This is a genomic window from Streptomyces sp. NPDC049040 (genome assembly GCF_043197715.1).
Classification (GTDB): Bacteria; Actinomycetota; Actinomycetes; order Streptomycetales; family Streptomycetaceae; genus Actinacidiphila.
In genome coordinates this window covers 887327-943844 of record NZ_JBICTO010000002.1, presented here as the reverse complement: position 1 = coordinate 943844, position 56518 = coordinate 887327, and the positions used below count along the sequence as shown (strand labels likewise).

50 protein-coding genes and 1 riboswitch (2 of these 51 cut by a window edge) are annotated in these 56518 nt (G+C 72.8%); of the genes, 16 read left to right on the top strand and 34 right to left on the bottom strand.

Annotation, left to right across the window (positions count from 1 at the left end; all coding sequences use genetic code 11):
* Positions 1-451: the 5' portion of a dienelactone hydrolase family protein gene (locus ACGFMP_RS09065; protein WP_393671263.1), read on the bottom strand. It extends 158 nt beyond the left edge of the window; only the first 451 of its 609 coding nucleotides appear in the window; its start codon is at positions 449-451; the stop codon falls past the left edge of the window.
* 27 nt (positions 452-478) lie between these two features.
* Here ACGFMP_RS09065 and ACGFMP_RS09060 point away from each other — a divergent pair, with 27 nt between their 5' ends.
* Positions 479-1516: a mechanosensitive ion channel family protein gene (locus ACGFMP_RS09060; protein ID WP_393671384.1), complete on the top strand. Its 1038-nt coding sequence runs from the start codon at positions 479-481 to the stop codon at positions 1514-1516.
* 18 nt (positions 1517-1534) lie between these two features.
* Here the strand turns inward: ACGFMP_RS09060 and ACGFMP_RS09055 are convergent, their stop codons facing one another.
* The 5 genes from ACGFMP_RS09055 to ACGFMP_RS09035 form a co-directional block, all read right to left on the bottom strand.
* Entirely contained in the window at positions 1535-3124 is a 1590-nt protein-coding gene (locus ACGFMP_RS09055) for a Na+/H+ antiporter (RefSeq protein WP_393671262.1), read from the bottom strand.
* 96 nt (positions 3125-3220) lie between these two features.
* Positions 3221-3634 (bottom strand): GNAT family N-acetyltransferase, encoded by a 414-nt coding sequence (locus ACGFMP_RS09050; protein ID WP_393671383.1) that lies wholly within the window; start codon positions 3632-3634, stop codon positions 3221-3223.
* Between the two features lie 50 nt (positions 3635-3684).
* A complete protein-coding gene (locus ACGFMP_RS09045) occupies positions 3685-4626 on the bottom strand; it encodes an RluA family pseudouridine synthase (protein WP_393671261.1) in 942 nt (313 codons plus the stop codon).
* Positions 4627-5039: 413 nt separating this feature from the next.
* Positions 5040-5639 carry a signal peptidase II gene (gene lspA / locus ACGFMP_RS09040; protein WP_393671259.1) on the bottom strand — a complete coding sequence of 200 codons (600 nt, stop codon included), beginning with the start codon at positions 5637-5639 and terminating at the stop codon, positions 5040-5042.
* A 77-nt stretch (positions 5640-5716) separates the two neighbouring features.
* A complete protein-coding gene (locus tag ACGFMP_RS09035) occupies positions 5717-6703 on the bottom strand; it encodes a TraR/DksA family transcriptional regulator (RefSeq protein ID WP_393671258.1) in 987 nt (328 codons plus the stop codon).
* Positions 6704-7267: 564 nt separating this feature from the next.
* Here ACGFMP_RS09035 and ileS point away from each other — a divergent pair.
* Positions 7268-10420, top strand: a complete 3153-nt coding sequence (gene ileS, locus ACGFMP_RS09030; protein ID WP_393671257.1) for an isoleucine--tRNA ligase — start codon at positions 7268-7270, stop codon at positions 10418-10420.
* Between the two features lie 162 nt (positions 10421-10582).
* On the opposite strand, the gene ACGFMP_RS09025 is transcribed toward ileS, so the two are convergent.
* The 17 genes from ACGFMP_RS09025 to mraZ all read right to left on the bottom strand — a co-directional run bounded on the left by ACGFMP_RS09025 (position 10583) and on the right by mraZ (position 29307).
* Positions 10583-11803 carry a DivIVA domain-containing protein gene (locus tag ACGFMP_RS09025; protein WP_393671255.1) on the bottom strand — a complete coding sequence of 407 codons (1221 nt, stop codon included), beginning with the start codon at positions 11801-11803 and terminating at the stop codon, positions 10583-10585.
* A 46-nt stretch (positions 11804-11849) separates the two neighbouring features.
* The gene (locus tag ACGFMP_RS09020; protein WP_033172393.1) at positions 11850-12137 is read right to left on the bottom strand and encodes a YggT family protein; all 288 of its coding nucleotides are present in this window, start codon (positions 12135-12137) and stop codon (positions 11850-11852) included.
* Positions 12138-12196: 59 nt separating this feature from the next.
* On the bottom strand, positions 12197-12814 hold the full coding sequence (locus ACGFMP_RS09015) for a cell division protein SepF (RefSeq protein ID WP_393671382.1): 618 nt from the start codon (positions 12812-12814) through the stop codon (positions 12197-12199).
* A gap of 94 nt (positions 12815-12908) precedes the next feature.
* On the bottom strand, positions 12909-13667 hold the full coding sequence (locus tag ACGFMP_RS09010; protein ID WP_393671254.1) for a YggS family pyridoxal phosphate-dependent enzyme: 759 nt from the start codon (positions 13665-13667) through the stop codon (positions 12909-12911).
* Between the two features lie 32 nt (positions 13668-13699).
* Positions 13700-14437, bottom strand: a complete 738-nt coding sequence (gene pgeF, locus ACGFMP_RS09005; RefSeq protein ID WP_393671253.1) for a peptidoglycan editing factor PgeF — start codon at positions 14435-14437, stop codon at positions 13700-13702.
* A gap of 10 nt (positions 14438-14447) precedes the next feature.
* Entirely contained in the window at positions 14448-15683 is a 1236-nt protein-coding gene (ftsZ, locus tag ACGFMP_RS09000) for a cell division protein FtsZ (protein WP_393671251.1), read from the bottom strand.
* A 262-nt stretch (positions 15684-15945) separates the two neighbouring features.
* Positions 15946-16767, bottom strand: a complete 822-nt coding sequence (locus ACGFMP_RS08995; protein WP_393671250.1) for a cell division protein FtsQ/DivIB — start codon at positions 16765-16767, stop codon at positions 15946-15948.
* Positions 16768-16802: 35 nt separating this feature from the next.
* The gene (gene murG / locus ACGFMP_RS08990) at positions 16803-17897 is read right to left on the bottom strand and encodes an undecaprenyldiphospho-muramoylpentapeptide beta-N-acetylglucosaminyltransferase (RefSeq protein WP_393671249.1); all 1095 of its coding nucleotides are present in this window, start codon (positions 17895-17897) and stop codon (positions 16803-16805) included.
* A 6-nt stretch (positions 17898-17903) separates the two neighbouring features.
* Complete coding sequence (gene ftsW / locus ACGFMP_RS08985) at positions 17904-19214, bottom strand: putative lipid II flippase FtsW (protein ID WP_393671248.1); 1311 nt, start codon at positions 19212-19214, stop codon at positions 17904-17906.
* A gap of 54 nt (positions 19215-19268) precedes the next feature.
* The gene (gene murD, locus ACGFMP_RS08980; protein ID WP_393671247.1) at positions 19269-20699 is read right to left on the bottom strand and encodes a UDP-N-acetylmuramoyl-L-alanine--D-glutamate ligase; all 1431 of its coding nucleotides are present in this window, start codon (positions 20697-20699) and stop codon (positions 19269-19271) included.
* Positions 20696-21760 (bottom strand): phospho-N-acetylmuramoyl-pentapeptide-transferase, encoded by a 1065-nt coding sequence (gene mraY, locus ACGFMP_RS08975; RefSeq protein ID WP_393671246.1) that lies wholly within the window; start codon positions 21758-21760, stop codon positions 20696-20698. Before mraY ends, murD begins: the two co-directional genes overlap by 4 nt.
* Positions 21757-23208 (bottom strand): UDP-N-acetylmuramoyl-tripeptide--D-alanyl-D-alanine ligase, encoded by a 1452-nt coding sequence (murF, locus tag ACGFMP_RS08970; RefSeq protein ID WP_393671245.1) that lies wholly within the window; start codon positions 23206-23208, stop codon positions 21757-21759. Before murF ends, mraY begins: the two co-directional genes overlap by 4 nt.
* Positions 23205-24878 carry a UDP-N-acetylmuramoyl-L-alanyl-D-glutamate--2,6-diaminopimelate ligase gene (locus ACGFMP_RS08965; protein WP_393671244.1) on the bottom strand — a complete coding sequence of 558 codons (1674 nt, stop codon included), beginning with the start codon at positions 24876-24878 and terminating at the stop codon, positions 23205-23207. The genes murF and ACGFMP_RS08965 overlap by 4 nt, the downstream gene beginning before the upstream one ends.
* Before the next feature lie 2 nt (positions 24879-24880).
* Entirely contained in the window at positions 24881-26731 is a 1851-nt protein-coding gene (locus tag ACGFMP_RS08960) for a peptidoglycan D,D-transpeptidase FtsI family protein (RefSeq protein WP_393671243.1), read from the bottom strand.
* A 535-nt stretch (positions 26732-27266) separates the two neighbouring features.
* Positions 27267-27686, bottom strand: a complete 420-nt coding sequence (locus ACGFMP_RS08955; protein ID WP_393671241.1) for a hypothetical protein — start codon at positions 27684-27686, stop codon at positions 27267-27269.
* Positions 27683-28660: a 16S rRNA (cytosine(1402)-N(4))-methyltransferase RsmH gene (rsmH, locus tag ACGFMP_RS08950; RefSeq protein WP_393671240.1), complete on the bottom strand. Its 978-nt coding sequence runs from the start codon at positions 28658-28660 to the stop codon at positions 27683-27685. Before rsmH ends, ACGFMP_RS08955 begins: the two co-directional genes overlap by 4 nt.
* Before the next feature lie 215 nt (positions 28661-28875).
* Positions 28876-29307, bottom strand: coding sequence for a division/cell wall cluster transcriptional repressor MraZ (gene mraZ / locus ACGFMP_RS08945; protein ID WP_393671239.1), 432 nt, complete (start codon positions 29305-29307; stop codon positions 28876-28878).
* Between the two features lie 233 nt (positions 29308-29540).
* Between mraZ and ACGFMP_RS08940 the strand changes: the two genes are divergently transcribed.
* The 4 genes from ACGFMP_RS08940 to ACGFMP_RS08925 all read left to right on the top strand — a co-directional run bounded on the left by ACGFMP_RS08940 (position 29541) and on the right by ACGFMP_RS08925 (position 35136).
* Complete coding sequence (locus ACGFMP_RS08940; RefSeq protein ID WP_393671238.1) at positions 29541-30089, top strand: beta-class carbonic anhydrase; 549 nt, start codon at positions 29541-29543, stop codon at positions 30087-30089.
* Between the two features lie 141 nt (positions 30090-30230).
* Positions 30231-31238 (top strand): AAA family ATPase, encoded by a 1008-nt coding sequence (locus tag ACGFMP_RS08935; RefSeq protein WP_393671237.1) that lies wholly within the window; start codon positions 30231-30233, stop codon positions 31236-31238.
* Positions 31238-32725 (top strand): DUF58 domain-containing protein, encoded by a 1488-nt coding sequence (locus tag ACGFMP_RS08930; RefSeq protein ID WP_393671236.1) that lies wholly within the window; start codon positions 31238-31240, stop codon positions 32723-32725. Before ACGFMP_RS08935 ends, ACGFMP_RS08930 begins: the two co-directional genes overlap by 1 nt.
* Entirely contained in the window at positions 32722-35136 is a 2415-nt protein-coding gene (locus ACGFMP_RS08925) for a transglutaminaseTgpA domain-containing protein (protein ID WP_393671235.1), read from the top strand. The genes ACGFMP_RS08930 and ACGFMP_RS08925 overlap by 4 nt, the downstream gene beginning before the upstream one ends.
* Positions 35137-35618: 482 nt before the next feature.
* Here the strand turns inward: ACGFMP_RS08925 and ACGFMP_RS08920 are convergent, their stop codons facing one another.
* From ACGFMP_RS08920 to ACGFMP_RS08910, 3 genes are all read right to left on the bottom strand, one after another.
* Positions 35619-36023 (bottom strand): DUF3040 domain-containing protein, encoded by a 405-nt coding sequence (locus ACGFMP_RS08920; protein WP_393671234.1) that lies wholly within the window; start codon positions 36021-36023, stop codon positions 35619-35621.
* Between the two features lie 212 nt (positions 36024-36235).
* Positions 36236-37006 (bottom strand): methyltransferase, encoded by a 771-nt coding sequence (locus ACGFMP_RS08915; protein ID WP_393671233.1) that lies wholly within the window; start codon positions 37004-37006, stop codon positions 36236-36238.
* Between the two features lie 121 nt (positions 37007-37127).
* Positions 37128-37610: an SAV_6107 family HEPN domain-containing protein gene (locus ACGFMP_RS08910; RefSeq protein ID WP_393671232.1), complete on the bottom strand. Its 483-nt coding sequence runs from the start codon at positions 37608-37610 to the stop codon at positions 37128-37130.
* A gap of 143 nt (positions 37611-37753) precedes the next feature.
* Between ACGFMP_RS08910 and ACGFMP_RS08905 the strand changes: the two genes are divergently transcribed.
* The 4 genes from ACGFMP_RS08905 to ACGFMP_RS08890 all read left to right on the top strand — a co-directional run bounded on the left by ACGFMP_RS08905 (position 37754) and on the right by ACGFMP_RS08890 (position 43344).
* Positions 37754-38383: a TetR/AcrR family transcriptional regulator gene (locus tag ACGFMP_RS08905; RefSeq protein WP_393671231.1), complete on the top strand. Its 630-nt coding sequence runs from the start codon at positions 37754-37756 to the stop codon at positions 38381-38383.
* A gap of 327 nt (positions 38384-38710) precedes the next feature.
* Complete coding sequence (locus tag ACGFMP_RS08900) at positions 38711-39319, top strand: DUF4126 domain-containing protein (RefSeq protein ID WP_393671230.1); 609 nt, start codon at positions 38711-38713, stop codon at positions 39317-39319.
* Between the two features lie 28 nt (positions 39320-39347).
* Positions 39348-40883, top strand: coding sequence for a phytoene desaturase family protein (locus tag ACGFMP_RS08895; RefSeq protein ID WP_393671229.1), 1536 nt, complete (start codon positions 39348-39350; stop codon positions 40881-40883).
* A 163-nt stretch (positions 40884-41046) separates the two neighbouring features.
* On the top strand, positions 41047-43344 hold the full coding sequence (locus ACGFMP_RS08890) for a germacradienol/geosmin synthase (RefSeq protein WP_393671228.1): 2298 nt from the start codon (positions 41047-41049) through the stop codon (positions 43342-43344).
* Between the two features lie 48 nt (positions 43345-43392).
* Here ACGFMP_RS08890 and ACGFMP_RS08885 read toward each other — a convergent pair whose 3' ends face one another.
* From ACGFMP_RS08885 to ACGFMP_RS08865, 5 genes are all read right to left on the bottom strand, one after another.
* Entirely contained in the window at positions 43393-44382 is a 990-nt protein-coding gene (locus ACGFMP_RS08885) for a hypothetical protein (protein WP_393671226.1), read from the bottom strand.
* A 35-nt stretch (positions 44383-44417) separates the two neighbouring features.
* Positions 44418-45335, bottom strand: a complete 918-nt coding sequence (gene metF / locus ACGFMP_RS08880) for a methylenetetrahydrofolate reductase [NAD(P)H] (protein WP_393671224.1) — start codon at positions 45333-45335, stop codon at positions 44418-44420.
* 202 nt (positions 45336-45537) lie between these two features.
* Entirely contained in the window at positions 45538-46197 is a 660-nt protein-coding gene (gene thiE / locus ACGFMP_RS08875; RefSeq protein WP_393671223.1) for a thiamine phosphate synthase, read from the bottom strand.
* A gap of 45 nt (positions 46198-46242) precedes the next feature.
* Positions 46243-46617, bottom strand: coding sequence for an Rv2175c family DNA-binding protein (locus ACGFMP_RS08870; protein WP_033172417.1), 375 nt, complete (start codon positions 46615-46617; stop codon positions 46243-46245).
* Positions 46618-46690: 73 nt separating this feature from the next.
* The gene (locus tag ACGFMP_RS08865; RefSeq protein WP_393671222.1) at positions 46691-47908 is read right to left on the bottom strand and encodes an NAD(P)/FAD-dependent oxidoreductase; all 1218 of its coding nucleotides are present in this window, start codon (positions 47906-47908) and stop codon (positions 46691-46693) included.
* A gap of 186 nt (positions 47909-48094) precedes the next feature.
* Positions 48095-48204, top strand: a riboswitch (TPP riboswitch).
* Here ACGFMP_RS08865 and thiO point away from each other — a divergent pair.
* From thiO to pknB, 4 genes are all read left to right on the top strand, one after another.
* Entirely contained in the window at positions 48204-49388 is a 1185-nt protein-coding gene (gene thiO, locus ACGFMP_RS08860) for a glycine oxidase ThiO (RefSeq protein ID WP_393671220.1), read from the top strand. Its footprint overlaps the riboswitch before it by 1 nt.
* Positions 49385-49591, top strand: a complete 207-nt coding sequence (thiS, locus tag ACGFMP_RS08855) for a sulfur carrier protein ThiS (protein WP_393671219.1) — start codon at positions 49385-49387, stop codon at positions 49589-49591. Before thiO ends, thiS begins: the two co-directional genes overlap by 4 nt.
* Positions 49592-49594: 3 nt before the next feature.
* Positions 49595-50407 carry a thiazole synthase gene (locus ACGFMP_RS08850; protein WP_393671218.1) on the top strand — a complete coding sequence of 271 codons (813 nt, stop codon included), beginning with the start codon at positions 49595-49597 and terminating at the stop codon, positions 50405-50407.
* Between the two features lie 212 nt (positions 50408-50619).
* Positions 50620-52632 carry a Stk1 family PASTA domain-containing Ser/Thr kinase gene (gene pknB, locus ACGFMP_RS08845; protein WP_393671217.1) on the top strand — a complete coding sequence of 671 codons (2013 nt, stop codon included), beginning with the start codon at positions 50620-50622 and terminating at the stop codon, positions 52630-52632.
* A 58-nt stretch (positions 52633-52690) separates the two neighbouring features.
* Here pknB and ACGFMP_RS08840 read toward each other — a convergent pair whose 3' ends face one another.
* Positions 52691-53305, bottom strand: coding sequence for a sulfite oxidase-like oxidoreductase (locus ACGFMP_RS08840; RefSeq protein WP_393671216.1), 615 nt, complete (start codon positions 53303-53305; stop codon positions 52691-52693).
* Between the two features lie 134 nt (positions 53306-53439).
* Between ACGFMP_RS08840 and bfr the strand changes: the two genes are divergently transcribed.
* Complete coding sequence (gene bfr / locus ACGFMP_RS08835) at positions 53440-53919, top strand: bacterioferritin (protein WP_393671215.1); 480 nt, start codon at positions 53440-53442, stop codon at positions 53917-53919.
* 30 nt (positions 53920-53949) lie between these two features.
* Here the strand turns inward: bfr and ACGFMP_RS08830 are convergent, their stop codons facing one another.
* Positions 53950-54225 (bottom strand): bacterioferritin-associated ferredoxin, encoded by a 276-nt coding sequence (locus ACGFMP_RS08830; protein WP_393671214.1) that lies wholly within the window; start codon positions 54223-54225, stop codon positions 53950-53952.
* Between the two features lie 149 nt (positions 54226-54374).
* Positions 54375-55724, bottom strand: a complete 1350-nt coding sequence (locus tag ACGFMP_RS08825; RefSeq protein WP_393671213.1) for a class II 3-deoxy-7-phosphoheptulonate synthase — start codon at positions 55722-55724, stop codon at positions 54375-54377.
* A gap of 193 nt (positions 55725-55917) precedes the next feature.
* On the opposite strand from ACGFMP_RS08825, the gene ACGFMP_RS08820 reads away from it, so the two are divergent.
* A protein-coding gene (locus ACGFMP_RS08820) for an N-acetylmuramoyl-L-alanine amidase (protein ID WP_393671212.1) crosses the window boundary here: on the top strand, positions 55918-56518 show its start. The gene runs 2075 nt beyond the window's last position; only the first 601 of its 2676 coding nucleotides appear in the window; its start codon is at positions 55918-55920; its stop codon lies beyond the right edge, outside the window.

The following is a 56518-nucleotide window of genomic DNA, read 5'->3' as shown; positions in this document are numbered from 1 at the left end:
CGTTCAGCCAGTCGTCCGGCTCGAACGGGTCGGGGTCAGCGACATGCAGCTGCACCGGGATGTCGGTGGCCGCGTCGTCCGCGATGTCCGAGGTGCCGTGCAGGAGCAGCAGCCCGCGGGCCCGCTCGTCGCCGAGCGCCAGGTTCTGCGCGACCGAGCCGCCGAGCGAGAACCCCGCGTAGACCAGGCCCCGGTCGGACAGCGGCGCCGCCTCTGCCACCGCGCGGCGCAGCAGCTCGTCCTTGCCGATCTCGTCCTTGATCCGCATGCCCTCCTCCGCGTCGGTGGTGGTCCTGCCGCCGTAGAGGTCGGGCACGTGCACCTCGTGTCCCGCAGCCCGCAGCCGGTCGGCGGCGGCGTGCACCGCGGGCCGCAGCCCGTACATGGAATGGAACAGGACGATCGTCACAGGGTTTCCTTCGGCAGGTCGGGTACGCGTCCATGGTGCCATTTCGGACGACGGACCTGAGAGGTGACCATGGAAGGCGCGTTGCGGCCGGTACTGGTGGTGGGAGTGGCGCTCGCTCTCACCCTGGCAGTGGGCGCGGCCGTCGACAGATCCCTGCGCGCCGCGGACGCACGGCACCCTGAGACCCCCCTGTGGCACCTGCTGCGGCGCTGCCGGCTGCCCTTGCAGGTGGCGATCTGCACAGCGATCCTGCGCGGCGCCTACCGGGCCGCACACGTCGGCAGCGGGCACAGCGCGGCCGTCGGGCAGGCCCTCACCCTGGTGCTGATCGGCGCCACCGCCTGGCTGCTGGTCCGGGTCGCGACCGCCGTGACCGACTCCTCCTACGCGCGCTACGCCGCGGTCTCCCGGGATGTCGCGAAGATCCGCCGGCTGCGGACCCAGTCGGCACTGATCCAGCGGGTGTTCACCGCGATCGTCATGGTGATCGCGATCGCCTCGATGCTGTTCAGCTTCCCCGAGATGCGCACGGTCGGAGCGTCGATGCTGGCGTCCGCCGGCATCATCGGCATCGTCGCCGGTGTGGCCGCCCAGGCCACCCTCGGCAACCTCTTCGCAGGGCTGCAGATCGCCTTCGGCGACATGGTACGGATCGGCGACACGGTGGTGGTCGACGGCGAGTGGGGCACGGTCGAGGAGATCACGCTGACCTATCTGAGCGTCCGCACCTGGGACGAGCGCCGGATCACGATGCCGGTGTCGTACTTCACCAGCAAGCCCTTCGAGAACTGGTCGCGCGGCGACCCGCGGATGACCGGCACGGTGTACTTCCACCTGGACCACGCGGTACCGGTCGACGCGATGCGCAAGCGGCTCCACGAGGTGCTGGAGCAGACCAAGGAGTGGGACCGCAGGGCCTGGGGCCTGGTGGTCATCGACACCACCCCCACCACCGTGCAGCTCAGGGCCCTGGTCACCGCCAAGGACGCCGACGACATCTTCAACCTGCGCTGCCTGGTGCGCGAGCAGCTGATCGAGTGGCTCCGCCAGGAGCACCCTTACGCGCTGCCGCGGCTGAGCACCACGTCCGCGCCCGGCACCTCGTGACCGTGCGCACGCCGGCCGTCAGCCGCGCATCGAGCGCAGGTCGAGGTGCCGCAGCACCCGGTCGACGACCTCCGGGTCGTTGCCCGGCTCGCTGCGGGCAGCCAGCACCTCGTGCCGCGCGGCGGACATCATGTCGTCCTGGATCCTGCGCAGCGCCCTGCCCCGCTTGAGCCGGCGCGCGTGCGACTCGCGGCGCTCCTCGTCCACGATGTCAGGGGAGATGCGGACGCCGATGTCGAAGGCCCTGCGGTGCAGCATCTCCGACAGGTCCTCGTCGATCGGCTCGCTCCGCTCGATCTCCTTGAGCCTGCTGCGGGCCGCGGCCATCGCGCGCAGCGCCAGCTCGTGCTCCAGTTCGTGCTCCGCGTCGATGTCGCTGCTCACCCCGAGCCGCCGCACCAGCCAGGGCAGGGTGAGCCCCTGGACGACCAGGGTGGCCAGCACCACGGCGAAGGCGATGAAGAGCAGCTCGGCGCGGGCCGGGAAGGGGCCGTCGTGGTCGGTCTTCAGCGGGATGGCGAGCGCGAGCGCCACCGACGCCACCCCGCGCATCCCCGACCACCACATGATGACGGTCTCCTGCCAGGTCATCGGGATGTCCTCGTCCATGTCCCGCAGCTTGTGCAACTTCCTGGCGATCCACGCGGCGGGCAGCAGGTAGAGCAGCCGCACGCCGATCACCACGACCACGACGAGGGCGGCGTGCCGGGTCATCGGCCCCCACCCCGCGGCGCCGACGCTGAAGACGTGGTGCAGTTCGAGGCCGATCAGCCCGAAGGCGATCCCGGTGACCAGGGTGTCGACGATCTCCCAGAAGGTGGTGCCTGCCAGCCTCGCCGTCACGTCGTCGGCGGACAGGGCGTGTTCGGCCAGGAAAAGGGCGCTGGTCAGGACGCCGAGGACGCCGGATCCCGCGAACTCCTCCGCGAGGGCGTAGGAGGCGAAGGGCACCAGCAGCGACAGGCCGATCTGCAGCGTCGGGTCGCCGACCACCCCCATCAGCTTGTTGGCGCCCCAGCCGAGCACCAGGCCGACGACGACCGCGACCACCGCGGACAGCACCAGTTCCAGCACCGCGTGCGGCGCCGAGAAGTGGCCGGAGACCGCGGCGGCCACCGCCACGTGGTAGAGCACGATCGCCGTGACGTCGTTGAACAGGCCCTCGCCCTCCAGGATGGAGATCATCCGGCGCGGCAGCCCGAGGCTGCCCGCCACCGCGGTGGCCGCCACCGGGTCGGGCGGCGCGACCAGGGCGCCGAGGGTGAAGGCCGCGGCGAGGGTGATGCCGGGCACCACCGTGTCCACGACCGCGGCGACGGCCGCGGTGGTGACGAAGACCAAGGCCACCGCGAGCAGGAAGATCGCCCGCCGGTTGGCCGCGAACTGCCGCCAGGAGGTGCGCTGCACCGCGGCGTACAGCAGCGGCGGCAGGACCAGCGGCAGGATCAGGTCCGGGTCGATCTGGACGTTCGGGACCTGCGGGATCAGCGCGAGCACCCCGCCGAACAGCGTCATCAGCACCGGTGACGGCAGGCCCGTGCGGTCCCCGAGCGGCACCATCACGACGGCCGCGAGCATGAGCGAGAAGAACAGGGCAAGCTGATCCACGCCCGTCAGCGTGCCACGCGGCGCCGCCGCGGCCTCGGGGCGCGCCGCACCGCCCCCGGGGATCCCGGGCGCCGGGCGGGGCGCGCCACGGCGCCGCTACACCCGCCAGGTGCGGCGCATCGCCTGGTGGGCGATCCCGGCGTCCTGGAATTCCGGGCCGAACTCCTGGTAGCCGAGCTTGCGGTAGAAGCCGATGGCGTGGACCTGCGCCTCCAGGTAGACGCCGGCCAGGCCGAGCCTGGCGGCCTCGTCCTCCAGGGCGCGCACCAGCAGGGCGCCGAGTCCGGTGCCGCGGGCGGTCTTCAGGACGGCGAGCCTGCCGAGCACGGCGAGGTCCGGGTCACCGCCGTTCTTGGCCGCCGCGTCCGCGCCCACCAGCAGCCGGCCGGTGCCGCCCCCCGGGGCCAGCACGTGCACGGCCCTGCCGTCCTTGCCGTCCCACTCCAGGTCCTGCGGCACGTTCTGCTCCACCACGAAGACCTCGTGGCGGATCGCGTGCACCTCGTCCATGGCGTCGGTGTCGGCCGTGTCGACCACCCGCACGCCGGAGCCCTGGGCGATCACCGGCTGTCCGCCCGGACGGTGGCCAGCGCGTTCTCGAGGTCGTCGGGGTAGCCGCTCTCGAACTCCACCCACTCGCCGTCCGCCGGGTGCTCGAAGCCCAGCCGCTTGGCGTGCAGCCACTGCCGGGTCAGGCCGAGGCGCTTGGCCATCACCGGGTCGGCGCCGTAGGTGAGGTCGCCGACGCACGGGTGGCGGTGCGCGGACATGTGCACCCGGATCTGGTGCGTACGGCCGGTCTCCAGCTTGATGTCCAGCAGGCTGGCGGAGCGGAAGGCCTCGATCAGGTCGTAGTGGGTCACCGAGGGCTTGCCGTCGGCGATGACGGCCCACTTGTAGTCATGGGTGGGGTGCCGGCCGATCGGGGCGTCGATGGTGCCGCTCATCGGGTCGGGGTGCCCCTGGACCAGGGCGTGGTAGCGCTTGTCCACCACCCGGTCGCGGAACTGCTGCTTGAGCCGGGTGTAGGCGCGCTCCGACTTGGCGACCACCATCAGGCCGGAGGTGCCGACGTCGAGCCGGTGGACGATGCCCTGGCGCTCGGCGGCGCCCGAGGTGGAGATGCGGTAGCCGGCCGCGGCCAGTCCGCCGATCACGGTGGTGCCGGTCCAGCCGGGGCTGGGGTGGGCGGCCACACCGACCGGCTTGACGATCACGACGATGTCGTCGTCGTCGTGCACGATCTCCATGCCCTCGACGGGCTCCGCGACGATCTGCACCGGGGCGGCCGCCGCGGGCATCTCGACCTCGAGCCAGGCCCCGCCGTGCACCCGCTCCGACTTGCCCGCGACCGACCCGTCGAGCGACACCTTCCCGCCGGCCGCCAGTTCGGCTGCCTTGGTCCGGGAGAAGCCGAACATACGGGCGATGGCGGCGTCGACCCGCTCGCCTTCGAGGCCGTCGGGCACGGGCAGGGAGCGGATTTCGGGAACGGTACTCACCCGACGAGTATGCCGGACCCCGGACGGCCTCCCTGCCGCCCGGGTCTGCCGCCCTCTCCACGGAGGGCGCCCGTTTCCCGTAGGTGCCCTCTCCACGGAGGGCGCCCGTTTCCCGTAGGTGCCCTCTCCACGGAGGGCGCCCGTTTCCCGTAGGTGCCCTCTCCACGGAGGGCGCGCGATTTCCGTGGGTGCCGGGTCCCCTCTGCGGAGAGGGTGCGCGTTTTTCAGGGGCGCGGGGAACTGCGCGCCAAGCCCCCCACCGGGGCGCGGGTCGTCACCGGCCCGAAGGGGCTGATCAGTCCGATCCGGACCACCGGCCCGTGGCCGGTCGCTCGCGCCGTTCCCCGCGCCCCCGAGGGCGCGGTCCGAGGGCGGGCCCGAGGGCGCGGAACCCCCAGAACAGCCCGGAGGGCCTAGTCGCGGTGGCGGGTGCCGTCCGGGTCGACACCGCGGAAGGACAGCAGCACGATCAGCACGCCGCCGCAGGTGATGGCCGAGTCGGCGAGGTTGAAGACCGCGAAGTGGGCCGGGGCGATGAAGTCCACCACCCGGCCCTGGAAGCCGCCGGGGGCGCGGAAGACCCGGTCGGTGAGGTTGCCGAAGGCGCCACCGAGCAGCAGGCCGAGGGCGATCGCCCACGGCACGCTGTAGAGCCGCCGGGACAGCCGGGCGATCACCACGATCACGCCGGCCGCGATCACCGTGAAGACGACCGTCATGCCCTGGCCGAGGCCGAAGGCCGCGCCGGCGTTCCTGATCGCGTCGAACCGCAGGTAGTGGCCGAGGATGCTGATCGGGGCGTGGTTCTCCAGGCTGGTGACCACCCAGATCTTCGACAGCAGGTCGAGCAGGTACGCGAAGGCCGCCACGCCGAGCAGCACGGTGATGCGGCGCCTGCCGCCCGGCCGGATCGCGGAGGCGCCGGACGGCTCGGAGGCGCCGGACGCGGACTCCTCGGGCCGCTCCGGGGTGTCGTCGTCCGGCGTGATGATGATGCGCTCCGCTTCCGTCACGTGGTCCCTCAGCCCTCAGCCCGTGTGTGCTCCGTCGCCCGCCTGGTGACGAGGGTACGGCACACCCCGCGCACGGGTCATCGGCGCTCTTGGCGCTGCTTGTCGTCCAGGCAGAGGGTCGCCCGGGGGAAGGCCTGCATCCTGGCCTTGCCGATCGGGTTGCCGCACACCTCGCACAGGCCGTACGTGCCCTCGTCGAGCCGCTGGAGCGCGTGCTCGGCCTGCACCAGCATGTCGCGGGTGTTGGCGGCTAGCGCCATCTCGTACTCGCGGCTGATGTTCTTCGAGCCGGTGTCGGCCTCGTCGCCGCCGCTGTCGGCGGAGTCGCGGAGCAGGCCCGCGACGGCCGCCTCGGACGCGGCGATCTCGGCGTTGAGCCGTTCGACCTCGGAGACGAGTTCCGATCTCGCCTCCTCCACCTCGGCCGCGGTCCACTGCTCCTCGCCGGGCAGCACCGCCAGCTCTCCCGCCTCGGCGGCCCCGCGCGCCGCAGGCACGCCGTTCGCGGCCGTACCGGCCGCCGTCTTCTCCACACCCACAGTGCCAGCTCCCGTCTTGGACCCATCCCGACCGGTGCGCTTTCCGCCCACCGCCACCTTGCCCGCGGCCTGCGCCGCACCGCTCCCGCCCGCCCCGGACTCCCCCGGCCCGGACTCCTCTCCCGCGGCAGGCCTCACGGCCGCCTCGGGGGCGACCGCCTTGCCGCCCGCGCGGGCCTTCTTCGCCGCGGCCTTCTTCCCCGCGGCACGCTTCCTGACCGGTGCGTCGCGCGCACCGGACCCGGCCTCGTCGGCGGCAGCCGCGGCCGCCGCCTTCCCGGCCTTCTTCGCACCGGTCTTCTTCCGTGCCGCGCGCTTCCCGGCCGGTGCCTCCCGTGCGTCGGGCCCGGCCTGCGCGGCGGCGTCCTCGCCCGCCCCGGCCTTCCTTCCCGCGGCCTTCCTCCCCGCGGAACGCTTGCCGGCTGCGGTGGCCGTCCGGTCGTCAGGGGGCGCGGCCGGGCCGCCGGCGGCGCCGGTGGCCCCGTCCGCGGCCGGAGGCTGCTCCGCCGACTTCTTCACGACCATGGCCGCGACCCCTTCGATCTGTGATCCTCTTCGCGGATCGTGCCGCGGCAACGGGGCACCGCCTGGCCTGCCCGGCCAGCCGGGGGGCGGGCAGGGCAGACAGGTCTGCATCCGTTGTGCCCAGCTCTCCGCCAGGTATTCCGGTACCTGGCGCAACGATGGGTGACGGCCGCCCGCATGGCGCGCGGAGCAGGCCATTCGGGTCAGCAGGACGGCCCGGGGGCGCACCGGCCCACCTCGGGCGGCAGCGGGAAACCGCGGCGACGCGATACCCCGCACGCCCGTACACTGGGCGGCAGCGAACCCGCGTGGATGGGACGAGTAGCGCCGCACGCAGCCAGGAGCGACCCGGGGCCGGTGGAAGCCCGGGGGTGTGCGCGGAGTGAAGATCAGCCCGGAGCCGCCGGAAGAAAGCCCTCGGGCGAGTAGAACCGGCATCGCTGACCCCAACGAGGGGGCGGTGGGAAGTCCTCCACCGCCAAGAAGGGTGGTACCGCGGGAGCGCATCTGCGCCCTCGTCCCTTCGACGGAGTCTGTCCCAGTGTCCGCCGGAGGAAGTCCCCGATGAGCCCGAACAGCCAGCCGCAGTATCGCCCGGTCCCCGCGCAGGTGGACCTTCCCGCCCTCGAACACGAGGTGCTGGCGCTGTGGGGCGAGCGCAAGACGTTCGCCCGCTCCGTCGAGCAGACCCGCGGCATGCCCGACTGGGTGTTCTACGAGGGCCCGCCGACCGCGAACGGCATGCCCGGCGCCCACCACATCGAGGCCCGGGTCTTCAAGGACGTCTTCCCGCGCTTCAAGACGATGCGCGGCCACCACGTGACCCGCAAGGCCGGCTGGGACTGCCACGGCCTGCCGGTGGAGCTGGCGGTCGAGAAGGAGCTGGGCTTCACCAGCAAGCACGACATCGAGAAGTACGGCATCGCGGAGTTCAACGCGAAGTGCCGCGCCTCGGTCACCCGGCACACCGACGCCTTCGCCGAGCTGACCACCCGGATGGGCTACTGGGTGGACCTGGACAACGCCTACCGCACCATGGACCCGGAGTACGTGGAGTCGGTGTGGTGGTCGCTGAAGCAGATCTTCGACAAGGGCCTGCTGGTGCAGGACTACCGGGTCGCCCCCTGGTGCCCGCGCGACCAGACCGGCCTGTCGGACCACGAGCTGGCGCAGGGCTACGAGACGGTCGTGGACCCGTCGGTCTACGTCCGCTTCCCGCTGACCTCGGGGCCGCTGGCCGGCCGGGCGTCCCTGCTGGTGTGGACGACGACCCCGTGGACGCTGGTGTCCAACACCGCGGTCGCCGCGCACCCCGACGTCACCTACGTCGTCGCCACCGACGGCAACGAGCGGCTGGTGGTCGCGGAGCCGCTGCTCGGCAAGGCGCTGGGCGCGGAGGGGGAGTGGACGGCGACCGGCGAGACGTACACCGGCCGCGAGATGGAGCGCTGGACCTACGACCGGCCCTTCGACCTCGTCGACATCCCCGACGCGCACTACGTGGTGAACGCCGAGTACGTGACCACCGAGGACGGCACCGGCCTGGTGCACCAGTCCCCCGCCTTCGGCGAGGACGACCTCAAGGTGTGCCGCGCGTACGGGCTTCCTGTGGTCAACCCGGTGCGCAGGGACGGCACCTTCGAGCCCGAGGTGCCGCTGGTCGGCGGGGTGTTCTTCAAGAAGGCCGACGAGGCCCTGGTCGCCGAGCTCCAGTCGAACGGGCGGCTCTTCCGGCACGTGCCCTACGAGCACAGCTACCCGCACTGCTGGCGCTGCCACACCGCGCTGCTCTACTACGCCCAGCCGTCCTGGTACATCAGGACCACCGCGGTCAAGGACGCGATGCTGCGGGAGAACGAGCGCACCAACTGGTACCCGGAGTCGGTCAAGCACGGCCGCTTCGGCGACTGGCTGGACAACAACGTGGACTGGGCGCTGTCCCGCAGCCGCTACTGGGGCACCCCGCTGCCGGTGTGGCGCTGCGAGCAGGACCACCTGACCTGCGTCGGCTCGCTGGCCGAGCTGAGCGAGCTGACGGGCACCGACCAGTCGGGCCTCGACCCGCACCGTCCGTACATCGACGCGGTGACCTTCCCGTGCGGCACCTGCGGCGAGACCGCGACCCGGGTACCCGAGGTCATCGACGCCTGGTACGACTCCGGGTCGATGCCGTTCGCGCAGTGGGGCTACCCGTACCACAACAAGGACGTCTTCGAGCGGACCTACCCGGCGCAGTTCATCTCCGAGGCGATCGACCAGACCCGCGGCTGGTTCTACACGCTGATGGCGGTCGGCACTCTGGTCTTCGACCGGTCCGCGTACGAGAACGTGGTGTGCCTGGGCCACATCCTGGCCGAGGACGGCCGCAAGATGTCCAAGCACCTGGGCAACACCCTCGACCCGATCCCGCTGATGGACCGGCACGGCGCGGACGCGGTCCGCTGGTTCATGGCGGCCGGCGGCTCCCCCTGGGCGGCCCGCAGGGTCGGGCACGGCACGATCCAGGAGGTGGTGCGCAAGACGCTGCTCACCTACTGGAACACCGTGGCCTTCCAGGCGCTGTACGCCCGCACCTCCGGCTGGGCGCCCTCGGCGGCCGACCCGGCGGTCGCGGACCGGCCGCTGATCGACCGCTGGCTGGTCGGCGAGCTGAACGTGCTGGTGCGCGATGTCACCGACGCGCTGGAGTCGTACGACACCCAGCGCGCGGGCAAGCTGCTGTCGTCCTTCGTGGACGACCTGTCCAACTGGTACGTGCGCCGGTCGCGGCGCCGCTTCTGGCAGGGCGACGCGGCGGCGCTGCGCACGCTGCACGACGTGGTCGAGACGGTGACCCGGCTGATGGCTCCGCTGGTGCCCTTCATCACCGAACGTGTGTGGCAGGACCTGGTGGTGCCGGTCGTGCCGGGCGCACCCGACTCGGTCCACCTGTCGACCTGGCCCGAGGTCGAGGAGGGCTGGATCGACCCGGCGCTCTCGGCCCGGATGCAGCTGGTGCGGCGGCTGGTGGAACTCGGCCGGGCGACCAGGGCGGAGTCCGGGGTGAAGACCCGGCAGCCGCTGTCGCGCGCGCTGGTCGCCGCCGCGGGCTTCGAGGACCTGTCGCAGGAGCTGCGCGCGCAGATCGCCGAGGAGCTGAACGTCTCCTCGCTCGCGGGACTGTCCGAGGTCGGCGGCTCGCTGGTGGACGCCAGCGCGAAGGCGAACTTCCGGGTGCTGGGCAAGCGCTTCGGCAAGGGCGTGCAGGCGGTCGCGGCGGCGGTGGCCGCGGCCGACGCGGCGGCGCTCTCCGCGGATCTGCGGGAGCGCGGCGCCGCCTCCGTGGTGGTGGACGGCGCCGAGGTGGTGCTCGGCCCGGACGAGGTCATCGTCACCGAGACCCCGCGCGAGGGCTGGTCGGTGGCGTCCGACTCGGGCGCCACGGTCGCCCTCGACCTGGAGATCACCCCGGAGTTGCGGCTCGCCGGTCTCGCCCGCGACGTGATCCGGCTGGTGCAGGAGGCCCGCAAGAACAGCGGCCTCGACGTGGCCGACCGGATCGCGGTCCGCTACGCCACCGACCGCCCCGACCTGGCGGAGGCGCTGCGCGCCCACGCCGCGCTGATCGGGGAAGAGGTCCTGGCCGTGGAGTTCGCCGAGGGCGGGCCCGAGGAAGGCTTCGGCCCCGCCTTCGAGGACGAGCCGCTGTCCCTGGCCTTCCACCTGCGCAAGGCCTGACCCTCCTCGCCGGGGGCGCGTGGGGAGAACCCACGTGCCCCCGGCGCGGCCGCGCGGTCCGCGGCGCCCCCTCCATGGCACGCAAAGGGGCACGCAAAAGGGCCGGGCCTCGCCGGGGAGAGATCCCCGGGAGGCCCGGCCCTGAAAACGTGCCGCGAGCGGCTAGTTGTCGTCCTCGTCGATGAGGAAGCCGCGCATCGGCGTCGGCGCCTGCTGGAGCGGCGAGGGGCCGCCCTGCGGGCGGACCGGCGCCATCGGCTGGGTCATCGCGGGCGACATCTGCTGCTGGCCGCCGTACGTCGGGCCGGGAGCGTGACCGCCCATGCCCTGGCCGCCGCCGTAGGAGGGCGCGGAGGCGTTGTGCCCCATCGCGCCGGCCCCGGCCGGAGCCATACCGCTCATGCCGTTGCTCATGGAGCCGTTACCCATCGAGCCGTTCCCCATGGAGTTGCCTCCCATGGTCCCGCCCATCGCGGACGCGGACGGCAGGGACGGCGCCGGCGGGCTGGTGCGCGGCGGGGCGAGCGAGTCGTCCGCCTGGTTCTCCAACTGGCGCAGCTGGGACTCCAGGTAGGACTTCAGCCGCGTGCGGTACTCCCGCTCGAAGCCGCGCAGGTCCTCGACCTTGCGCTCCAGCGTGGCGCGGGCGGACTCGAGCGAGCCCATCGCGACGCGGTGCTTCTCCTGGGCGTCCCGCTCCAACGCGTCGGCCTTGGCGCGGGCGTCCCGCTCCAGACCCTCGGCGCGGCTGCGTGCCTCACCGACGATCTTGTTGGCCTCGGAACGCGCCTCGGCGATGGCCTGGTCGGCGGTCTGCTGGGCGAGCGAGAGCACACGGGCGGCACTGTCGCCGCCGGGGCCCTGCTGCTGCATCGGGTGACCCTGCTGCTGCATCGGGTGCTGACCCATGGGGCCGGGACCCTGCTGCTGCATCGGGTGCTGACCCATCGGACCGGGACCCTGCTGCTGCATCGGGTGCTGACCCATCGGACCGGGACCCTGCTGCTGCATCGGGTGCTGGCCGGGACCGGGACCGTGCTGCTGGGCGCTGGGGCCGGGAGGCAACTGCGGCATGCCGCCCTGCTGCTGGGGCGGGCCCATCTGCTGCTGCGGCATCTGCTGCTGCACCGGCTGCGGTCCAGATATGGCGGCAGGAACGGGTCGGTCCTGCTGCTCCGGTTTGCGCATGCCCTGCTGGTTCTGGGCGGCGGCACGAGTGGCTGCGGCCAGTTTGGCCCGCAGGTCCTCGTTCTCGCGGAGCAGTCGGGTCAGCTCCGACTCCACCTCGTCGAGGAAGGCGTCGACCTCATCCTCGTCATAGCCCTCTCGGAGGCGGACGGTCGTGAACTGCTTGTTCCGAACGTCCTCGGGGGTCAACGGCATCTCTTCACCTCAACGTGATCGTCGACATATCGGGAGCTTGCACCGTTCACATGAAGCTCCCAACAACGTAGATCAGGATGTAAACGATGATCATCAATACGAAGAAGGACAGGTCGAGCGCCACGCCCCCGAGGCGCAGCGGCGGGATGAACCGCCGCAGAAGCTTGAGTGGCGGATCGGTGACAGTGTAGGTGCCCTCCAGGACCACCACCATCGCCTTCCCAGGGTGCCATGAACGGGCGAACTGGAAGACGTAATCCATCACCAATCGGAAAATCAGCACAAAGAGGAAGCAGTACAACGCGATGTACAGCACCTGGAGTGCGACACTCATCGCGCTTCCCTCTCCCCTGCTCGTCGGCCCGTTGGCCGGTCCCTACGCTTGCGTTTCACTCAGCTCTGGTTGAAGAACCCGCCCTCGGCGATCCGGGCCTTGTCCTCCGCCGTGACATCGACGTTAGCAGGCGACAGCAGAAAGACCTTCTGCGTCACCCGCTCGATGCTCCCGTGGAGGCCGAAGACCAGACCGGCCGCGAAGTCGACAAGTCGCTTCGCATCCGTGTCGTCCATCTCCGTCAAGTTCATGATCACCGGGGTGCCTTCGCGGAAGTGTTCCCCGATGGTACGGGCTTCGTTGTAGGTCCGGGGGTGAAGTGTCGTGATCCGGTACGGCTCGCGTTCTGACACGACCTTGGGCATGATCACCGCTGCGTTCTTCTCCAGGCTGTGACGTTCGGGTGTGATGGACGCCACGGGGGCGATCCGCGGTTCGCGGGGTGCCGGGGCGTGCACGAGCCGGGGCGGCTCGTCCTGCGACGGCTGGTGCTGGCTCGGTGGCACGTGCTGGTTGTGCGGGCGGCGGGGAGCGCGTTCCTGCTCGGTGACGGCGCGCGCCGGGGGCGCGGCCATCTCCGGCTCGAACTCGTCATCCGGGTCGAAGCCCGGGCCGTCGTATCCGTCGTCCTCCACGAGGCCGAGGTAGACCGCCATCTTGCGCATCGCGCCGGCCATGCTCTGCGTCCTCTCAGCGGGGTTGCGGTCCTCGGCCGCCTCGGGGACGGCCGCCACACCATATTTATGCTGTGGTCCGACTTGTTTCGTGACGTTACCGGAGCCCGGGACGGACTCCGAGTACCGCCGTTCCGACGCGTACATGTGTCGCTCCGGCCGTCACCGCATCGTCGAGATCCTGGCTCATCCCTGCCGAGACCATGGTGGCAGCCGGATGCCTTTCGCGCAGGCGGGATGAGATTTCCATCAACCTGTCGAAGGCGGCACGGGGTTGGCCCGCGAACGCTCCGGCCAGCGGCGCCACCGTCATCAGCCCGTCGAGCCGGAGCCCGGGAGCCGCCGCGAGGGCGTCGGCCAGCGCGGGCACCGCGTCGGGCGCCACCCCGCCACGCTCCCCGCGGTCCCCCGCCGCCGCGTCCAGGGCGACCTGGACGAGGCAACCGACCTGCCGCTGGGCGGCGGTGGCCGCCGACGACAGTGCGGTGACCAGCCGGAGCCGGTCGACGGAATGCACATGATCAGCGTAACGGACCACGGAGCGGACCTTGTTGGTCTGCAACTGGCCCACGAAGTGCCAGCTGAGCGGGAGGTCGGCGGTCGCGGCGGCCTTGGGGGCGGCTTCCTGGTCGCGGTTCTCCGCGACCTCGCGCACCCCGAGCCCGGCCAGCAGCCGGACGTCGCCGGCCGGGTAGGTCTTGGTGACCACGACGAGGGTCACCTCCTCGCGGTCCCGCCCCGCGGCCCGGCAGGCGTCGGCGATACGCCGTTCGACCCGGGCGAGGTTCGCCGCGAGTTCGGCGCCGCGGCCCTCGTCCGCACTCCCGTCCGAGTCCTCGCCCGCACTGACGTTCACACCGTTCGTCCCGTTCGTCCCGTTCCGGTCGGTCACTCGGCGCCGTCCAGCCAGACATAACCGGCCAGCCGTCCGGTGGTCCGCTCGCGCCGGTAGGAGAAGTGGTCGGCCGACTCCAGGGTGCAGACCGCGGGTCCCTCGACCGCGCGCACTCCGGCGCGCAGCAGCTGGGCCCGCACTCCGGCGGCCACATCGACCGCCGGTGTGCCCCAACTCGTCTCGGCGTACGCCGCCGGTTCGACCGCGGCGACCTCGTCGCGGAGCGCTGCGGGCACTTCATAGCATTTGCCGCAAACCGACGGGCCGAGTACGGCCGTTGTACGGGCCGGATCGGCGCCCTGTGTGATCATCGTCTCAATTACGGCCGTGATGATCCCGGCGACCATTCCGGGCCGTCCCGCGTGCGCGGCGGCCACCACCGCGCCCTGCGGGTCGGCCAGCAGCACCGGGACGCAGTCGGCGGTGAGCACCCCCAGGGTCAGGTCCGCCCGGGAGGTGACCATCGCGTCGACGTCCGGCGCGGGGGCGGTGCCCCACGGTTCGCGCACGACGGCGACCTCCCGGCCGTGCACCTGGTTCATCCAGACCACCCGGCCCGGGTCGCGGCCCAGCGCGCGGGCGGCGAGTTCGCGGTTGGCGCGGACGGCGGCCGGATCGTCGCCCACCGCCCCGCCGAGGTTGAGGCTGTCGTACGGAACGGCGCCCACCCCGCCCCACCTGTCGGTGAAGGCGAAGTGCGCGCCGTTCGCTGTCGTGCGGTGCCCTATCACGTGCCGGCGGTCACTTCAGGAAGTCGGGGACGTCGAGCTCTTCCGCCGCGCTGTCCTGGTACGGCCGGGCCGGCGGCACGACCGGCGGGGCGACCGGTGTGGCCGGGGCCTCGGCGACCGGCTCCGGCTCCCGCTCGCCGGGCGCGGCGGACGGGACGCTGCCCAGGCCCCCGAAGGAGGGCGCCGGACGCTGGATGTCGCCGGGGGCGCCGGTCCTGGCGGCGCCGGCCGCCGGTGTGTCGTCGCGGCCCGCGTAGGGGGAGTTCAGCACCTTGTCGCGGCTGCCCTTGGTGGGCGGCTGCCCGCCGTCGAAGCCGGCCGCGATGACGGTGACCCGGACCTCGTCGCCGAGCGCGTCGTCGATGACCGCGCCGAAGATGATGTTGGCCTCCGGGTGGGCGGCCTCGCTGACCAGCTGGGCCGCCTCGTTGATCTCGAACAGGCCGAGGTCGGAGCCGCCGGAGATGGACAGCAGCACCCCGCGGGCACCGTCGATGGACGCCTCGAGCAGCGGCGAGGAGATCGCCATCTCGGCGGCGGCGACGGCCCGGTCGTCGCCGCGGGCGGAGCCGATGCCCATGAGGGCGGAACCCGCCTCCGACATCACGGACTTCACGTCGGCGAAGTCCAGGTTGATCAGGCCTGGGGTGGTGATCAGGTCGGTGATGCCCTGCACACCCGACAGCAGCACCTGGTCGGCGGAGCGGAAGGCGTCGAGCACGCTGACCTGGCGGTCCGAGATGGACAGCAGCCGGTCGTTGGGGATGACGATCAGGGTGTCGACGTTCTCGCGCAGCCCGGCGATGCCGTCCTCGGCCTGGTTGGCGCGGCGGCGGCCCTCGAAGGTGAAGGGGCGGGTGACCACCCCGATGGTCAGGGCGCCGAGCGAGCGGGCGATGTTGGCGACCACGGGGGCGCCACCGGTGCCGGTGCCGCCGCCCTCACCCGCGGTGACGAAGACCATGTCGGCGCCCTTGAGCACCTCTTCGATCTCCTCGCGGTGGTCCTCGGCGGCCTTGCGGCCGACGTCGGGGTTGGCGCCGGCGCCGAGCCCGCGGGTCAGCTCCCGGCCGACGTCGAGCTTGACGTCGGCGTCACTCATCAGCAGGGCCTGCGCATCGGTGTTGATCGCGATGAACTCGACGCCCTTGAGACCGACCTCGATCATCCGGTTGATGGCGTTGACGCCACCGCCGCCGATGCCGACGACCTTGATGACTGCGAGGTAGTTCTGCGGTGCTGCCACGTCGAAGGCCTCTCGCCTCGATTTACGAATCGTGTGGGACGGTCGGTACGCTCGCCGGGACCGTTCCGAACCCTGACCCTGAGGTTTAGGGTTACCAGTATGCCTGTCCCATGTGTTCCTTTGGGACGAGACACTAAGTCGACAAGCGGTGGAGGTTCAACGAACACGCCGAACCTCCCGTTTTTCTTTTGACCCTATGTGATCACGCGGGCGCTCGGTGACCCGGGGGCCGAATACTACCGAACCGGACGTCCCGCATACGTCAACTCCCGGAAGCCGCAGGTGCGGTGGGGGCACTGACGTCGTAGTGCGTGGCCGCCGGCTCGGCCTTCATCAGCGCGGTCAGCACCGCGGCCTTGCGGGCGCCGTCCTCCTGGCTGCCCCACATCACGTCCCGTCCCCCGGTGAGTTCGACGGTGATCGCGTCATAGGAACGCACCCGGATCGCGGTCGCCCTGCCGGTGAGCGATTCCGGCAGCCGGCCCGCGACGGTAATCGCGGCCTGCAGCAGTCTCTTTGTTCCGAAATGCCGAAAGCTCGCCGTCTGATCGGGCGTCAATTGCACCAGCGGCACTCCGTGCGGCTGCTGATCGACGGTGGCGAACCTGACGCCTTCCCTGTCGACTTCGACGAACTTCCCGCCGCTTTTCAGGATCGCCGACGGCTCGCGCTCGGTCACCTCGACGGCGACCGTGTGCGGCCAGGACCTGTGCACCCGCACATCGTCCAGCCGGGGAAGCGCCTTGAGCAGCCGCTTCCTGACCGCGCCGGTGTCGACCGAGACCAGCGGGCCGCCGAGCGGCACCGCGGCGGCCCGCTGGATCTGCTGCGGGGTCAGCACCCCGGCGCCCGACACCTTGACGCGCTCGGCCCTGAACCACGAGGAGCCGTAGACCGCCCAGGTGCCGCCGCCCAGCAGCACGGTGAGCACCACGAGCGCGATCAGGACCGTGCGCGCGGCGGGCATGGTCAGCCGCGGGCCGCCGCCACGGGCGGCCGGCGGGACCACGGCGGGCGGTACCCGGCTGCGGTCCCCGCCGCGCTCGGCGGGTCTGGCTCCGGCACCGGCTCCCGGTCCTGTCACGTCGGCCTCCCGTGTGTTGACGCCCCGGCGGGTGTCTATCGTGCCCGGCGGGCGGCCACCGCCTCGTACACCATGCCGACGAGCAGGTCGTCCGCGTCGCGGCGGCCGAACTCGGCCGCGGCGCGGGACATGTCGTAGAGGCGGTGCGGGTCGGTGAGCACCGGGAGCACGTTGCCGAGCACCCAGTCAGGGGTCAGCTCGGCGTCGTCCACCAGCAGGCCGCCGCCCGCCTTGACCACCGGCTGCGCGTTGAGGCGCTGTTCGCCGTTGCCGATCGGCAGCGGCACGTAGGCGGCGGGCAGGCCGACCGCGGACAGCTCGGCCACGGTCATGGCGCCGGCCCGGCAGAGCATCATGTCGGCTGCGGCGTAGGCGAGATCCATCCGGTCGACGTAGGGCACCGGGCGGTAGGGCGGCATGCCGGGCATGTTGTCGGCCCTGGGCAGTTCGTTCTTCGGGCCGACCGCGTGCAGGATCTGCACCCCGGACTGCTGGAGCCTGGGGGCGACCGCGGTGACCACCTCGTTGAGCCTGCGGGCGCCCTGGGAGCCGCCGGAGACCAGCAGGGTGGGCAGGTTCTGGTCGAGGCCGAAGGCGTGCCTGGCCTCGGGGCGGGCCGCGGCGCGGTCCAGGGTGGCGATGGAGCGGCGCAGCGGGATGCCGATGTAGCGGGCGTCGCGCAGCTTGCTGTCCGGCGTGGAGACGGCGACGGCGTGGGCGTACCGCGAGCCGATCTTGTTGGCCAGCCCGGGGCGGGCGTTGGCCTCGTGCACCACGATCGGCACGCCGAGCCGCTTCGCGGCCAGGTAGCCGGGCAGCGCCACGTAGCCGCCGAAGCCCACCACGCAGTCGGCCTTGGTGCGCTCCAGGATCTGCTCCGCGGCCTTGATGGTGCCGCGCAGCCGTCCGGGGACGGTGATCAGCTCCGGGGTGGGCCTGCGCGGCAGCGGAACGGCGGGGATCAGCGCCAGTTCATAGCCGCGTTCCGGCACCAGCCTGGTCTCCAGGCCCTTCTCGGTGCCGAGGGCGGTGATGCCCACGGTCGGGTCCTGCCTGCGCAGGGCATCGGCGAGCGCGAGCGCAGGCTCGATGTGGCCGGCGGTCCCCCCACCGGCGAGTACGACATGCACCGAAATTCACCGCTCTCCGGACGGCCGTCGGGAGACGTACCGTCGCATCGTCCGTGTCATTGCCCGGCTCGGGGATTTACGCCCGTTCCGCCCCCGCACGGCCAGCGCGGCTCGCGCCGCCGGCTCGCTCCTGGCGAAGGAGATCAGCAGCCCGATCGCGAACATCGTCGGCAGGAGGGCCGAACCTCCGTAGGAGAACAGCGGGAGCGGGACTCCGGCGATCGGCAGCAGGCCGAGCACCGCACCGATGTTGATCACGGCCTGGGCCGTGATCCAGGTGGTCACGCCACCCGCTGCGAACCTGACGAAGGAGTCCTCCGTACGACCGGCCACGCGGATACCCGCGTAGCCTAGTGCCGCGAAGAGGGCGAGTACCGACAGTGTCCCCGCGAGACCCAGTTCCTCCCCGGTCACGGCGAAGATGAAGTCGGTGTGCGGCTCGGGGAGTTCGCCCCATTTCTCCACGCTCGCCCCGAGTCCGGAGCCGAACCAGCCGCCGGAGGCGAGGGCGTAGATCCCGTGCACGGCCTGCCAGCAGCCGTTGCCGGGGTCGGAGGCGGCGATGCAGTGCAGCCGGTCCATCCGGTTGGGGCTGGTGACGATGGCCAGCCCGGCCAGCGCGGAGGCGCCGCCCAGCACGCCGGCGAACAGCCGGGTCGGCGCCCCGGCCAGCCACAGCATGCCGAAGAGGATCGCGGTCAGGATCACGGTGGTGCCCATGTCGCCGCCGAGCATGATGAGTCCGAGCAGCAGCACGGTGACCGGGATGAGCGGCACCAGCAGGTGCTTCCACTGCACCAGCAGGCCCTTCTCGCCCTTGCGGGCCAGCAGGTCGGCGCCCCACAGCACCAGGGCGAGCTTGCCGAACTCGCTGGGCTGCAGCTGGAAAGGGCCGCCCACCGAGATCCAATTGGTGTTGCCGTTGACCGACTGCCCTATCCCCGGCACCTGCACCAGGCACATCAGGAAGACCGAGCCGAGCAGCAGCGGGTACGCCAGCGCCCGGTGCAGCCTGACCGGCGTCCTGGCGGCGGCGTAGAGCAGCACGGAGCCGATCGCGACCGCGAGCAGCTGCTTGCGGAAGTAGTAGGTGGACGGCAGCCCGTAGCGCAGCGCCTGGATCATGGACGCGGAGTAGACCATCACCAGGCCGAGCACGGTGATCAGCAGGCTGCCGCCCAGGATCACGTAGTACGCCGTCAGCGGCCGGTCCCAGGCGTCCCGCAGCCGCCCCGGCAGCCGTGCGGCCCCGCGCAGGGCGCTGGGCGCCTTGGCGGGCCGCGCGGCGCCGCGCGGGATGGAGCCGTGTGCCGTCATGCGTCCCCTCCGTCGGTGCGGTGCGCCGCTGCCCGCCGGGCGGGGCCGCGGCGGCTAGGAGTGCGCCGCGGTGTCCGGCAGAGCGGCGCGTACGGCGTCCGCGAACAGGTCGCCGCGCTGGTTGTAGTTGGTGAACATGTCCATCGACGCGCAGGCGGGTGCCAGCAGGACCGTGTCGCCCTGCTCGGCCAGCTGCCGTGCCGCGGCGACTGCCGCGGACATCGCCCCAGTGTCGGTCCGTTCCAGGTCCACCACCGGCACCTCGGGGGCGTGTCGCGCCAGGGCTTCGCGGATCAGCGCGCGGTCGGCGCCGAGCAGCACCGCCCCGCGCAGCCGCCCGGCGGCCGCGGCCACGAGACCGTCGAAGTCGGCGCCCTTGGCCAGTCCCCCGGCGATCCACACCACGCCCTCGTACGCGGTCAGCGAGGCCTGTGCGGCGTGGGTGTTGGTGGCCTTGGAGTCGTCCACGTAGGTCACCCCGTCCAGCACCGCGACCTCGGCGATGCGGTGGGCGTCGGGGCGGAAGGCGCGCAGGCCCTCGCGGACCGCGCCGGCCGGCACCCCGTAGGCGCGGGCCAGGGCGGCGGCGGCCAGCGCATTGGCGACGTTGTGCGGGGCGAGCGGCTGGACGTCGGCGGTCTCGGCCAGCTCCTGGGCGCTGTTGCGGCGGTCCTCGACGAAGGCCCGGTCCACCAGCAGCCCGTCCACCACGCCGAGCTCCGACATGCGCGGGGCGTCGAGGGTGAAGCCGATCGCCCGGCAGCCCTCCTCGACGTCGGCCTCCTCGACCAGCCGCTCGGTCTCGGGGTCGGCCGCATTGTAGACGCAGGCGACCTTGTTGCCGTGGTAGATACGGCCCTTGTCCGCGGTGTACTCGGCCATCGAGCCGTGCCAGTCGAGGTGGTCGGGCGCCAGGTTGAGCACCGCGGCCGAGTGCGGGCGGATGCCCGGCGCCCAGTGCAGCTGGTAGCTGGACAGCTCCACGGCGAGAACGTCGTAGCGCTCCTCCCCGAGTACCACGTCGAACAGCGAGACGCCGATGTTGCCGACGGCGGCGGTGCGCAGGCCCGCGGCGGTGAGGATGGCGGCGAGCATCCGGGTCGTGGTGGTCTTGCCGTTGGTGCCGGTGACGGCAAGCCAGGGCGCGGCGTCCGGGCCGCGCAGCCGCCAGGCCAGTTCGACGTCGCCGATGACCTCGACGCCGGCCTGCCGCGCGGCGGCGAACAGCGGGCTCGACGGCTTCCAGCCCGGCGAGGTGACGACCAGCTCCGTGCCCTCGGGCAGGGTGTCGCCGTCGCCGAGGCGCACGGTGACGCCCAGCGCCTCGAGCTCCGCGGCCTCGGCCTGCTGCCGCTCCCCCGCCACGCCGTTGACCACGGTGACCCGGGCGCCGAGCGAGTGCAGCGCCCTGGCGGCGGGCACTCCCGACACGCCGAGTCCCGCGACGGTGACCCGCACGCCCTCGTACCCGCCGCCGGTGGTCACGAGGCGGCCACCCAGCCGGCGTAGAAGATGCCGAGCCCGACGGCCATGCACATGCCCTGGATGATCCAGAATCTGACCACCACCAGGACCTCGCTCCAGCCCTTGAGCTCGAAGTGGTGCTGGAGCGGTGCCATGCGGAAGACGCGTTTGCCGGTCAGCCGGAAGGATCCGACCTGGATGATCACCGACATGGTGATGAGCACGAACAGGCCGCCGAGGATGGCCACCAGGAGCTCGGTGCGCGAGCAGATCGCCAGACCCGCCACGGCGCCGCCCAGCGCGAGCGATCCGGTGTCGCCCATGAAGATCTTGGCCGGTGAGGTGTTCCACCACAGGAAGCCGAAGCAGGCACCCATCAGGGCCGCCGCGACCACCGCGAGGTCCAGCGGGTCGCGGACCTCGTAGCAGGCCCCGTTGGCGCTCACCGGGGCGCCGCACCACTGGCCGTACTGCCACACGCCGATGACGGTGTAGGCGGCGAAGACCATCACCGAGGCGCCGGTGGCCAGGCCGTCGAGGCCGTCGGTGAGGTTCACGCCGTTGGACATCGCCAGGATCATGAACAGCGCCCAGATCACGAAGATCACCGGGCCGATCGACCAGCCGAAGTCGGAGGTGAAGGACAGCTTGGTGGAGGCCGGGGTCTGGTTGCGCGAGTCGTGGAAGTTCAGCGCCAGCACCGCGAAGGTGATGCCGACGATGAGCTGGCCCGCCATCTTCGCCTTGGCCCGCAGGCCGAGGCTGCGCTGCTTGACGATCTTGATGTAGTCGTCGAGGAAGCCGACCAGGCCGAGTCCCGCGGTCAGGAACAGCACCAGCACGCCCGACATCGACGGCTTGTCGCCGGTGATCAGCTTGGTCGAGGCGTACGCGATCAGGGTGGCCAGGATGAAGGCGATGCCGCCCATGGTGGGCGTGCCGCGCTTGCTGTGGTGGGCCTGCGGGCCGTCGTCGCGGATCATCTGGCCGTAGCCCTTGCGGGCGAGCAGCCGGATCAGCAGCGGGGTGCCGATCAGCGACAGGAACAGCGCGATCACCCCGGAGACGAGGATCTGCTTCATCGCGCGGCACCCTCACGGGCCGCCGAACCGCCGAGATCGCCCGGACCGCCCCCGGTCAGCGCCAGGGCGACGGCCTCGAGGCCGACCGACCGTGATGCCTTCACCAGCACGACGTCACCTGGGCGCACCTCTGCGCGCAACAGGTCGATCGCCGCCTCCGCGTCGGACACGTGCACCGACTCCTCACCCCACGAACCCTCGTTATAGGCGCCCATTTGCAGCCACGCGGCTTCCGTACCGCCGACCGCAACGAGCTTGCTGACGTTGAGCCGGACGACCAGCCGCCCCACCGCGTCGTGCTCGGCGAGAGCTTCCCCGCCCAGTTCGGCCATCTTTCCCAGCACCGCCCACGTCCGTCCCCCCGCGGCCTGTGCGGACCTGCCCATCGCGGCGAGTGCGCGCAGGGCTGCCCTCATGGATTCGGGGTTCGCGTTGTAGGCGTCGTTGACGACCGTCACGCCGTCGGGGCGCTCGGTGACCTCCATCCGCCAGTGCGAGAGCGATCCTGCCGCGGAGAGCGCGATGGCGATCTCCTCGGCGGGCATGCCGAGTTCACTGGCGACGGCGGCTGCGGCGAGCGCGTTCGACACGTGATGCTCACCGTACAGGCGCAAGGTCACGTCGGCGCACCCGGTGGGGGTTCGCAGCCGGAAGACCGCCTGACCCCGGTCGTTGAGGGTGATGTCGGTGGCCCGCACGTGGGCCTGCTCGCTCTCCCCGAAGAGCACCACCCGGGCCTTGGTGCGGTCCGCCATGGCCAGCACCAGCGGGTCGTCGGCGTTGAGTACGGCGATGCCTCCGGAGGCGGCGTCCGGCAGCGACTCGACCAGTTCCCCCTTGGCCTGGGCGATCTGCTCCCGGCCGCCGAACTCGCCGATGTGGGCGCTGCCGACGTTCAGCACCGCGCCGATCCGCGGCGGCGTCAGACCTGTCAGGTACGCGATGTGGCCGACACCGCGGGCGCCCATCTCCAGCACCAGGTGCCGGGTCCCCTCGTCGGCCTGGAGGGCGGTCAGCGGCAGCCCGATCTCGTTGTTCAGCGACCCGGGGGTGTAGACGGTCGGCGCCAGCCGCTCCAGCAGCTGCGCCAGCAGGTCCTTGGTGCTGGTCTTGCCCGCGGAGCCGGTGAGCGCCACCACGGTGGCTCCGAGGCGCTCGATGACGTGCCGGGCCAGGGCGCCGAGGGCCGCCTGCACGTCGTCGACCACGATCGCGGGCACACCGACCGGCCGGGCGGCGAGCACCGCGACCGCGCCCGCCTCGACCACCTGGGCGGCGAAGTCGTGGCCGTCGACCCGTTCACCGGCGAAGGCGACGAACAGCGCGCCCTGCACCACCTCGCGGGAGTCCTTGACCACGGGCCCGGTGACGAGCAGGCCGTCGTCCGGTATGTCGTGCGTGCTCCCGCCGACCGCGCGTGCGACCTCGGCGAGGGAAAGGGGGATCACGATGCTTTCCGGTCCTTCTCGATCGCGGCGCGCAGCACCTCTCGGTCGTCGAAGGGGCGCACCTCTCCGGCGATGTCCTGGCCCTGCTCGTGGCCCTTGCCTGCCACCAGCACGATGTCTCCCGGCTCCGCCGCGGCCACCGCGGCGGCCACCGCGGCGGCCCTGTCCGGCTCGACGACGACGTGCGCGCGCTGTCCTGCCGGCACCTCGGCGGCCCCGGCCAGCATCGCGGCGAGGATCGCCAGCGGGTCCTCGGAGCGCGGGTTGTCCGAGGTCAGGACGGCGGTGTCGGCGAGCCGTGCCAGCGCGGCGCCCATCGGGCCGCGCTTGGTGGTGTCGCGGTCGCCGCCGCAGCCGAGGACGGCGTGGATACGGCCCCTGGTGGTGGTGCGCAGCGCCCGCAGGACGGACTCCACGGCGTCGGTCTTGTGGGCGTAGTCCACCACCGCGAGATACGGCTGCCCCGCGTCCACGCGTTCAAGGCGGCCGGGCACCCCGGGGACGGCAGCGACGCCTTCCGCGGCGGTCTGAGGGTCGAGGCCGGCCGCGGCGAGCGCGGTGACGGCCGCGAGGGTGTTGGCGACGTTGAAGGGGCCGGGCAGCGGTGCGGTGGCCCGCAGCTGCTCGCCCTTGGGCCCGATGACGGTGAAGGTGCTGCCCATCAGGTCCGCTTCGACGTCCTCTGCCCGCCAGTCGGCGTCGAGCCGCCCCTGCGCCGAGTACGTCACCAGCGGCACTGTGGCCTCGGCGACCAGCCGGCGTCCGTACTCGTCGTCGAGGTTGACCACGCCGAGCCGGCTGCGGCGCGGGGTGAACAGCTGCGCCTTGGCCTGGAAGTAGTCCTCCATGCCGGAGTGGAATTCCATGTGCTCGGGACTGAGGTTGGTGAAGACCGCCACGTCGAAGACCGCGCCGTCGACCCGGCCGAGCCGCAGGGCGTGGCTGGAGACCTCCATCACGACGGAGGCGACACCGCGCTCCCGCATCACCGCGAACAGCGCCTGGAGGTCGGTGGCCTCCGGGGTGGTGCGCTCGCTCTTGATGCGGGTGTCGCCGATCCGGGTCTCCACGGTGCCGACCAGGCCGGTGCCGCCGCCGGTGGCGGCCCGCAGGCCGCTCTCGACCAGGTAGGCGGTGGTGGTCTTGCCCGAGGTGCCGGTGATGCCGATCCGCAGCATCGCCTCGCCGGGCTCGTCGTAGACGGCCGCGGCCAGCTCGCCCATCACCGCCCTCGGGTCGGGGACGGTCAGCACCGGCAGGCCGGTCGCCGCGGCGCGGTCGGCGCCCGCCGGGTCGGTGAGCACGGCCGCGGCGCCGGCCGCGGCCGCCTGGGCCGCGAAGTCGGCGCCGTGGAAGCGGGCGCCTGGCAGTGCGGCGTAGAGGTCGCCCGGGCGTACCGCGCGCGAGTCGTGGGTGATGCCGGTGACTGCGGTGTCACCGCCGGGGTCCGGTGCTCCGAGCCGCCGGGCCAGGTCGGCCAGCGGTTTCGGGTAGACCCGCGTCGGGCGCGGCGGGCCCGGCTGGGTGAGGGTGGCTTGATCAGGGTTGGGCACGGCGGTGAGGTTACCGGGCTGGCCGTGCTCCGGGCCAAAACGGGCCGGCCGGGGCCGGCGCGGGTCGCGGGCCGGGCCACCCGCCGCGCCTTGCAGGTCGCGTCCTGTGCCTGGCATGATCACCGCACCTTGGTGCCGGTGGCCGGGGCGGCGGGCTCCCCCGGGTCGAAGGTGATCGGCAGCTTGGGCGCCGGGACTCCCGACGGCGGCACCTGGAGCGTCTTGAGGGCGAATTCCATCACCTGTTTGAAGACCGGGCCGCAGATGGAGCCGCCGAAGTAGCTGCCCCTGGTCGGGTTCTGGATGACGCAGGAGACGGTGACCCGCGGGTTGTCGGCGGGCGCGAAGCCCATGAAGGACGCCGTGTAGCCCTTGTACGTGCCGGTCTTCGGGTCCACCCGGTTGGCCGTACCGGTCTTGCCCGCGACCCGGTAGCCGTCGATCCGGGCGTTCACCCCGGTGCCCTGCTCGCTGCCGACCACCGACTCCAGCATCGTCGACAGCGTCTTCGCGGTCTGCGTGCTGACCACCCGGGTCTTCTTCGGCGGCGCGGCGGGCACGAAGCGGCCGTCGGGTCCCGTGATGCCGCGGATCAGGCTGGGCTCGACCCGGACGCCGCCGTTGGCGATGGTCGCGTAGACCGAGGTGGCCTGGAGGGCGTTCAGCGACAGGCCCTGGCCGAAGGGGATCGTGTACTGCTGCGAGGCGTTCCAGTCCTGCGGCTTGGCCAGGATGCCGGGGGTCTCGCCGGGGAAGCCGATGCCGCTGGGCTCGCCGATGCCGAACTTCTTCAGGTAGGAGTAGAGCACCTGGTTGGCCTGCGGCTGGGTCTTGCCGAGCTGGCCGGTGGCCTCGATCGTGCCGATGTTGCTCGACTTGGCCAGCACGCCGTTGAGCGTCAGATACCAGGTGCCGTGGTCGACGTCGTCGTGGAAGACCCGGTCCGCGCGCGGCAGGGTGCCGGGCACGGTGACGCGGGTGGTGGGCGTCGCGGTGCCGGTGTCGATGATCGCGGCCATCGACATCAGCTTGCTGACGCTGCCGGGTTCGTACGCGTCCTGCATCGCGGCGTTGCCGAGCGCCGAGGGGTCAGCGTGCGTGAGGTCGCCGGGGTCGAAGCCGGGGGCGTCGGCCATCGCCAGCACCTCGCCGGTCCTGTTGTCCATCACGGTGACGTAGCCGCGGTCGGCCTCGGACTTGCTCACCTGGGCGGTGATCGCGCTCTGGGCGGCCCACTGGATGTCCCGGTCGAGCGTCAGCTCCACGTCGGACCCCGGCACCGCCGGATGCTCCTGTACGCCGGCGGTGGGCACCTGGCGGCCGTTGGACTGGGCGTAGCGGATCTTGCCGTTCCTGCCCGCGAGCTGCTTGTCGAGCATCGTCTCCAGCCCGCCGCCGCCGGCGCCCTTGCCGTTGACGAAGCCGAGCACGCCCGCGGCCAGGTCGCCGCCGGGGTAGACGCGCCTGGTGTGCGGCTCGCTGAACACGCCGGCGAGCACGTTGGCGCCAGGCTCCTTGACCGCCTTGGCGGCGAGGGCCTTCTTGAGGTCGGAGATCTGGTTCCAGGCCTGCGGGGACTGCTGGCGGGCCAGGACCTGGTAGCGGGAGCCGGGCGTGGACAGCTGCCGGGCGATCGTCGTGGGGTCGCCGCCGACGATCGGCGCGAGCAGCTCCGCCGCCTGGGCCGGCGCGTCCTTCACCTCGGCCTGCGCCGGGGTGAAGAGATACGGGTCCGCGGTGATGTCGTACGCGTCGACGGTGGTGGCCAGGGCCACGCCTGAGCGGTCGGTGATCGTGCCGCGGTCGGCGGTGACGTCGTGCGTCACCCAGCGGTTCACCGCGGCCTTGGAGGCGTACGCGGACGCGTCGACGGCCTGCACCTGGAGCAGCCGTACCACGAACACGCCCATCACCACGGTCAGCGCCACCGCCACGAGGCGCAGCCGGGGGCGGGGGCGGCCGAGCCGCATGGTGCGCGGCGGCCTGGGCCGCCGCGGGGGCGGCACGGGACGCCTGGCCGGTCGCGGCCGCCCCTGCGGGGGCCTGGCGCCTGCCTCCGCGCGGCGCGGGCGGCCCTCGGCGGGCGGCTGCCTCGGCTGCTCGCGGCGGGGCCTCGGCTCTCCCTGGCGGGGCCGGCCCTCGGCGGGGCGCGGCCTGGGCTCCCCCTGCCGCGGCCCCTGCTCCCTGGGCCTGGGCTCTCCGCCGCGGGGCCTGGGCTCGTCGGGGCGCCGCGGGCGCGGGCGGCCGTCCCCCGGCGGGCGGGGGGCGCTCACCGGGCGTCCCTGAAGCGGGCACTCGGCGGCAGGGGAAGCGGGCCGCGTGGGCACCGCGGCCCGGCCGGGCCGCGGCCCCGAACGCCACGGCGGGCGGCGCCCGCTGCGGGGGCGCCCCAGGGCACGACGGCACTGCTGCGGGTCAGGCGCGGCGCCGGCCCTGGGGTCGCCGGGTGGAGCGCCCGGGGTGGAAATGCGCGGCAAGACGGTGGGGCCGTGCGGGGCATCGCGGTCACCTGCCAGGGGGCGTCGTCGGAGGGTTGGGCGGCGCTGTCCCCGCCGGAGGAGCCACGGTCACCGACGACGTCGTCGGCCTGGGCTTCGGCGCGGCGGTCGCCCGGTCGGGCGTGCCGAGGACCGAACCGTCGGGTCCCAGGAAGGCCGGGTTGCCGCCGGGGACCATGCCCAGCTCCCGGGCCTTGCGCTCCAACGTGCCCGGGGCGCCGTACTGATCGACCTCCTGCTGGAGCTGCTGCTGCTCGTCCGTGTACCCCGTGGTCTCCTTCTCGAGCTTGTTCAGCTGGAAGGAGTCCTGGTTGACCGCGGCGTTGAGGAGCAGCAGCGAGATCAGGCCGCCGGCGAGCAGTGTCACGACAAGGATGACGAAGGGCGCGCGGGCCGCGGTTGCGGTCCGGCCGCGGATCGGGCTCACCTGGCCTCCTCGCGGATCCGCTCGGCGCCGCGCAGCCGGGCCGGCGCGGCCCGCCGGTTCTCGGCGATCTCCTCCTCGGTGGGCAGCTCCGCGCCGCGGGTGAGCAGCCGCAGCCGCGGCTGGTACTGCTCGGGCACCACCGGCAGCCCCGGTGGGGCGGTGGTCGCCGCGCCGGCCGCGAAGACCTGCTTGACCAGCCGGTCCTCCAGGGAGTGGTAGGCGAGCACCGCGATCCGGCCGCCCACCGCGAGCGCCCCGACCGCCGCGGGCACCGCCCGCTCCAGCACCGACAGCTCCCCGTTGACCTCGATCCGCAGCGCCTGGAAGGTGCGCTTGGCGGGATTGCCGCCGGTGCGCTTGGCGGCCTGCGGGAGCGCGTCCCTGATCAGCTCGACCAGCCGGGCGCTGTTGCGGAAAGGCTCGGCGTCCCGCTCCCGCACCACCGCGTCCACGATCTTGCGGGCGAACTTCTCCTCGCCGTAGGCGCGCAGGATGCGGACCAGCTCGCCGGGCGGGTAGGTGTTCAGCACCTCGGCCGCGCTGATCCCGGTGGTCTGGTCCATCCGCATGTCCAGCGGCGCGTCCTGGGCGTAGGCGAAGCCGCGGCCGGCCTCGTCGAGCTGCATGGACGACACGCCGAGGTCGAAGAGCACGCCTTGCACGCGCGGCACGGACAGCGAGTCCAGGACGTCGGGCAGTTCGTCGTAGACCGCGTGCACCAGGGTGGCGCGGTCGCCGAAGCCGGCCAGCCGGCGGCCGGAGAGCTTGAGCGCCTCGGGGTCGCGGTCGAGCGCGATCAGCCGGGCGGCGGGGAAGGTGCTCAGCAGCGCCTCGCTGTGCCCACCGAGGCCGAGGGTGGCGTCGACGACCACGGCGCCGGGTTCCGCCAGCGCGGGCGCCAGCAGGTCGAGGCAGCGCCGGAGCATCACCGGGACGTGCCGCGGCTCCGGCGGCTGCGGGGAGGTGTCGCTCATGGGGCCGGCCCTTCTCGGACGGTGCTTGCGCGCGGCCGGCCCTGGGGTGGCGGCCGGCGGGTGGACGTAGAACCTGGTCCCCGCCCGCTCGGCAGAATCGTTCCCCTGGCACCGGGGAAGTGGTGCCAGCGGAGCGGTGGAGCGGGAGGAGGCCGAGCCGTACGTCCGCGCGGGTGATTCGCAACGGGGAGCTGCGCGCGGGTGCGGGGCCGCGCTCACAGTAATCCGGGCGGAACCTCCTCTGACAGGGCCGAAAAGGTGTCTTCCTGGGCCGTCAGATAGTCGGACCACGCGGCCGCCGACCAGATCTCCACCCGGGAGTTGGCACCGATCACGGCGCAGTCGCGGACCAGTCCCGCGTACTCCCGCAGCGGCTGCGGCACCGTGACCCGGCCCTGCTTGTCGGGGATCTCGTCGTGCGCCCCGGCGAACAGCACCCGAAGGTAGTCGCGGGCGGACTTCGAGGTCAGCGGGGCCGCGGACAGCTGTTCCGTGGCGGCCTTGAAGCCCTCGACGGGCCACACGCACAGGCAGCGCTCCTGCCCGCGGGTGATCACCAGACCGTCGGCCAGCGCCTCGCGGAAGCGGGCGGGAAGCACCAGCCGGTGCTTGTCGTCCAGGCGCGGGGCGTACGTCCCGAGGAACATCGCACCTCCCGCTCCGCCATCTGGTCGGGCTCCACTTCGCGCCACTTTACTCCACCATGTTCCACGGTCAACGTTGACCCGGCGCGGGCGAGTCACCCTGCCGGGCGACCCTCGCGACACGCCGTGGCACCCCTGTGGGTTACGTCACACCCGGCGGGATTGACCGCTTATTTTGCTGTTTCGTCAGATCTCACAACAGGTGACCGCCGGGTCCGGGCCTTACCGTCGAAGACATGTCGATATCTGCCGCAAGCGGCCTGCCGGAGACCTCGATCCCCACCCCCGCCACGTCGGTCACCGACCGGCTGGTCGAGGCCAACGCACGGTACGCCGCCGAATTCCACGACCCGGGCATGGACGCCCGGCCGGTGCTCCAGGTCGCCGTCGTGGCCTGCATGGACGCCCGCATCGATCTGCACAGGGCGCTCGGCCTCGCCCTCGGCGACTGCCACACCATCCGCAACGCCGGCGGGGTGGTCACCGACGACACGATCCGCTCCCTCACGATCAGCCAGCGCGCCCTGGGCACCCGGTCGGTCGTGCTGATCCACCACACGGGCTGCGGCATGCAGAGCATCACCGAGGACTTCCGCACCGAACTGGAGCAGGAGGTCGGCCAGCGGCCGACCTGGTCGGTCGAGTCCTTCACCGACGCCGACCAGGACGTCAGGCAGTCCATGGCCAGGGTCAGGACCTCGCCTTTCCTCACCCACACCGACGACGTCAGGGGGTTCGTCTTCGACGTGCACACCGGTCTGCTGCGCGAAATCACGAACAAGTAACGGCAGGCGAGTGACGTGGAGTGCCGCGTAAGGGAAGAATGCACGTGCGGCACCGCATCGCTCGCAGCGGGCGGCACGCAATTCGGGGAGGGCCGGTCCAGGGATGACCGAGTCCCGTGGAACATGGCCTAGGAGTACCGGGTGACGACCTTTGATGCACGCGCAAGCCTGAGCGATCTGACCACGACGGCTGACCGGGTGCGCCGCAGTGTGGAGAACGTGATCGAGGGCAAGCCCGAGGTCGTACGTGTCGCGCTGACCGTGCTGCTGGCGGAGGGTCACCTGCTCATCGAGGACGTGCCCGGCGTCGGCAAGACGATGCTGTCCAAGGCGCTGGCACGTTCGATCGACTGCTCCGTGCGCAGGATCCAGTTCACGCCCGACCTGCTGCCCTCCGACATCACCGGGGTGAGCGTCTTCGACCAGCAGCAGCGGGACTTCGAGTTCAAGCCGGGTGCGATCTTCGCGCAGATCGTGGTGGGCGACGAGATCAACCGCGCCTCGCCCAAGACGCAGTCGGCGCTGCTGGAGTCGATGGAGGAGCGCCAGGTCACCGTCGACGGGACCACCTACGAACTGCCCAGCCCCTTCATGGTGATCGCCACCCAGAACCCGGTGGAGATGGAGGGCACCTACCCGCTGCCCGAGGCGCAGCGGGACCGTTTCACCGCCCGGGTGTCCATCGGGTATCCCAGCCCTGAAGCCGAGCTGAAGATGCTGGACGTGCACGGCGGGGTCTCGCCGCTCGACGACCTCCAGCCGGTGGCCCACGCCCACGAGATCGTCAAGCTCATCGAGGCGGTCCGCCAGGTGCACGTCGCCGACCCGGTGCGGCGCTACGCGGTGTCCCTGGTCGGCGCCACCCGCGACCACCCCGACCTGCGGCTCGGCGCCTCGCCGCGGGCCACCCTGCACCTGATCAGGACGGCCAGGGCCTCCGCGGCGCTCGACGGGCGGGACTTCGTCCTGCCGGACGACGTGCAGGCGCTGGCCTCCGCGGTGCTGGCCCACCGGCTGCTGCCCACCGCCCAGGCCCAGCTCAACCGGCGCACGCCGGAGCAGGTCGTGGCCGAGATCCTGCAGCGGGTCCCGGTGCCCGACCCGTCGGCCGGCCGCCGCCCGGGCATGCCGGGCGCGCGGGGCCTGTGATGGCCACCCCAGCCCCCGGCGCACCGCCCCCGCCGCCGCAACCGCCGCGGCAGCCCCCGCAACCGCCGAGGTCCGGCGACCCCGGCGGTATCGACGGGCCCGCCGGCGCCCAGCGCTCCGGCACCGGCTTCCGTACCGCGCTCGGCGGGCTCACCACCCGCGGGCGGTCGTTCGTCGCCGCCGGCGTCGCGGCCGCGGTGTGCGCGTACGTCCTCGGGCAGCCCGACCTGCTGCGGGTCGGGCTGCTGCTGGCGATGCTGCCGCTGGTGTGCGTCGGGGTGCTCTACCGCACCCGCTACCGGGTCGCCGGCAGCCGCCGGCTGTCCCCTTCCCGGGTGCCCGCGATGTCGGAGGCCCGCGTGCACCTGCGGGTCGACAACGTCTCGCGGATCCCCACCGGGCTGCTGATGCTCCAGGACCGGGTGCCCTACGTCCTCGGGCCGCGCCCGCGCTTCGTCCTCGACCGCGTCGAGCCGGGCGGCCACCGCGAGGTGTCCTACCGGGTGCGGTCCGACCTGCGCGGCCGCTACCCGCTCGGGCCGCTGCAACTGCGGCTCACCGACCCGTTCGGCATGTGCGAGCTGACCCGCTCCTTCAGCTCCTTCGACACCCTCACCGTCGTCCCCCGGGTCGAGGCGCTGCCGCCGGTCAGGCTGGCGGGCGAGGCCAACGGCTACGGCGAGAGCCGCACCAGGGCGCTGGCCTTCGCCGGCGAGGACGACGTCATCCCGCGCGGCTACCGGCACGGCGACGACCTGCGCCGGGTGCACTGGCGCTCGACCGCCAAGTACGGCGAGCTGATGGTGCGCCGCGAGGAGCAGCCGCACCGGGCGCGCTGCACCGTACTGCTCGACACCCGGGCCTGGGCCTACTTCGGCTCCGGGCCCGACTCCGCCTTCGAATGGGCCGTGTCGGGCGCCGCGTCGGTGTCCACCCACATGCTTGAGCGCGGCTATGCGGTCCGGCTGCTGACCGACACCGGCAGCAGCGTGCCTGGTCCCGAGGGCACCGCGGGCTTCGGCGGCGACTCCTCCGACATGGCGGGCGTGCTGCTCGACACCCTCGCGGTGGTGACCCATTCCGACGGCGAGACCCTGTCCCCGGCGTACGAGGCGCTCCGGTCGGCGACCGAGGGCCTGATAGTGGCCTTCCTCGGCGACCTGGACGAGCAGCAGGCGACGAGCGTCGCCCGGATCCGGCAACGGGCGGGCGGCGCGGTGGCGTTCGTGCTGGACAGCGACGACTGGGTGGCGCGGGACGCGGCCGGCCGGCTGGTGCCCGCGGGCGACGCGGAGGCCGTACCCGCGCAGGAGGAGGGCGGCACCCGGCACGCGGTCCGCATGCTCCGCGAGGCGGGCTGGACGGTGGTCGAGGTCGCCGCCGGCGACACGCTGCCGGAACTGTGGCAGCGGGCCGACCGTTACCGCTCACGCGAGGAGTCCCAGGACTCCCCCCAGGGACGGCACGAAGCGGGGGCGACGACATGAGCGGACGTGCGCGGCTGACGGTGTTCGCGGCGCTGGCCTCCCTGATGGCGGCGGCCGCGCTGCTGCCGCTGGCCACCCCGCGCGGCTGGTTCTTCAAGGCGATCCTGTGCGTGGCCCTCCAGGCGGGTGTGGGCGCCGCGGCCCGCCGGGTGCCGCTGGCCAGGCCCCTGACGGTCCTGGCCCAACTGCTGGTCTCGGTGCTGGTGCTGACGGTGATGTTCACCCCGCACCAGGCGATCGGCGGCGTCCTGCCGGGGCCGACGGCCTTCCGGCAGTTCGGGCGGCTGGTCCAGGACGGGATGACCGACGTCACCAACTTCGCCATCCCCGCCCCGGTCACCCCCGGCATCAGGTTCCTGCTGGTCGGCGGGGTGGTGCTGATAGCACTCACCGTGGACGCCATCGCGGTGACCTACAACAGCGCGGCGCCCGCGGGGCTCCCGCTGCTCGCGCTCTACGCCGTCGCCGCCGGACTCGAGGAAGGCGGCAGCCAGTGGCTGTACTTCCTGATCGCGGCCGCCGGCTACCTGCTGCTGCTGCTCGCCGAGGGCCGCGACCGGCTGTCCCGCTGGGGCCGGGTCTTCGGCGGCGCGCCACGGCAGGGCGGCTGGTCGGGTCCTGCCGGCTCGGCGGGCGGCGGCGCGCCGCTGGCGCCGGTGCGCACCGGACGGCGGATCGGGGCCATGGCGCTGGGCATCGCGCTGGTGCTGCCCGCGGTCCTGCCCTCGCTGAGCGGCGGCCTGCTGGACGCCAAGGGCAGCGGCAGCGGTGACGGCCTCGGCGGCGGCATCGGCAATGCCACGGCCGTACGCCCCGAGGTCGCGCTCCAGGACTACCTGAACCAGCCCGACAACCGCGAGGTCATGACCTACAAGACCGACTCCCCCGACGCCGGGGGGATGTACCTGCGGATCCTGTCGCTCGACCAGTTCGACGGCACCCAGTGGTCGGCCTCCAAGGACGACAAGGTGGACATCCCCGATGTGCTGCCGACCCCGCAGGGCCAGGCAGGGGACGTCCGGTACACCGAGGTCGACACCTCCGTCGCGGTGGACCGCGGCTATGAGCAGGGCTGGCTGCCGATGCCGTATCCGGCGCTCCGGGTGCAGGCCGACGGGGACTGGCGCTACGAACCCGAGGGCCGCATGGTCATCGGCGAGGACGGGCAGACCACCGCGGGACTGCACTACCAGGTCACCAGCATGCAACTGGAGCCGACCGCCGCCCAGCTCGCGGCGGCGCCGCCCGCCACCGGGCAGATCGCCGACAAGTACGAGAAGGTGCCCGGCTCGCTGCCCGGCATCGTCGCGGCCACCGCACGGCAGGTGACGCGGAACGCGACCACCGACTACCAGCGGGCGCTGGACCTCCAGCAGTACTTCACCTCCGGGCAGTTCGTCTACAACACCGAGGCGACGTCGGGTACGGGCGTGGACGCCATCGCCCACTTCCTGCAGACCAAGCAGGGCTTCTGCGTGCACTTCGCCTTCACCATGGCGGCCATGGCACGCACCCTGCACATCCCGGCGCGGGTCGCGGTCGGCTTCACACCCGGCTCGCTGACCTCCGCCGGCACCATGTCGGTCGGGTTCAAGGACGCCCACGCCTGGCCCGAGCTGTACTTCGAGGGCATCGGCTGGACCCGCTTCGAGCCGACGCCCTACCGGGGTTCGCCGCCGTCGTACACGGTGTCGACCAGCACCGCCGGGGGCGGCAACACCCCCGACCCCACGCAGCACGGCACCGGCCAGACACCCCGCCCGAACCCGTCCACGTCTTCGCAGTGCGGCGACCGCCACCTCGGCCCCGCCAGCTGCGGCGCCGCGGCAGCCACCGGCAGCGGCGGCTCAGGCGGCAGCGGCATCGACGCGCTGCGGTTCACGGGCCTCGGCCTTGCCGCGCTGCTGGTCCTGCTGCTGCCCACGCTGCCGCTGATGTGGCGCAGCCGGGTCAGGTCGAAACGGCTCGGCGGCGGCCGGGAGAAGAGCGAAGGCCTCGTGCTGTCCGCATGGCAGGAGGTGCTCGACACCGGATGGGACTACGGAATCCCGCCGGACGAGTCCGAGACGCCACGGCGGGCGATGGCCCGGCTGATCGCGCAGGGACAGCTCGGCGGTGCCGCCGCCGCTTCTGCGAACTCGCTGGCCACCGCGGTCGAGCGCACGCTCTACGCCCCCAGGCCGCAGGCGGCGACGGGGCTGGCGGGCGACGTGAACACCGTCCGTGCCGGGCTGCACGCCGCCGCGGGGCGCAGCACCAGGCTGCGGGCCCGCTACCTCCCGCGCTCCTTCGCCCGGGTGATGTGGCGGCTGTCCGCGTCCAGCACGGCGGCGTCCGAGCGGGTGGGCCGCACCGTGGACCGCCTGGCGGCCCCCCTGCGCCGCCGCACCACCCGCGACCAGCCCTCCTGACCCCACCGGCTCCCCTGGGGCAACCACCCCGGGGGAGCCCAGGCCCCCACGGCTCCCGCCACGGGGGCCACTGCTGCCTGCGGGGCATGCCGGGGCCGGGCTCCGAGCCGCTGGGTGCCCCTCCGCCGCCGCGAGGCCGGGCTGCAACGGCGCTTGAGGTCGCCCTCCGCCGCCGCGGGCCTGAGGGCCGCCGGCTAGGACGGTGATGGCGGGAGGAGCCCGTCACGCCCTGGGGGAAGCTCCGGGAGGGGCCGCCGGCCGGGGCGGGCCGGGTCCGGGCCGTCCGTCATCGGGTCGCGCGGGGCGAGGCCGTCGCGGGCGGGCTGCCGGGCTCGGGCGGGCCCTGAGGGCGCGACGCGGCAAAATGCCCCGACGCGGCCCGCGGGGCATCACCTCGAACGAGGGATCTGCTCACGCAGGGGTACGGGGCAAGTGCGCGCCGTGGCGATGCGGCGGGCCGGTGGCGGGAGGCGGTCGGAGGGCTACTGCCCCTGCTGCTGGTCACGGCGGCGCTGCCACCGTTCCTCGATGCGGTCCATGACCTTCCCCTTGCGGGGCTGATGCCTGCGCCCGAGCCGGCGGCCCGCGACGGCAGCCTGCGGCTGCTCTCCCGGCTTGCCGGCCTTGCGCCAGCCGGTGACCGCGAGCACCGCGCACGCGAGCATGACGAGGAAGCCTGCCACCCCGACCCAGGTCAGCTTGGCGATCATGCCGCCCATGAGCAGCGCGACACCGACCAGAAACCCTGCGACCGCCTGGTAGATCCGGCGCCGGGTGAACGTGCGCAGCCCGGTTCCCTCAAGCGCCGACGCGAACTTGGGATCTTCGGCGTACAGCGCTCGCTCCATCTGCTCGAGCATGCGCTGCTCGTGCTCCGAGAGCGGCACGGAGACCTCCTACTCGTCGGTCGCGCGAGGCGACCAATCCGACCCTTTCAGGATAGGCAGGGAATCGCCCCCGTGAAACCCGCCCCTCTGCGCCAACCCGACGGGTCCTTCATTCCCCGTCCGCTGTCGCGTCATGCCAGCATACGGTCAGGAATGGCGCCGTGGGCGGGCTGTGACGCAGTCCCTGTGCGCCACCCCGTACGGGGCGGCCGTCAGCCCCGCTCGGCGAGCACGTGGAGCTGGGTCGCGACGGCGTGGAAGCCGGGCTCCTCGGCGGCCGCGAGCTCCAGCCGGAGCAGCGCTTCCAGCGCCCCCGGCTCGGTGTCGACCAGGACACCGGGCACCAGGTCGGCGAAGACCCGCACCCCGTGCACGGCGGCGGTCTCCAGGCCCGCGTCGGCGACCAGCCGGGTCAGCTCCTCCGCGGTGAAGCGGCGGGGCAGGGAGTCCCCGCTGCCCCATCGCCCGTCCGGGTCGCCCAGGGCGTGCTGGGCCTCCGCGAAGTGTCCGGCCAGCGCCCTGGCCAGGACGGCCCCGCCGCGACCCGCGGCGAGCAGGCTGAGCGCCCCGGCAGGGCGCAGTGCGCCGGCCACGTGGCGGACGCCCTCGGCCGGGTCGTCGACGTATTCGAGCACCCCGTGGCACAGCACCATGTCGTACGCGCCGGGGGTGATCACGTCGAGCAGCCCCTGGGCGTCGCCCTGGACCCCCTTGACCCGCTCGGTGACGCCGGCCTCGGCCGCCCGCCGCTCCAGGGCGAACAGCGCGTCGGGACTGGGGTCCACCACGGTGACCCGGTGGCCGAGCCGGGCGACCGGCACGGCGAAGTTGCCGGTGCCGCCGCCGGTGTCCAGCACGTCGAGGACCGGGGTGTCCGCGGCCTTCGCCCGCCGTTCGAGCGCGGAACGCAGCACCTCCCAGACCACGGCGGTACGCAGGCTGGCTCGGGGGCGCATCGGGTCCACCCCTCCTTGACGGGACATGGTGGACGGCTCCTCGCAGCGGCGGGTGAACTGGTGCGCTGCCAACTCTAGGGCCTGCCCGGTGGATCCTGCCGGGCCCGCGACACCCGGCACGGCACGGCCCCGGGGACCGGGCGCCGGGTCACTTCCGCCAGTCCCCCGAGGGCGCGGGTATCAGCGGCGGGGCGCCGTCGAGTGCCGGCCGGAGCAGCAGCATGCGCTCCACCAGCCGCAGGAACATCGTGACGGCACGGATCAGGTCGTCGGCCTCGCGCGGTCCTGCCGCGCTGGCTATGCCGGCGTCAGCCCTGGCCCTGCGCTCGGCGCCGGCGGCGAACAGCGCGCTCCACTCGGAGAGTTCGGGTGCGATCTCGGGCAGCACCTCCCACACGCTGCGGATCCTGCGGCGGCGCCGCGGGGTGTCCTCGGGCCGGCCGCGGGCGGCGAGCACCGCGGCCGCGGTGCGCAGGGCGGCGAGATGCGCGGTGGCATACCGCTCGTGGGGGGCGTCGAGCCCGGCGGCCTCGGTGAGGCCGTGGTGTGCCTGGGTGAGCAGGTCGAGAGCGGCGGGTGACGCGGTGGCGCGGCGCAGCACAGGGTGGACGTCGCTGAGCGGAACTGCCATGGCGAGCCTCACTTTCTCCGTACGTGTGTCCGTACCCCCCATACTGGGGTCCACCACTGACAATCAGCTGTGACCTGGGAATATCACCTCTTCCTCGAAGATCGGGTCACCGCGCCCCACCGCGTGCGGGCAGAATCGGTCCCATGAGCACCGCACGACGCCAGGCCACCCGCCGCAAGCTCTACGCGGCGGCCGTCACCCTCATCGCGGAGCAGGGCTTCTCCGCCACCACCGTCGACGAGATCGCCGAGCGGGCAGGGGTCGCCAAGGGCACCGTCTACTACAACTTCGCCAGCAAGAACGAGCTGTTCGAGGAGCTGCTGCGGGACGGTGTGGACCGGTTGCGCGACGCGCTGCGGCATGCGGCCACCACCGCCACGGCGCGCGGCGGCAGCGGGTTGGACGCGCTGGACGCGATGGTCCACGCGGGTCTCGTCTTCATCGTCCGCCACCCGTCCTTCACCCAGCTCTACGTGGCGGAGCTGTGGCGGACCAACAGGGCCTGGCAGGACACCCTGATGCTGGTGCGGCGGCAGGCGGTCTCGGTGGTCGAGGAGGTGCTGAGCGCGGCGGTGGCCGCGGGCGAGCTGAGCGAGGACATCGATGTCCAGCTGACCGCGTCCGCGCTGTTCGGCATGGTGCTGGTGGCGGCCCTCGACTGGCAGGCGTTCCAGCCGGAACGCAGCATCGACGACGTGCACGCGGCACTGTCGCGGCTGCTCCAGGGCCGGGTGGGCGGCGCCACGCTCGGCGCGGCGGCACCGCGGCCCTGACGGCCGGGGGAAGCCGGGGCCTGGGGGATCGGGAGAAATCGAGTGCGCTGTCCTGGCATGGACCGGTCCCCCTCCGAACCGTGCCGGGACAGCGCCTCCCCCATGCAACCCCCCTGGCGAGCGGGCATACCGTCGTACCGCCGCCCCGTGCCGGCGGTGCGGTCGGCGTGCCCGTCCGTGGCTCCACTCTTCCGTTCCCGCCGGCAAGGGCCATCCGTACGGGTACTCAATGGTGTGTCTAGGTAGTGATACTCAGATCCGGGCGCTTTCACTCGCGTCTCCACACTTCCGCTCGCCGTGCGGGCCCCGCTGGCTAGAGTTCCGCCCATGTCCGTACTCCCGCTGGTGTTCACCAGCGGCTGGGCGAGCGGGATCAACGCCTATGCCGTCGTGGTGCTGCTCGGCCTGATGGGGGCGACCGGGGCGAGCGACGAGGTCCCGAACGCGCTCCAGCGACCCGATGTGCTCGCGGCCGCCGTCCTGCTCTTCCTCTGCGAGGCCGTCGCCGACAAGATCCCCTACTTCGACACGGTGTGGGACGCGGTGCACACCGTGGTGAGGCCGGCCGCGGGGGCGGTGGTGGCCGCGCTGCTCGCCGGGCACGACGGCTCGCTGCCGCAGGTCGCGGCGGCCGCCGTCGGCGGTTCCACCGCGCTGGCCAGCCATCTGGTGAAGGCCGGCACCAGGATGGCGGTCAACACCTCGCCGGAGCCGGTCAGCAACATCGTGCTCAGCCTCGCCGAGGACCTCGGGGTGGGGGTGCTGGTGATCTTCGCGCTGTACCACCCGGTGGCGGCCGCGGTGATCGCCGGCACCCTGCTGGTGCTCGGCCTGGCGACGGTCGCCTTCCTCTTCTCCCGTATCCGGCGCTTCCTGCGGCGCAGGCGGGAGCGCAGGGCCGCCCGCGGGGGCCCTGGCACCCCGGCTGCCGTCTGAGGCCGCGCGCGCCGCTACAGTCCGTGGCATGGCACGGATTGCGGTGATCGGCGCGGGCATGGCGTCGCTGGCGGCGGCGGCACGGCTCGCCGTCGGGGGCCACCAGGTGGTGGTGCTGGAGCGCAGCGACACCTACGGCGGCGGTGTCGGCAGGCTGGCCAGGGACGGCTTCGCCTTCGACACCGGCCCTGGCCTGCTGACGCTGCCCGCGGTCTACCGCGATCTGTTCGTGAAGACCGGCAGGGGGTCCCTCGAGGACTCCGTCGAGCTCGTCGAGGTGGACCCGGCGAGCCGCCACGTCTTCGCCGACGGTACGGATCTCCGGCTGCCCAACGCCTCACGCTCGGGGACGATCTCCGCCATGGACGCGGCCTTCGGACCGGGCAGCGGCGAGCGCTGGAGCGATCTCGTGGTCAGGGCGCGGGAGACCTGGGAGGTGATGCGCCGCCCGATGCTGGAGGACGCGCTGCCCGCGGACACGCAGGTCTTCACCCGCGACCCCTACCCGGTGGCCAAGCGGGGCTTCGGTCCAGGCCGCAGGCGCCCGTCGCTTGCCAGGGTCGCCGCCGCGGAGCTGCGTGACCCGCGTCTCGTGGCGCTGCTCGAGAGCCATCTGCTGGCCCATGGCGTCGATCCGCGCGAGGGGCCGGCGTCCGCGGCGGTCCTGCCGTATCTGGAGGCGACCTTCGGCGTCTGGTATGTGCGCGGCGGGCTGCGGGCGCTGGCGCGGGCGGTGTACGAGCGGTGCCTGGAGCGGCGGGTCGAATTCCGCTTCGGCGCGCGGGTGACCGGCCTGCTGGTGGCGGACGGCCGGGCCGCGGGCGTCCGGCTCTCCGACGACAGCGAGGTGGCGGCGGACATCGTGGTGGCGGGCGCACCGGTGCCGGGCCTCACCGAGGGCGTGGCCGCCGGGGGCGGGGCCGGGACACCGCCCCTCTTCCCGGGGCCGCGCGACGAGTCCGGGCGCTGCGCGGTCCATCTGGCGCTGCGCGGCTCGCGGCCGACCGGCACCGCGCACCGCACGGTGGTGCACGCTGCGGACCGGGACGGCGCGCTTGACTGGCTGTTCGCCCGCCGTCCCGGCCCGCTGCCGCCGCCCGGGGCGCTGACGGTGACCGTGCTGCGGCCCGACGATCCGGCCACCCGGCCGGACGAGGGCCACGAGGCGGTGACGCTGATCGCGCCGGTGCCCGCGCACGACGCGGGCCGGAAGCCGGCGCGGACGCTCGACTGGAACGCGCCCGGGGCCGCGGACGCGTTCGCGGACCGGATGGTGGCAGCCGCGGAGGCGGCGGTGCCGGGGCTGCGCGAGCGGGAGTTGTGGCGCGAGGTCCGCACCCCGGTGGACGTCGAGCGGGAGACCGGCGCCGAGGGCGGCGCGGTGCCCGCGCCTTCGCTGGCCGGCGCGGGCGGCATGCTGCTGCGGTCGGCGAACCGGTCGCCCTTGCCCGGCCTCTACCGCGTCGGCGGCTGGGCTCACCCCGGCGGCGGGCTGCCGCACGCGGGGATGTCGGCGGCGATCACCGCCGACCTGATCGCCGGCGGCCCGGGCGGCAGCCGCTGAGCGTGCGCCGGTCACGCATGACCGCCTTGCAAGATCGTTAATCGGCCGACCGCCCGAATTCAGCTGATCGGGCGGTTGTCCCCGCAGGCCCTCCCGGATCGAACGGTCGATCACTTAGCGTGATCACAGGCCCTTGGATCGCCGAGCGGAAGGCCGTACCGACATGCCGCAGCCCTTCGAACTCCCGCAGTTCTACGTGCCGTATCCCGCGCGCCTGAACCCCCATCTGGAAGGGGCGCGCGTGCACACCAAGGCGTGGGCGCGCGGGATGGGCATGCTGGAGGGCTCGGGGATCTGGGAGGAGTCGGACCTCGACTCGCACGACTACGCGCTGCTGTGTGCCTACACCCATCCGGACGCCTCGAGTCCTGAACTCGACCTGGTGACCGACTGGTACGTGTGGGTGTTCTTCTTCGACGACCACTTCCTGGACATCTTCAAGCGCAGCCAGGACATGGCGGGGGCGAAGCGCTATCTGGACCGGCTGCCCGCCTTCATGCCGGTGGACCTCGGGCAGCCGGTGCCGGAACCGACCAACCAGGTGGAGGCCGGCCTCGCCGACCTGTGGGCGCGCACGGTCCCCGCGATGTCGCAGGACTGGCGGCGGCGCTTCGCGGAGAGCACCCAGTACCTGCTGGAGGAGTCGCTCTGGGAATTGGACAACATCAGCGCGGGCCGGGTGTCCAATCCGATCGAGTACATCGAGATGCGCCGCAAGGTGGGCGGCGCACCCTGGTCGGCGAACCTGATCGAGCACGCGGCCGCAGCGGAGGTGCCCGCGGTGATCGCCGCGAGCCGTCCGATGCGGGTGCTGCGCGACACGTTCTCCGACGGCGTCCATCTGCGCAACGACCTCTTCTCCTACCAGCGCGAGACCGAGCAGGAGGGCGAGCTCGCCAACGCGGTGCTGGTGCTCGAACGGTTCCTGGGCATCGGCACCCAGGAGGCGGCGGACCGGGTCAACGAGCTGCTGACCTCGCGGCTCCAGCAGTTCGAGCACACCGCCCTCACCGAGGTCGGACCGCTGGCCGACCGGTGCGGCCTCGGGCCCGAGGAGCGGCGGGACGTCTTCGCCTACGTCAAGGGCCTGCAGGACTGGCAGTCCGGCGGCCACGAGTGGCACATGCGCTCCAGCCGCTACATGAACGGGGCGGGGCAAGGAGCCGCGGGCGCGGTGGCCTCCGGCCCGGGCGGCACCGGTGCGGCCGCGAGGGGCGGCGGGCCCGGGGGGCTCGGAGGGCCGACCGGGCTCGGCACCTCGGCCGCCGGGGTGTTCGGCTCGCTGGCCGCGACCATGCCGCAGCGGCTGCGCAGCTTCAGCCATGTGCCGCACCAGCAGGTGGGAGCGGTGCCGCTGCCCGAGATCCCGATGCCGTTCGAGACCCGGCTGAGCCCGCATCTGGACGCCGCGCGCGCACACAACCTCGACTGGGCCGGACGGATGGGTCTGCTCGACGCCGAACCCGGCTTCCCGGTCCCCGGCGGCCTGTGGACCCCGGAGAAGCTGGTGGCGTTCGACTTCGCGCTGTGCGCGGCCGGCATCCACCCGGACGCCGATCGGGACGGTCTGGACCTGACCACCGACTGGCTGGCCTGGGGCACCTACGGCGACGACTACTACCCGCTGGTCTTCGGCCGGGCCGGCGACATGGCGGCGGCCCGGCACGCCACGGACCGCCTGGGGCTGTTCATGCCGCTGGACGCGGGCCCGACGGCGCCACCGCTGACCGCGCTGGAGCGCGGCCTCGCCGACCTGTGGCAGCGCACCGCCGGGCCGATGCCGCCGGACGCCCGGCGCACCTTCCGCACCACCATCGAGGACATGACCGAGAGCTGGATGTGGGAGCTGGCCAACCAGAAGCAGAACCGGATCCCTGACCCGGTCGACTACATCGAGATGCGCCGCAAGACCTTCGGCTCCGACCTGACCATGAGCCTGTCCCGGATCGGCCACGGCGACGCGCTGTCCCCCGAGGTCTACCGCTCCCGCCCGGTGCGGGCGGTGGAGGCCGCGGCGGCCGACTACGCCTGCCTGCTCAACGACGTCTTCTCGTACCAGAAGGAGATCCAGTTCGAGGGCGAGATCCACAATGCGGTGCTGGTGGTGCAGAACTTCCTGGACTGCGGCCCCGAGGAGGGCATGCGGGTGGTGGGCGGCCTGATGGCCGCGCGGATGGCGGAGTTCCAGTACATCACCGAGACACAACTGCCCGCACTCTTCGAGGAGTTCCAGCTCGACGAGGCGGCGCGGGCGACGCTCGGGGGCTATGTGCAGGAGCTGCGGGACTGGATGGCGGGCATCCTGACCTGGCACCGCGGCTGCCACCGCTACGAGGAGGCGGCGCTGCTGCGGCACTTCCCCGCGGTGCCGCAGCTGTCGGCGGCGGGCCCGGCCTGGGGCGTACCCGCCGGGCTGGGCACCTCCGCGGCCCGGCTGCCCGCGCTGCTGGGCCTGCGCTGACGGGGCGCGACTGACGGGCCCCGCGCCGACGGAAGGGGGGAGGCGGGCTCAGTAGCGGTAGGGGTCGTAGGGGTCGGCGTACTGGGGCTGCTGCTGGGGGTCGTAGGACGGCTGCTGCTCGTACGGCTGCTGGTGCTGCGGGTCGGGCTCGTAGGGCTGCTGCGGCGGGATGTAGGGCTGCTGCTGCTCCTGCTGGGAGGGGTAGCCGTAGCCGTAGGGGTCGGCCGGCGGCTGGGGCGGCTGCGGGGTCCAGTCGCCGGTGACGTGCTGGCCGTAGCCGTAGCCTGCCGCTGGCTGCTGCTGGTAGCCGCCCTGGCCGTAGCCGTCGTAGCCCTGCTGCTGCCCGCCGTACTGCGCGGCCGCCTGGTCGCCTTCCCAGCCGCCGGATACGGCATGGCCGGAGCCGGTGTCGTAGCCGCCGTCCTGGCCGTTCTGGTAGCCGTAGGAGGCCGCCGCGGGCTGCTGGCCGGTGCCCCAGTCCTGGTAGCCCTGGGTGCCGTAGCCCTCGTAGCCGCCGCTGGTGTACGGGTCGGGGGTGTAGGACGACTGGCCGTCGTAGACCGGGTATTCGCCGCTGTCCTCGTGCAGCGGCGTCGGCTGGTAGACGGCCTCCCCCGCAGCCGCGGGATCGGCGGTCCGCTCGCCCGCGACGGCGGCGGTGCCGCCGGTGCCGCTGTCGGCCCCGACACCGGCGAACGCGAACTCGTCCTCCTCCACCGGGCCGACCTCGAGCACCGGCTCGGTCCTCCCGGCCCCGCCCTTGCGGCGGCGGCTCGACCCCGGACGGCCGCCGAGCGCCCAGCCGGTGGAGAAGCCCCGCTTGTACGACAGGGTGACGAAGCTCTGCCCTGCGCCGAACGCCACGGCGCCCAGCACGATCACCGCGACCTCGCGCATCGCGACCCCGACGACCACGCCGAGGAAGCCGCAGAAGGCCAGCACCCGCCAGCGCAGCCGCGCCTTGTACTGGAGCAGCACTTCCCCGAGCAGCCACAGCGCGACGATGCCGAACGCGATGTAGAGCACCGAGTACCCCATGTGCCCACTTCCTCACCTGGGAACCGCAGCGCGCGTCATGCCCGCTGGTGCAGTCCCAGATTCTCGTAGATCTCCAGCGATGCGGTGGAGTGGTTAAGAGTAATGAAGTGCAGCCCCGGAATGTCCTCGGCCATCAGACGCCGGCACATCTCGGTGGCGAACTCGATGCCGATCGCCCGCACCGCCGCCGGGTCGTCCTGCACCGCGAGGATGCGAGAGGCCAGGTCAGGCGGGAAGGGCGCGTTGCCGAGCTGCGAGAAACGCTCGATCTGCCGGACGTTGGTGACGGGCATCACCTCGGGGATGATCGGGGTGCTGCACCCCGCGGCGTCCACCCGGTCGCGCAGCCGGAGGTAGTCCTCCGGGTCGAAGAACATCTGGGTGATGGCGAAGTCCGCGCCCGCGCGGCACTTGTCGAGGAAGTGCCGGGTGTCCTCGGCCGGGTCGGTGGAGCGCGGGTGCATCTCGGTGAAGGCGGCCACGCCGACGCAGAAGTCGCCCGACTCCTTGATGAGGCTGACGAGTTCCGCCGCGTAGGTGAGGCCCTGCGGGTGCGGGACCCACTCGGCGAGCGGGTCGCCCGGCGGGTCGCCGCGCACCGCGAGGATGTTGCGGATCCCGGCGTCGGCGTACTGCCCGATGATGTTGCGCAGCTCGGCGACCGAGTGGTTCACGGCCGTCAGGTGGGCGCACGGGGTGAGGGTGGTGTCGGAGACGATGCGGTCGGTGGCCCGTACGGTGCCCTCGCGGGACGAGCCGCCGGCGCCGTAGGTGACCGAGACGAAGGTCGGCTGGACCGCTTCGATCCGGCGGATCGCGTTCCACAGGGTCCGCTCGCCCTTCTCCGTCTTGGGCGCGGCGAATTCGAACGAATACGACTGGTGGCCGGACGCGAGCAGCTCACGGATGGTGATCGCTCGGTCCGATCGCGTGGACGAGGTTCCCAGGGCCATGAATGCAGGCTAACCGTGTATGGCGACCGTGCGTCACCGTACCGGCGAATATGCCCGGCTACGTCCTTTTCCCGTCCACCCTGTGGACAGCCTGTGCCGCTCCGGCCGCCTTGTCGGTCAGGTGCCGAGCGAGCCGCGATCCGGCGTCGACCGGGCGTCGATCGGCCCCCGACCGCGCACCGGCGGGCGGAAGCCGTCCGGGTCAGCCGTCGTGCGATCGCACCGCGGCCGCGAGTTCCCTGGCCGCCGCGTGGGGATCGGCCGCCTCGGTGACGGCCCGCACCACCACGATGCGGCGGGCGCCGGCGTCCAGCACCTGCTCGACCGTGCCCGCGTCGATGCCGCCGATGGCGAACCACGGGCGGTGGGCGCCGAGCCCCGCCGCGTAGCGGACCAGGCCGAGGCCCGGGGCCGGGCGGCCCGGCTTGGTGGGCGTCGGCCACACGGGGCCGGTGCAGAAGTAGTCGGCGCCCGGCTCCTCGGCGGCCGCCGCCACCTCCTCCTCTGCGTGGCAGGAGCGGCCGATGACCACCCCGTCGCCCAGCAGGGCGCGCGCGGCCGGCACCGGCAGGTCGCCCTGCCCCAGGTGCAGGACGTCGGCCCCGGCCGCGTACGCCACGTCGGCCCGGTCGTTGACCGCAAGCAGCCTGCCGTGCCGCCGGCACGCGTCCGCCAGCACGGCCAGCGCCGCGAGCTCCTCCCGGGCCTCGATGCCCTTCTGCCGCAGCTGGATCACGTCCACCCCGCCGCCGAGCGCGGCGTCCGCGAACTCCGCGAGGTCGCCGCGCCCGCTCCTGGCGTCAGTGCACAGATACAGCCGTGCGTCCGCGAACCGCTCCCGGACGGTGCTGCTGCTGGTCATACGGTCGGCTCCCCGGGGGCGTGCGGCGGGCACTGCCGCCGCGGGCTACACGGCGAGCGCCTGCGCGCGGCGCTTCACCTCGGTCCCGCGATTCTCGCGCAACGCCTGGGCGGGGGTGCCGGGCAGGGTGTCATCGGCGGTGAAGAGCCACTCGAGGGCCTCCTCGTCCGAGAACCCGTCGTCCTTGAGGACGGTGAGCGTGCCGGACAGGCCCTTGATGATCTTCCCGTCACCGATGAAGTCGCTCGGCACCATCAGTACTTTGTTCTCCCCGCGGCGGACCGCGATGAGCTGGCCCTCCTTGATGAGCGGCCGGATGCGGGTGATGTCGAGTCCCAGGCGCTCGGCGACCTCGGGCAGTGTGAGCCAGGAGGGGACGAGCGCGTCAATGTGTGCGTCAACCGACGAGAAAACTGTCACGGAACAAGCCTGCCACCTGCCGCCGACAAGCGCTGCGGGGCGCCGCCGTCCGGGCGGCGCCGCTCCTTGCCGCTCAGCGGGCCGCCGAGGTCAGCGGCAGCCCGGGATCCGCGACCAGGGCAGGGTCCACGGACGCGGAGCGGGTGATCAGCTTGCGGGCCTGCGCCAGGTCGCGCGGCCGGTCCACGGCGAGCACCGCGGCCAGCCGCTCGCCGCGCAGCCAGCACACCGTCCAGGACGCCCCTGACGGGTCGCCGCGCATCAGCAGCGTGTCGTCGTCCGTGTGGTGGCCGGCGTACTGCACGAAGCGCCCGAACTGCTCGGACCAGAAGTAGGGCACCGGGTCGTAGCGCTCGTCGCCGCCCAGCACGTTCGCCGCGGCCGTCCGCGGGCCCTGAAGCGCGTTGTCCCAGTGGTGGATCAGCATCCGCTCGCCGTACCTGGCCGAGGGGAAGGACGCGCAGTCGCCCACCGCGAAGACGTCGGGGGCGGTGGTACGCAGCCGGTCGTCGGCCAGGACCGCGCTGTCGCCGCCCAGCCGCACGCCGGAGCCGGCCAGCCACCCCGTCGCGGGCCTGGCGCCGATGCCCACCACGACGGCGGCCGCCGCCAGCCGGCTGCCGTCGGCCAGCACGACGGAGCCGGGCTCGATCAGGGACACCGGGATGCCGGTGCGCAGCTCCACGCCCGCCTCCTCGTACCAGCCGCGCATGTGGGCGGTGACCACCGCGGGCAGCGCGCCGGCCAGCGGCCGGTCCGCCGCCTCCACCACGGTCACCTCGCAGCCGGCCTGCCGTGCGGCGGTCGCGAACTCCGCGCCGATCCAGCCCGCGCCCACCACCACGACCTGCTGCCGGGCGTCCAGCACGGGGCGCAGGGCGGCGGCGTCGTCCAGGGTGCGCAGCAGGTGGACCTCGGGCAGGCCCGCGGTCCCCGGCAGGGCGACCGGATGGGCGCCGGTGGCCACCACGAGGTGGTCGTAGCGCAGCGTGCCGGCTTCCGTGATCAGTTCGCGGTCCGCGGTGCGCAGGGCCTGTGCGCGCAGGCCGAGCCTGAGGTCGACGCCGAGCGCGTCGAAGTCGACGTCGAAGCGGATGTTGTCGACGGGAGCGCTGTCGGCACCGCCCAGCAGGACCGCCTTCGACAGCGGCGGCCGGTCGTACGGGGGGTGCCGTTCGTCGCCGAGCAGGACGATCCGGTCGCGCCAGCCCAGCTCCCGTAGGGCCACGGCGGTCTGCACCCCGGCCATCCCGGCCCCGACGATCACCACGACAGCGCTGCGCTCGCTCACGTACTCACCGTAGCGCCAGGGTGCCCCGGGGGCTGGCCTGCCCCGCCCCTGAGGCGCCCGCGTCGCCCCCGTGCGCGGCTCCCCGGGCGTCCCGCGGCCCGTCCCTGCGACGGCACGGCCCTCCCCGCGGGCGCCGGAGACGCGGGGGGTGGTGCGCCGCGGGCGGAGGGATAGGGTGAGCCGCGCAAGCGAACTCGCGGGAGCCCGGCGGACCGGGCTGAGAGGGCGGCTGACGGCCGCCGACCGTAGAACCTGATCCGGGTCATGCCGGCGAAGGGAGAGGAGCGGTAGTTCCATGCATACGGAAAAGCACGACGTGCTGGTCGTCGGCGGCGGGATCATCGGCCTGGTCACCGCGTGGCGGGCGGCGCAGCGCGGCCTGCGCACGGCGGTCGCCGACCCCGCGCCCGGTGGCGGGGCCGCCCACGTGGCGGCCGGGATGCTGGCCGCGGTCACCGAGCTGCAGTACGGCGAGCAGACCCTGCTCGACCTGAACCTCGCCTCCGCGGCCCGGTATCCGGACTTCGTCGCAGAACTGGCCGCGGCCACCGGTCTTGACACCGGTTACCGCCCGTGCGGCACCCTGGCCGTCGCGCTGGACGCGGACGACCGGGCGCAGTTGCGCGATCTGCACGCCTTCCAGACCTCGCTCGGCCTTGAGGCCCAGTGGCTGAGCGGGCGGGACTGCCGCCGGCTGGAACCGCTGCTCGCCCCCGGCGTCCGCGGCGGGCTGCGGGTCGACGGCGACCACCAGGTCGACCCGCGCCGGCTGGCCGCCGCGCTGCTGCGGGCGGCGGAGCTGGCCGGGGTGGTGTTCCTGCGGTCGGCGGCCGTCCGGGTGGAGTGCGCGGCCGACCGCGTCACCGGGGCGCTGCTGGCCGACGGCACGGCCGTCACCGCCGGCCGCACGGTGCTGGCGGCGGGCAGCGAGAGCGGCCGGATGGCGGGCATACCCGCGCAGGTGCTGCCGCCGGTGCGCCCGGTGAAGGGCCAGATCCTGCGGCTGCGGATCCCCCCGGCGCACGCGCCCTTCCTGTCCCGCACGGTGCGGGCGGTGGTACGCGGCAGCCATGTCTACCTGGTGCCGCGCGACAACGGCGAACTGGTACTCGGCGCGACCAGCGAGGAGTTCGGCTGGGACACCACGGTGACAGCCGGCGGGGTCTACGAACTGCTGCGGGACGCGCACGAGTTGGTGCCGGGCATCACCGAACTCCCGCTCACCGAGGCGCTGGCCGGCCTGCGCCCCGGCTCCCCCGACAACGCCCCGCTGCTCGGCTTGACCGCACTCGACGGCCTGCTGCTGGCCACGGGACACCACCGCAACGGGGTGCTGCTCACCCCGGTCACCGGGGACGTCATGGCCGAGGTGCTGACCTCGGACACCGGCGAACTCCCGCCCTACGCACACGCGTTCGGCGCCCAGCGGTTCGCGGCGGAGCGGCAGGAGCGGCAGGAGCGGCAGGAGCAGACCGTATGACGATCACCGTGCGCATCAACGGCGAGGCCCGCACCCTCGAAGGACCGATCGCCCTCGACTCCCTGGTGGCCACCATGACCTCCGCCCCCTCGGGCGTGGCGGCCGCGCTGAACGACACGGTCGTCCCCCGCACCCGGTGGTCCGCCACGCCCCTCGCCGACGGCGACCGGGTGGAAGTGCTCACCGCGGTCCAGGGGGGCTGAGCCATGACGGCGACCACCGGCGTCACGGCCGATCCGCTGCGGATCGCCGGCGAGGAGTTCTCCTCCCGGCTGATCATGGGGACCGGCGGCGCGCCGAGTCTCGACGTGCTCGACCGGGCGCTGGTCGCCTCGGGAACCGAGCTGACCACCGTCGCGATGCGGCGCCTCGACCCGGCGACGAAGGGCTCGGTGCTCTCGGTGCTGGCCCGGCACGGCATCCGGGTGCTGCCCAACACCGCGGGCTGCTTCACCGCGGGCGAGGCCGTGCTGACCGCGCGGCTGGCCAGGGAGGCACTGGGCACCGACTGGGTGAAGCTCGAAGTCATCGCGGACGAGCGGACGCTGCTGCCCGACCCGGTCGAACTCCTAGACGCAGCCGAGACGTTGGTCGACGACGGGTTCACCGTGCTGCCGTACACCAACGACGACCCGGTGCTGGCCCGCAAGTTGGAGGACGCCGGCTGCGCCGCGGTCATGCCGCTCGGCTCCCCCATCGGGTCCGGCCTCGGCATCCGCAACCCGCACAACTTCCAGCTGATCACCGAACGCGCGGCCGTCCCCGTCATCCTGGACGCGGGCGCGGGCACCGCATCCGATGTCGCCCTGGCCATGGAGTTGGGCTGCGCGGCGGTGATGCTCGCCTCCGCCGTGACCCGCGCCCAGCACCCGGTCCTGATGGCCGAGGCCATGCGCCACGCGGTCGTCGCGGGCCGTCTCGCCCGGCGCGCGGGCCGCATCCCCCGCCGCCACCACGCCCTCGCCTCCTCCCCCGTGACAGGCCTGGCGGACCTCGATCCGGAGAGACCCGCCTTCTGACGCCTGGCCGCCCCCTGCCGGGCGCAGGACGGGGTCCGGCCGGGGGGCAACGGTGGCGTGGCGCGGGGGTCGGGGGACGCGGCTCGGGGATACGTCCGTTTTCCCGACCGGCACCCGCGGTGTCACGGTTTGGTTCCGGAACACCACGGCACGGCCACAGTCCTGGCGCGTGGCACCGATGGTGTCGGTGTCGGATCGTAGAATCGGCCATCGTGGACACCACCGTGCATGATCCCCTGGTCGGGCAGACGCTCGACGGGCGTTACCGCGTCGAGGCGCGTATCGCCGTCGGCGGGATGGCCACGGTCTACCGGGCCGTGGACACCCGTCTGGACCGCGTGCTCGCGTTGAAGGTGATGCATCCGGGGCTGGCCGCGGACACCGGTTTCGTGGAGCGGTTCATCCGGGAGGCCAAGGCCGTCGCGCGGCTCTCGCACACCAACGTGGTCGGGGTCTTCGACCAGGGCACCGACGGGACCTACGTCTATCTGGCCATGGAGTACGTGGCCGGCTGCACGCTGCGCGACGTGATGCGCGAGCGGGGTGCCCTGCCGCCGCGGGCCGCGCTCGACATCCTGGAGCCGGTGCTCGCGGCGCTCGGGGCCGCCCACAGGGCCGGGCTCGTGCACCGGGACATGAAGCCGGAGAACGTGCTGATCGGGGACGACGGCCAGGTGAAGGTCGCCGACTTCGGCCTGGTCAGGACGGTGGACACGCAGACCAGCGCGTCGGGGGCGCTGCTGGGGACGGTGTCGTACCTGGCGCCCGAGCAGATCGGGCACGGCACCGTCGACCAGCGCACCGACGTGTACGCGTGCGGCATCGTGCTCTACGAGATGCTGACCGGCGCGAAGCCCTACACGGGTGACACGCCGATGCAGGTGATCGTGCAGCGGCTGAACGAGGACGTGCCGCCGCCATCCGCCGCCGTCGCGGGCCTCGCCCCGCAGCTGGACGCGCTGGTGGCGCGGACGACGTCGCGCGACCCGGCGGGCCGGCCCGCCGACGCGGTGGCGATGTCCGCCGAGGTGCGGGCGGTGCGCGCGGCGCTGAGCCCGCAGGAGCTGGACCACCGCCGGTACGAGGACGCCTACGGTGCGGCGTACGCGGGGGCATACGAGGACGCGGTGCCGGTCGCCCCTGCCGGTTCCGAGGAGCCGACCAGCGTCGTGGTCAGGCCGCCCGCCGCCGGCGGCGGCCCGGACCAGGACGTGCTGCACCGGACGACCCGGCTGCTGCTCCCGCCACCGGACGCACCGGACGCCCAGGAGGCGGCGGCGGGCCCTGCGGGCTTCGCCCTCCAGCCTCCGCCGCCGCCCGCGCCCCGCTCGCGGCCGCGGAACACCCGGGGGCGCAAGGGGCCGCTGGCCGTCCTGGCGGCGCTGCTGCTGATCCTCGGCGTCGGCGCGGGCGTCTGGTACTTCAGCGACGCGCGGTTCACCAGCGTGCCCGGTGTGCTGGCGCTGCCGCAGGCCGACGCACAGCACAAGCTGAGTTCGGCCGGCCTCGACACCCGCGTCCGGCAGGACTTCTCGCTGACCGTGCCGCGCGGCAGCGTGATCTCCTCGGATCCGGCCCCCGGCAAGCGGATCCGCAGCAACGGCACGGTGACGCTGACGGTGTCCAGGGGACCGCAGGTGATCCGGGTCCCCGACGTCGCGGGCCACACTCTGGCCGACGCCCGCCGGCAGCTCACCGCGGCGGGGCTGACCCCGGGGACGGTCGCGAAGTCGTTCGACGAGTCGGTCCCGCGGGGCCAGGTCATCGCGTCGGACCCGGCGGCCGGCACGGAGCGCGCCCCGGGCACCCCGGTGACCCTCACGGTCTCGCGCGGCTCGCCGGTGGACGTGCCCGACGTGATCGGCAAGTCGGTCACCGACGCGCAGCAGGAGCTCCGGGACGCGGGCTTCGAGGTCGTCCTGGCGCCGGACAAGGTCTTCTCCGACGACGCCGACAAGGACACCGTCGCCCTGGAGTCCCCCGACCGGGACAGCCAGGCCGCCGAGGGCGACACGGTGACGATCACCGTGTCCAAGGGCAAGCAGCTCTTCCCGGTGCCGGACGTCGAGGGCAAGTCGACGTCGGACGCCAAGCAGATCCTCCAGGACGCCGGCTTCGACGTCCGGGTGATCAACCTCTTCTTCGGCGACAGCGTCTTCAGCGAGTCCCCGGGCGGCGGCAGCCAGGCACCGAAGGGCGCCACGATCACCATCTGGGTGCGCTGAGCGGGGGCAGGCCGGCGGCCGGCCACCGCACCAGGGCGGTACCTCCGGGCGATGGACCCTAGATCTCGGGCCCGTCGCCCGGCTCCTCCTGGTAGGAGTAGCGCTGCTCGTTCCAGGGGTCGCCGAGGTTGTGGTAGCCGCGCTCCTCCCAGAAGCCGCGGCGGTCGGCCGTCATGTATTCGACGCCGCGGACCCACTTGGGGCCCTTCCAGGCGTAGAGCCTGGGGACCACCAGCCGTACCGGGAAGCCGTGTTCCGCGGTGAGGGGTTCGCCGCCCCGGTGGGTGGCGAACAGCGTCTGGTCGTCGAGGAAGTCCTCGATCCGCAGGTTGGAGCTGAATCCGTATTCCGCCCAGACCATCACGTGCGTGACGTCGTCGGCGGGCGGTGCGAGCTTCACGACCGTCGAGGTGGCGACGCCGCCCCATTCGATGCCGAGCATCGAGAATTTCGTGACGCAGTGGAAGTCGGCGACGACGGTGTCATAAGGCAGCGCGGAGAACTCCGCGTGATTCCAGCAGGTCTTGTCGCCGTCCGCGGTCGCGCCGAACACCCGGAACTCCCAGCGGTCGGGCTTGAAGCGCGGCACAGGACCGTAGTGGGTGACGGGCCAGCCCCGCTGGAGCCGCTGGCCCGGCGGCAGCTCCCCCTCGCGACGCTCGTACGGACCCATGTCTCCATGGTGACAGACGGGGCGAGGTGCTCCTGCCAGCGCTCACCCCACGTAAGGATCCGCTTACTGGATCGGATCACCGCACAATGCGAGGATGCGCGCACCACTCGTCGGAACGGAAGGACGGCGCTGTCATGCAGGGCGACCCCGAGGTCATCGAGTTCCTCAACGAACAGCTGACCGCTGAGCTGACCGCGATCAACCAGTACTTCCTGCACGCGAAGATGCAGGAGAACTTCGGCTGGGTGAAGCTCGCGAAGTACACCAGGTCGGAGTCGTTCGACGAGATGAAGCACGCGGAGATGCTGACCGACCGCATTCTCCTTCTCGAAGGCCTGCCGAACTACCAGCGGCTCTTCCACGTCAGGGTCGGGCAGACGGTCACGGAGATGTTCAAGGCGGACCGGCAGGTGGAGGTCGAGGCGATCGACCGGCTGCGCCGCGGTATCGAGGTCATGCACGCCAAGGGCGACTTCACCTCGAAGAACATCTTCGAATCGATCCTGGCGGACGAGGAGCACCACATCGACTATCTCGACACGCAGCTGGAGCTGATCGAGAAGCTGGGTGAGCCGCTGTACCTCGCCCAGCAGATCGAGCAGCCGGACAGCTGAGCCCGGCGTCGGCCGTTCCCGGCCGCCCGCTCAGGCCGCTCGGGTCCCTGGCGCCTCGGGGCGCGTCCCGGGCGGCTCGGTCCGCACGAGCACGGCCGGCGCGGGGGTGTCCTCGGCAGGCTCCAGCTTGCTGCGGGTGGCGCAGCCGGCGCCGCGGCCGAGCAGGCTCTGGATGCGTTTGACGCAGGACCCGCAGTCGGTGCCCGCCTTGCAGGCGGAGGCAATCTGCCGGGGGGTGCAGCGACCGTCGTCGGCGTGCTGCTTGACCTGCTGTTCGGTGATGCCGAAGCAGGAGCAGACGTACACGCGGTCACCGCCGATCCGGGGCCTGGGGAGCTGAGGTAACCCTTACCTTACCTGCCGGATCAACCGGATTGAAGCGACAAGAGGCGCGGATCGATGTGATCCGCGCCCCTTCCGTGGAACCCGTTCCCTCACCGCCCGCGCGGCCCGGGTCACTGCCCGCGGTACATCTCCGCGACCAGGAAGGCCAGGTCGAGCGACTGGCTGCGGTTGAGCCGCGGGTCGCACGCCGTCTCGTACCGCTGGTGCAGGTCGTCGACGAAGATCTCGTCGCCGCCGCCGACGCACTCGGTGACGTCGTCGCCGGTCAGCTCGACGTGGATGCCGCCGGGGTGGGTGCCCAGCGCGTGGTGGACCTCGAAGAAGCCCTTGACCTCGTCGAGCACGTCGTCGAAGCGCCTGGTCTTGTGGCCGGAGGCGGCCTCGAAGGTGTTGCCGTGCATCGGGTCGCTGATCCACGCGACCTGCGCGCCGGACGCGGAGACCTTCTCCACCAGCGTCGGCAGCTTGTCGCGGACCTTGTCCGCGCCCATCCGCACGATGAAGGTGAGCCGCCCCGGGTCGCGGTCCGGGTCGAGCCGGTCGATGTAGGTCAGCGCCTCTTCCGGTGTGGTGCCGGGCCCGAGCTTCACACCGATCGGGTTGCTGATCCTGGAGGCGAACTCGATGTGCGCCCCGTCCAGCTGCCGGGTGCGCTCGCCGATCCACACCATGTGGCCGGAGACGTCGTAGAGCTTGCCGGTGCGCGAGTCGGTGCGGGTCAGCGCCGTCTCGTAGTCCAGCAGCAGCGCCTCGTGGGAGGCGTAGAACTCGACGGTGCGGAATTCGGCCGGGTCGGTGCCGCAGGCCGCCATGAAGTTGAGCGCGTTGTCGATCTCGCGGGCCAGCGCCTCGTAGCGCTGCCCCGACGGGGAGGACTTCACGAAGTCCTGGTTCCAGGCGTGCACCTGCCGCAGGTCGGCGTAGCCGCCGGTGGTGAAGGCGCGGACCAGGTTCAGCGTGGACGCCGACGCGTGGTACATCCGCTTGAGCCGCTCGGGGTCCGGGGTGCGGGCCTCGGCGGTGAACTCGAAGCCGTTGACGGAGTCGCCGCGGTAGGTCGGCAGGGTGACGCCGTCGCGGGTCTCGGTCGGCTTGGACCGCGGCTTGCTGTACTGCCCGGCGATCCGCCCGACCTTGACCACCGGCACCGAGGCCGCATAGGTGAGGACCGCGCCCATCTGGAGCAGCGTCTTGAGCTTGTTGCGGATCTGGTCCGCGCCGACCGCGTCGAACGCCTCGGCGCAGTCACCGCCCTGGAGCAGGAACGCCTCGCCCCTGGCGACCGAGGCCAGCCGGCTGCGCAACTGGTCGCACTCGCCGGCGAACACCAGCGGCGGATACGAGGCGAGGTCCGCGATCACATCGCGCAGAGCCTCGGCGTCGGGCCACTCGGGCTGCTGCGCCGCGGGAAGAGCTTGCCAGGTGTTGCCCCCGGCGTGGATGTCTGCTTTCACGGTCACAGGCCCCACATTACGGGGTCGTGTCACCTGATTTTCGCCCCGCTCAGTGGATGAGACATGCCGTCCCGGGAGCGGTACATGAAACCGAACGCGCGGCTGATAGCGTCATCCCGCTTCAGAGCCGGTCGCCGCCCGGGCGCAGGCTCCCCGGGAGATCGCGCCCCAGGGCGCGCGGAAGGCCGAGGGCAGCAGCTTGACTCGCAGACATCGCAGACGGAAGTCCTGGATCGCCTACGGAGCGGGAGCCGCAGCGCTCGCCACCGTGGCCACCTACGGCACGATCGCGCTGGCGAGCCCGTCGTCGGGTGGTACGGACGCGAAGGCGGGCGCCCCGCAGACCGCGCTCCAGGCGGACTTCGCCGCCGCGGCCGAGGAGTTCGGGGTACCGCAGAGCGTGCTGATGGCGGTCTCGTACCGGCAGACCCTGTGGGAGTCCCACCAGGGCCGGCCGAGCACCACCGGCAACTACAACGTGATGGGCCTCACCCAGGTCACGGACGCCGACCTCGAACAGCCCACCGACGCCGAGCGGCTGGCGCACCTGAACCAGAGCGGCGACCCCGCGGTGGCCAAGCACTTCGACGCCCAGCGGGCGCTGAGCGCCGACCGGGCGAAGACGAAGGTCGACACCTCCGACCCGCGGCTGCACACCCTGGACGCGGCGGCGAAGCTGATCGGCGCCTCCACCTCCGAGGTGCGCAGCGACCCGCGGCAGAGCGTGCGGGCCGGTGCGGCGCTGCTTGCCAAGTACGAGAAGGCCGCGGTCGGCTCGCTGCCCGCGGACCCGGGCCGCT

Excerpts from the sequence above, each read along its gene's own strand:
- ACGFMP_RS09060 (WP_393671384.1), top strand. The coding sequence starts at position 479 with ATGGAAGGCGCGTTGCGGCCGGTACTGGTGGTGGGAGTGGCGCTCGCT.
- ACGFMP_RS09050 (WP_393671383.1), bottom strand. The coding sequence starts at position 3,634 with ATGGACGAGGTGCACGCGATCCGCCACGAGGTCTTCGTGGTGGAGCAG.
- ACGFMP_RS09035 (WP_393671258.1), bottom strand. The coding sequence starts at position 6,703 with ATGGTCGTGAAGAAGTCGGCGGAGCAGCCTCCGGCCGCGGACGGGGCC.
- ileS (WP_393671257.1), top strand. The coding sequence starts at position 7,268 with ATGAGCCCGAACAGCCAGCCGCAGTATCGCCCGGTCCCCGCGCAGGTG.
- ACGFMP_RS09025 (WP_393671255.1), bottom strand. The coding sequence starts at position 11,803 with ATGCCGTTGACCCCCGAGGACGTTCGGAACAAGCAGTTCACGACCGTC.
- ACGFMP_RS09020 (WP_033172393.1), bottom strand. The coding sequence starts at position 12,137 with ATGAGTGTCGCACTCCAGGTGCTGTACATCGCGTTGTACTGCTTCCTC.
- ACGFMP_RS09015 (WP_393671382.1), bottom strand. The coding sequence starts at position 12,814 with ATGGCCGGCGCGATGCGCAAGATGGCGGTCTACCTCGGCCTCGTGGAG.
- ftsW (WP_393671248.1), bottom strand. The coding sequence starts at position 19,214 with ATGACGGCACACGGCTCCATCCCGCGCGGCGCCGCGCGGCCCGCCAAG.
- mraY (WP_393671246.1), bottom strand. The coding sequence starts at position 21,760 with ATGAAGCAGATCCTCGTCTCCGGGGTGATCGCGCTGTTCCTGTCGCTG.
- ACGFMP_RS08965 (WP_393671244.1), bottom strand. The coding sequence starts at position 24,878 with ATGCCAGGCACAGGACGCGACCTGCAAGGCGCGGCGGGTGGCCCGGCC.
- ACGFMP_RS08960 (WP_393671243.1), bottom strand. The coding sequence starts at position 26,731 with ATGCGGCTCGGCCGCCCCCGCCCCCGGCTGCGCCTCGTGGCGGTGGCG.
- rsmH (WP_393671240.1), bottom strand. The coding sequence starts at position 28,660 with ATGAGCGACACCTCCCCGCAGCCGCCGGAGCCGCGGCACGTCCCGGTG.
- mraZ (WP_393671239.1), bottom strand. The coding sequence starts at position 29,307 with ATGTTCCTCGGGACGTACGCCCCGCGCCTGGACGACAAGCACCGGCTG.
- ACGFMP_RS08940 (WP_393671238.1), top strand. The coding sequence starts at position 29,541 with ATGTCGATATCTGCCGCAAGCGGCCTGCCGGAGACCTCGATCCCCACC.
- ACGFMP_RS08930 (WP_393671236.1), top strand. The coding sequence starts at position 31,238 with ATGGCCACCCCAGCCCCCGGCGCACCGCCCCCGCCGCCGCAACCGCCG.
- ACGFMP_RS08925 (WP_393671235.1), top strand. The coding sequence starts at position 32,722 with ATGAGCGGACGTGCGCGGCTGACGGTGTTCGCGGCGCTGGCCTCCCTG.
- ACGFMP_RS08915 (WP_393671233.1), bottom strand. The coding sequence starts at position 37,006 with ATGTCCCGTCAAGGAGGGGTGGACCCGATGCGCCCCCGAGCCAGCCTG.
- ACGFMP_RS08910 (WP_393671232.1), bottom strand. The coding sequence starts at position 37,610 with ATGGCAGTTCCGCTCAGCGACGTCCACCCTGTGCTGCGCCGCGCCACC.
- ACGFMP_RS08905 (WP_393671231.1), top strand. The coding sequence starts at position 37,754 with ATGAGCACCGCACGACGCCAGGCCACCCGCCGCAAGCTCTACGCGGCG.
- ACGFMP_RS08900 (WP_393671230.1), top strand. The coding sequence starts at position 38,711 with ATGTCCGTACTCCCGCTGGTGTTCACCAGCGGCTGGGCGAGCGGGATC.
- ACGFMP_RS08895 (WP_393671229.1), top strand. The coding sequence starts at position 39,348 with ATGGCACGGATTGCGGTGATCGGCGCGGGCATGGCGTCGCTGGCGGCG.
- ACGFMP_RS08890 (WP_393671228.1), top strand. The coding sequence starts at position 41,047 with ATGCCGCAGCCCTTCGAACTCCCGCAGTTCTACGTGCCGTATCCCGCG.
- ACGFMP_RS08885 (WP_393671226.1), bottom strand. The coding sequence starts at position 44,382 with ATGGGGTACTCGGTGCTCTACATCGCGTTCGGCATCGTCGCGCTGTGG.
- metF (WP_393671224.1), bottom strand. The coding sequence starts at position 45,335 with ATGGCCCTGGGAACCTCGTCCACGCGATCGGACCGAGCGATCACCATC.
- thiE (WP_393671223.1), bottom strand. The coding sequence starts at position 46,197 with ATGACCAGCAGCAGCACCGTCCGGGAGCGGTTCGCGGACGCACGGCTG.
- thiO (WP_393671220.1), top strand. The coding sequence starts at position 48,204 with ATGCATACGGAAAAGCACGACGTGCTGGTCGTCGGCGGCGGGATCATC.
- thiS (WP_393671219.1), top strand. The coding sequence starts at position 49,385 with ATGACGATCACCGTGCGCATCAACGGCGAGGCCCGCACCCTCGAAGGA.
- ACGFMP_RS08850 (WP_393671218.1), top strand. The coding sequence starts at position 49,595 with ATGACGGCGACCACCGGCGTCACGGCCGATCCGCTGCGGATCGCCGGC.
- ACGFMP_RS08840 (WP_393671216.1), bottom strand. The coding sequence starts at position 53,305 with ATGGGTCCGTACGAGCGTCGCGAGGGGGAGCTGCCGCCGGGCCAGCGG.
- bfr (WP_393671215.1), top strand. The coding sequence starts at position 53,440 with ATGCAGGGCGACCCCGAGGTCATCGAGTTCCTCAACGAACAGCTGACC.